This window comes from Sphingobacterium sp. 1.A.5 (assembly GCF_002734235.1).
GTDB lineage: Bacteria > Bacteroidota > Bacteroidia > Sphingobacteriales > Sphingobacteriaceae > Sphingobacterium > Sphingobacterium daejeonense.
This window is the reverse complement of the sequence record NZ_PEBA01000064.1, coordinates 57,672-115,342: the sequence shown is the minus strand read 5'-3', so window position 1 is coordinate 115,342 and position 57,671 is coordinate 57,672. Positions and strand designations below refer to the sequence as shown.

The 57,671-nt window shown below is 36.0% G+C and carries 55 protein-coding genes and 2 tRNA genes (2 of these 57 cut by a window edge); 30 read left to right on the top strand and 27 right to left on the bottom strand.

The genetic code is table 11. From position 1 onward, the window contains the following. Positions 1 to 106, top strand: the 3' portion of a protein-coding gene (gene fusA, locus CRT24_RS18440; protein WP_099372570.1) for an elongation factor G. The gene continues 2,018 nt to the left of window position 1, outside the view; 106 of the gene's 2,124 nt are visible here — the last part of the coding sequence; its start codon lies off the left edge, out of view; its stop codon occupies positions 104 to 106. A 76-nt stretch (positions 107 to 182) separates the two neighbouring features. Then, a complete protein-coding gene (rpsJ, locus tag CRT24_RS18435) occupies positions 183 to 488 on the top strand; it encodes a 30S ribosomal protein S10 (RefSeq protein ID WP_013667229.1) in 306 nt (101 codons plus the stop codon). Between the two features lie 340 nt (positions 489 to 828). Here the strand turns inward: rpsJ and CRT24_RS18430 are convergent, their stop codons facing one another. The 4 genes from CRT24_RS18430 to CRT24_RS18415 form a co-directional block, all read right to left on the bottom strand. Beyond that, positions 829 to 1,476: a porin family protein gene (locus CRT24_RS18430; protein WP_099372569.1), complete on the bottom strand. Its 648-nt coding sequence runs from the start codon at positions 1,474 to 1,476 to the stop codon at positions 829 to 831. A 210-nt stretch (positions 1,477 to 1,686) separates the two neighbouring features. Then, entirely contained in the window at positions 1,687 to 2,316 is a 630-nt protein-coding gene (locus tag CRT24_RS18425) for a porin family protein (RefSeq protein ID WP_099372568.1), read from the bottom strand. A 158-nt stretch (positions 2,317 to 2,474) separates the two neighbouring features. After that, complete coding sequence (locus tag CRT24_RS18420) at positions 2,475 to 3,098, bottom strand: porin family protein (RefSeq protein WP_099372567.1); 624 nt, start codon at positions 3,096 to 3,098, stop codon at positions 2,475 to 2,477. 292 nt (positions 3,099 to 3,390) lie between these two features. Further along, positions 3,391 to 4,014: a porin family protein gene (locus CRT24_RS18415; RefSeq protein ID WP_099372566.1), complete on the bottom strand. Its 624-nt coding sequence runs from the start codon at positions 4,012 to 4,014 to the stop codon at positions 3,391 to 3,393. 296 nt (positions 4,015 to 4,310) lie between these two features. Here CRT24_RS18415 and CRT24_RS18410 point away from each other — a divergent pair. Then, positions 4,311 to 4,381: transfer RNA gene (locus tag CRT24_RS18410), tRNA-Cys, on the top strand. A gap of 31 nt (positions 4,382 to 4,412) precedes the next feature. Beyond that, complete coding sequence (locus CRT24_RS18405) at positions 4,413 to 4,592, top strand: spore protein (protein ID WP_099372565.1); 180 nt, start codon at positions 4,413 to 4,415, stop codon at positions 4,590 to 4,592. A 34-nt stretch (positions 4,593 to 4,626) separates the two neighbouring features. Here the strand turns inward: CRT24_RS18405 and CRT24_RS18400 are convergent, their stop codons facing one another. Beyond that, positions 4,627 to 5,373 carry a copper homeostasis protein CutC gene (locus tag CRT24_RS18400; RefSeq protein WP_099372564.1) on the bottom strand — a complete coding sequence of 249 codons (747 nt, stop codon included), beginning with the start codon at positions 5,371 to 5,373 and terminating at the stop codon, positions 4,627 to 4,629. Positions 5,374 to 5,500: 127 nt separating this feature from the next. Between CRT24_RS18400 and CRT24_RS18395 the strand changes: the two genes are divergently transcribed. Then, on the top strand, positions 5,501 to 5,899 hold the full coding sequence (locus CRT24_RS18395; protein WP_099372563.1) for a hypothetical protein: 399 nt from the start codon (positions 5,501 to 5,503) through the stop codon (positions 5,897 to 5,899). Between the two features lie 154 nt (positions 5,900 to 6,053). Here CRT24_RS18395 and CRT24_RS18390 read toward each other — a convergent pair whose 3' ends face one another. Next, positions 6,054 to 6,548, bottom strand: coding sequence for an ankyrin repeat domain-containing protein (locus CRT24_RS18390; RefSeq protein ID WP_180269170.1), 495 nt, complete (start codon positions 6,546 to 6,548; stop codon positions 6,054 to 6,056). A gap of 162 nt (positions 6,549 to 6,710) precedes the next feature. After that, entirely contained in the window at positions 6,711 to 7,607 is an 897-nt protein-coding gene (locus CRT24_RS18385) for a LysR family transcriptional regulator (protein ID WP_099372561.1), read from the bottom strand. A 99-nt stretch (positions 7,608 to 7,706) separates the two neighbouring features. On the opposite strand from CRT24_RS18385, the gene CRT24_RS18380 reads away from it, so the two are divergent. Continuing rightward, on the top strand, positions 7,707 to 8,321 hold the full coding sequence (locus CRT24_RS18380) for an NAD(P)H-dependent oxidoreductase (RefSeq protein ID WP_099372560.1): 615 nt from the start codon (positions 7,707 to 7,709) through the stop codon (positions 8,319 to 8,321). A 45-nt stretch (positions 8,322 to 8,366) separates the two neighbouring features. On the opposite strand, the gene CRT24_RS18375 is transcribed toward CRT24_RS18380, so the two are convergent. Continuing rightward, positions 8,367 to 9,164, bottom strand: a complete 798-nt coding sequence (locus CRT24_RS18375; protein ID WP_099372640.1) for a glycerophosphodiester phosphodiesterase — start codon at positions 9,162 to 9,164, stop codon at positions 8,367 to 8,369. A 338-nt stretch (positions 9,165 to 9,502) separates the two neighbouring features. On the opposite strand from CRT24_RS18375, the gene CRT24_RS18370 reads away from it, so the two are divergent. Then, positions 9,503 to 9,742 (top strand): hypothetical protein, encoded by a 240-nt coding sequence (locus tag CRT24_RS18370; protein WP_099372559.1) that lies wholly within the window; start codon positions 9,503 to 9,505, stop codon positions 9,740 to 9,742. A gap of 85 nt (positions 9,743 to 9,827) precedes the next feature. Here CRT24_RS18370 and CRT24_RS18365 read toward each other — a convergent pair whose 3' ends face one another. After that, the gene (locus CRT24_RS18365) at positions 9,828 to 10,913 is read right to left on the bottom strand and encodes a Gfo/Idh/MocA family protein (protein ID WP_099372558.1); all 1,086 of its coding nucleotides are present in this window, start codon (positions 10,911 to 10,913) and stop codon (positions 9,828 to 9,830) included. A 225-nt stretch (positions 10,914 to 11,138) separates the two neighbouring features. Here CRT24_RS18365 and CRT24_RS18360 point away from each other — a divergent pair, with 225 nt between their 5' ends. The 4 genes from CRT24_RS18360 to CRT24_RS18345 all read left to right on the top strand — a co-directional run bounded on the left by CRT24_RS18360 (position 11,139) and on the right by CRT24_RS18345 (position 19,435). Then, entirely contained in the window at positions 11,139 to 12,515 is a 1,377-nt protein-coding gene (locus CRT24_RS18360) for a tryptophanase (RefSeq protein WP_099372557.1), read from the top strand. 610 nt (positions 12,516 to 13,125) lie between these two features. Further along, entirely contained in the window at positions 13,126 to 16,362 is a 3,237-nt protein-coding gene (locus CRT24_RS18355) for a SusC/RagA family TonB-linked outer membrane protein (RefSeq protein ID WP_099372556.1), read from the top strand. Positions 16,363 to 16,372: 10 nt separating this feature from the next. Beyond that, the gene (locus tag CRT24_RS18350; protein ID WP_099372555.1) at positions 16,373 to 17,893 is read left to right on the top strand and encodes a SusD/RagB family nutrient-binding outer membrane lipoprotein; all 1,521 of its coding nucleotides are present in this window, start codon (positions 16,373 to 16,375) and stop codon (positions 17,891 to 17,893) included. 18 nt (positions 17,894 to 17,911) lie between these two features. Then, the gene (locus CRT24_RS18345) at positions 17,912 to 19,435 is read left to right on the top strand and encodes a DUF5689 domain-containing protein (protein ID WP_099372554.1); all 1,524 of its coding nucleotides are present in this window, start codon (positions 17,912 to 17,914) and stop codon (positions 19,433 to 19,435) included. Between the two features lie 80 nt (positions 19,436 to 19,515). On the opposite strand, the gene CRT24_RS18340 is transcribed toward CRT24_RS18345, so the two are convergent. The 6 genes from CRT24_RS18340 to CRT24_RS18315 all read right to left on the bottom strand — a co-directional run bounded on the left by CRT24_RS18340 (position 19,516) and on the right by CRT24_RS18315 (position 25,257). Then, on the bottom strand, positions 19,516 to 20,538 hold the full coding sequence (locus tag CRT24_RS18340; RefSeq protein WP_099372553.1) for a cytochrome-c peroxidase: 1,023 nt from the start codon (positions 20,536 to 20,538) through the stop codon (positions 19,516 to 19,518). A 55-nt stretch (positions 20,539 to 20,593) separates the two neighbouring features. Then, positions 20,594 to 21,454, bottom strand: a complete 861-nt coding sequence (locus CRT24_RS18335; protein WP_099372639.1) for an MbnP family protein — start codon at positions 21,452 to 21,454, stop codon at positions 20,594 to 20,596. Positions 21,455 to 21,510: 56 nt separating this feature from the next. After that, positions 21,511 to 21,885, bottom strand: a complete 375-nt coding sequence (locus CRT24_RS18330) for a hypothetical protein (RefSeq protein WP_099372552.1) — start codon at positions 21,883 to 21,885, stop codon at positions 21,511 to 21,513. Between the two features lie 5 nt (positions 21,886 to 21,890). Then, positions 21,891 to 23,879, bottom strand: coding sequence for a TonB-dependent receptor (locus CRT24_RS18325; RefSeq protein WP_099372551.1), 1,989 nt, complete (start codon positions 23,877 to 23,879; stop codon positions 21,891 to 21,893). A gap of 5 nt (positions 23,880 to 23,884) precedes the next feature. Continuing rightward, on the bottom strand, positions 23,885 to 24,811 hold the full coding sequence (locus tag CRT24_RS18320; RefSeq protein ID WP_099372550.1) for a hypothetical protein: 927 nt from the start codon (positions 24,809 to 24,811) through the stop codon (positions 23,885 to 23,887). 143 nt (positions 24,812 to 24,954) lie between these two features. Then, the gene (locus tag CRT24_RS18315) at positions 24,955 to 25,257 is read right to left on the bottom strand and encodes a hypothetical protein (protein ID WP_099372549.1); all 303 of its coding nucleotides are present in this window, start codon (positions 25,255 to 25,257) and stop codon (positions 24,955 to 24,957) included. Positions 25,258 to 25,487: 230 nt separating this feature from the next. Here CRT24_RS18315 and CRT24_RS18310 point away from each other — a divergent pair, with 230 nt between their 5' ends. The 6 genes from CRT24_RS18310 to CRT24_RS18285 all read left to right on the top strand — a co-directional run bounded on the left by CRT24_RS18310 (position 25,488) and on the right by CRT24_RS18285 (position 32,327). Then, the gene (locus CRT24_RS18310) at positions 25,488 to 26,504 is read left to right on the top strand and encodes a DUF3626 domain-containing protein (protein ID WP_099372548.1); all 1,017 of its coding nucleotides are present in this window, start codon (positions 25,488 to 25,490) and stop codon (positions 26,502 to 26,504) included. A gap of 253 nt (positions 26,505 to 26,757) precedes the next feature. Then, on the top strand, positions 26,758 to 27,267 hold the full coding sequence (locus CRT24_RS18305; RefSeq protein ID WP_099372547.1) for an SH3 domain-containing protein: 510 nt from the start codon (positions 26,758 to 26,760) through the stop codon (positions 27,265 to 27,267). Positions 27,268 to 27,354: 87 nt separating this feature from the next. Continuing rightward, a complete protein-coding gene (locus tag CRT24_RS18300) occupies positions 27,355 to 29,508 on the top strand; it encodes a hypothetical protein (protein ID WP_218962663.1) in 2,154 nt (717 codons plus the stop codon). Positions 29,509 to 30,053: 545 nt separating this feature from the next. Then, positions 30,054 to 31,235: a hypothetical protein gene (locus CRT24_RS18295; RefSeq protein ID WP_099372546.1), complete on the top strand. Its 1,182-nt coding sequence runs from the start codon at positions 30,054 to 30,056 to the stop codon at positions 31,233 to 31,235. 124 nt (positions 31,236 to 31,359) lie between these two features. Further along, entirely contained in the window at positions 31,360 to 31,860 is a 501-nt protein-coding gene (locus CRT24_RS18290) for an antitoxin Xre/MbcA/ParS toxin-binding domain-containing protein (protein WP_099372545.1), read from the top strand. Further along, entirely contained in the window at positions 31,860 to 32,327 is a 468-nt protein-coding gene (locus CRT24_RS18285) for an RES family NAD+ phosphorylase (protein WP_099372544.1), read from the top strand. Before CRT24_RS18290 ends, CRT24_RS18285 begins: the two co-directional genes overlap by 1 nt. 9 nt (positions 32,328 to 32,336) lie before the next feature. On the opposite strand, the gene CRT24_RS18280 is transcribed toward CRT24_RS18285, so the two are convergent. Both CRT24_RS18280 and CRT24_RS18275 read right to left on the bottom strand, forming a co-directional pair. Continuing rightward, positions 32,337 to 32,891 carry a dihydrofolate reductase family protein gene (locus CRT24_RS18280; RefSeq protein WP_099372543.1) on the bottom strand — a complete coding sequence of 185 codons (555 nt, stop codon included), beginning with the start codon at positions 32,889 to 32,891 and terminating at the stop codon, positions 32,337 to 32,339. Between the two features lie 22 nt (positions 32,892 to 32,913). Beyond that, entirely contained in the window at positions 32,914 to 33,660 is a 747-nt protein-coding gene (locus CRT24_RS18275) for a hypothetical protein (protein WP_144034611.1), read from the bottom strand. A gap of 145 nt (positions 33,661 to 33,805) precedes the next feature. On the opposite strand from CRT24_RS18275, the gene CRT24_RS18270 reads away from it, so the two are divergent. After that, a complete protein-coding gene (locus CRT24_RS18270; RefSeq protein ID WP_099372541.1) occupies positions 33,806 to 34,432 on the top strand; it encodes a hypothetical protein in 627 nt (208 codons plus the stop codon). 158 nt (positions 34,433 to 34,590) lie between these two features. On the opposite strand, the gene CRT24_RS18265 is transcribed toward CRT24_RS18270, so the two are convergent. Beyond that, positions 34,591 to 35,721: a hypothetical protein gene (locus CRT24_RS18265; protein ID WP_144034610.1), complete on the bottom strand. Its 1,131-nt coding sequence runs from the start codon at positions 35,719 to 35,721 to the stop codon at positions 34,591 to 34,593. A gap of 759 nt (positions 35,722 to 36,480) precedes the next feature. Between CRT24_RS18265 and CRT24_RS18260 the strand changes: the two genes are divergently transcribed. The 8 genes from CRT24_RS18260 (at position 36,481) to CRT24_RS18225 (ending at position 43,257) form a co-directional block, all read left to right on the top strand. After that, the gene (locus CRT24_RS18260) at positions 36,481 to 37,812 is read left to right on the top strand and encodes a site-specific integrase (protein ID WP_099372539.1); all 1,332 of its coding nucleotides are present in this window, start codon (positions 36,481 to 36,483) and stop codon (positions 37,810 to 37,812) included. Positions 37,813 to 37,816: 4 nt separating this feature from the next. Further along, positions 37,817 to 38,719: a hypothetical protein gene (locus tag CRT24_RS18255; RefSeq protein WP_099372538.1), complete on the top strand. Its 903-nt coding sequence runs from the start codon at positions 37,817 to 37,819 to the stop codon at positions 38,717 to 38,719. Between the two features lie 164 nt (positions 38,720 to 38,883). Beyond that, positions 38,884 to 39,183, top strand: coding sequence for a helix-turn-helix domain-containing protein (locus CRT24_RS18250; protein WP_099372537.1), 300 nt, complete (start codon positions 38,884 to 38,886; stop codon positions 39,181 to 39,183). Between the two features lie 83 nt (positions 39,184 to 39,266). After that, positions 39,267 to 40,229 (top strand): AAA family ATPase, encoded by a 963-nt coding sequence (locus CRT24_RS18245; RefSeq protein WP_099372536.1) that lies wholly within the window; start codon positions 39,267 to 39,269, stop codon positions 40,227 to 40,229. A gap of 70 nt (positions 40,230 to 40,299) precedes the next feature. Then, positions 40,300 to 41,253, top strand: a complete 954-nt coding sequence (locus CRT24_RS18240; RefSeq protein WP_180269169.1) for a toprim domain-containing protein — start codon at positions 40,300 to 40,302, stop codon at positions 41,251 to 41,253. Positions 41,254 to 41,323: 70 nt separating this feature from the next. Beyond that, a complete protein-coding gene (gene mobC, locus CRT24_RS18235) occupies positions 41,324 to 41,686 on the top strand; it encodes a plasmid mobilization relaxosome protein MobC (protein ID WP_019974742.1) in 363 nt (120 codons plus the stop codon). Continuing rightward, positions 41,667 to 42,578 (top strand): relaxase/mobilization nuclease domain-containing protein, encoded by a 912-nt coding sequence (locus CRT24_RS18230; protein WP_099372534.1) that lies wholly within the window; start codon positions 41,667 to 41,669, stop codon positions 42,576 to 42,578. The genes mobC and CRT24_RS18230 overlap by 20 nt, the downstream gene beginning before the upstream one ends. 4 nt (positions 42,579 to 42,582) lie before the next feature. After that, positions 42,583 to 43,257 (top strand): hypothetical protein, encoded by a 675-nt coding sequence (locus CRT24_RS18225; protein WP_099372533.1) that lies wholly within the window; start codon positions 42,583 to 42,585, stop codon positions 43,255 to 43,257. Between the two features lie 10 nt (positions 43,258 to 43,267). Here CRT24_RS18225 and CRT24_RS20960 read toward each other — a convergent pair whose 3' ends face one another. From CRT24_RS20960 to CRT24_RS18190, 7 genes are all read right to left on the bottom strand, one after another. Next, positions 43,268 to 43,432, bottom strand: coding sequence for a hypothetical protein (locus CRT24_RS20960; protein ID WP_180269168.1), 165 nt, complete (start codon positions 43,430 to 43,432; stop codon positions 43,268 to 43,270). 89 nt (positions 43,433 to 43,521) lie between these two features. Next, entirely contained in the window at positions 43,522 to 45,495 is a 1,974-nt protein-coding gene (locus tag CRT24_RS18215) for an AAA family ATPase (RefSeq protein ID WP_099372531.1), read from the bottom strand. After that, complete coding sequence (locus CRT24_RS18210; protein ID WP_099372530.1) at positions 45,495 to 48,821, bottom strand: Eco57I restriction-modification methylase domain-containing protein; 3,327 nt, start codon at positions 48,819 to 48,821, stop codon at positions 45,495 to 45,497. Before CRT24_RS18210 ends, CRT24_RS18215 begins: the two co-directional genes overlap by 1 nt. After that, entirely contained in the window at positions 48,821 to 52,120 is a 3,300-nt protein-coding gene (locus CRT24_RS18205; RefSeq protein WP_099372529.1) for a helicase-related protein, read from the bottom strand. Before CRT24_RS18205 ends, CRT24_RS18210 begins: the two co-directional genes overlap by 1 nt. Continuing rightward, positions 52,117 to 52,395: a helix-turn-helix domain-containing protein gene (locus CRT24_RS18200; protein ID WP_099372528.1), complete on the bottom strand. Its 279-nt coding sequence runs from the start codon at positions 52,393 to 52,395 to the stop codon at positions 52,117 to 52,119. The genes CRT24_RS18205 and CRT24_RS18200 overlap by 4 nt, the downstream gene beginning before the upstream one ends. Positions 52,396 to 52,646: 251 nt before the next feature. After that, entirely contained in the window at positions 52,647 to 53,090 is a 444-nt protein-coding gene (locus CRT24_RS18195) for a hypothetical protein (RefSeq protein ID WP_099372527.1), read from the bottom strand. A gap of 279 nt (positions 53,091 to 53,369) precedes the next feature. Further along, positions 53,370 to 54,353 carry a hypothetical protein gene (locus tag CRT24_RS18190; RefSeq protein ID WP_099372526.1) on the bottom strand — a complete coding sequence of 328 codons (984 nt, stop codon included), beginning with the start codon at positions 54,351 to 54,353 and terminating at the stop codon, positions 53,370 to 53,372. Positions 54,354 to 54,880: 527 nt separating this feature from the next. On the opposite strand from CRT24_RS18190, the gene CRT24_RS21320 reads away from it, so the two are divergent. Then, complete coding sequence (locus CRT24_RS21320; protein WP_257214089.1) at positions 54,881 to 55,243, top strand: phage integrase N-terminal SAM-like domain-containing protein; 363 nt, start codon at positions 54,881 to 54,883, stop codon at positions 55,241 to 55,243. Beyond that, positions 55,195 to 55,746: a tyrosine-type recombinase/integrase gene (locus tag CRT24_RS21315; protein ID WP_306473188.1), complete on the top strand. Its 552-nt coding sequence runs from the start codon at positions 55,195 to 55,197 to the stop codon at positions 55,744 to 55,746. The genes CRT24_RS21320 and CRT24_RS21315 overlap by 49 nt, the downstream gene beginning before the upstream one ends. Before the next feature lie 183 nt (positions 55,747 to 55,929). Here CRT24_RS21315 and CRT24_RS18180 read toward each other — a convergent pair. Next, a tRNA-Pro gene (locus CRT24_RS18180) sits at positions 55,930 to 56,003 on the bottom strand. Between the two features lie 225 nt (positions 56,004 to 56,228). Between CRT24_RS18180 and CRT24_RS18175 the strand changes: the two genes are divergently transcribed. After that, positions 56,229 to 57,131: a hypothetical protein gene (locus CRT24_RS18175; protein WP_099372525.1), complete on the top strand. Its 903-nt coding sequence runs from the start codon at positions 56,229 to 56,231 to the stop codon at positions 57,129 to 57,131. Positions 57,132 to 57,203: 72 nt separating this feature from the next. After that, positions 57,204 to 57,509, top strand: coding sequence for a Smr/MutS family protein (locus CRT24_RS18170; RefSeq protein WP_171017567.1), 306 nt, complete (start codon positions 57,204 to 57,206; stop codon positions 57,507 to 57,509). Here the strand turns inward: CRT24_RS18170 and CRT24_RS18165 are convergent. Continuing rightward, positions 57,504 to 57,671, bottom strand: the final stretch of a protein-coding gene (locus CRT24_RS18165; protein WP_257214088.1) for an SMP-30/gluconolactonase/LRE family protein. The gene runs 879 nt beyond the window's last position; the window shows 168 of its 1,047 coding nt (coding positions 880-1,047); its start codon lies off the right edge, out of view — the gene reads right to left on this strand; its stop codon occupies positions 57,504 to 57,506. The genes CRT24_RS18170 and CRT24_RS18165 overlap by 6 nt on opposite strands.

Below are 57,671 nucleotides of genomic sequence, written 5' to 3'. Positions count from 1 at the left end.
TGCAACTTCTACAATGGAATTTGATCACTACGAAGACGCTCCTCGTAACGTACAAGAAGATGTGATCTCAAAAGCTAAAGGAAAAGTTAAAGGTCTAGAAGATTAATCTTTAGAATTAAAATAAACCGATCCCTGGTTGTTAATAGCTCTAATCAGGGATCATCTTAAAAACAAAATATATAATGAGCCAAAGAATCAGAATTAAATTGAAATCATACGATTACAACTTGGTTGACAAATCAGCTGAGAAAATCGTAAAAACAGTAAAACCTACAGGTGCAGTTGTTAGTGGTCCTATTCCATTGCCTACTGAGAAAAAAATCTATACAGTTTTACGTTCTCCACACGTTAACAAAAAAGCACGTGAGCAATTCCAATTGTGTTCTTACAAGAGATTGTTAGACATCTACTCATCTAACTCAAAAACTGTTGATGCGTTGATGAAATTAGAATTACCTTCAGGTGTAGAAGTTGAAATCAAAGTGTGATAGATTTCGATAAGAAAAAAACTAAGAGCCCATTGAAAAATGGGCTCTTTTGTTTTTTTCTTATCGAGATTTGAGATGTGAGAATTGAGATTTGAGATATTAACCGGAAAATCATTTCTCAACTCTTATTTTCCAAAGAATACTTTCTATCGCACATCTCATATCCCATTTCTCCCATTGGACCTACTAATACCCTTTCTATCTAACATCTCATATCTCAAATCTCATATCTCCTTTAATAAATACTAATACCCTTTCTATCGCAAATCTCATGTCTCACATCTCATATCTAATCTCATATCTCACATCTCATATCTCATATCGATATCCATATCTAATCTCAAAACTGAAATCCTACACCGAAATTAAATGTTCTATATGAGGAAGAAGGTAATGAAACATTCTTTATTCCATTTAGATCTGTTAATCCGAGTCCATATCCAGCTTGAAATAAAAGGCCATTTTTCAATTTATAACCTAAACCAAAATTAACACCGGCATCTATCCTGTTCATGTATTTATTATTTCCACTGAATTTGATGTCAGATGACCTTTCTTGAGTCGAACCCGGCTCATAATTTGATTCCTTTATTTTTCCTGAAATATTATAGCCAATATATGGACCTGCCGAAAGAAAGATATCGCCATAACCAACAGGAACATAATAAATCATATTTATAGGAATTTCAATGGACATGGTATTCATAGTCCCTTTATAATCCCCCTTTATATCAGGATCCATGATAGAACCTGGAGCAATTGTTTTAGAACCTTTTCCCTGTAAGGACAAACCTGGTTGAATGGACAAGCGGGATGTCAGGGGAAATTCTGCAAATCCGGTAACAAAATAAGAAGGAGTGTAATTTTGGAATTTACGCTCCGTAATCTTGGAAAAATTCATTCCTGCTTTTAAACCATAAGTAGTTTGAGCATTCGCTGCAAAAATGGAAATAAAGGAAAATCCTAGAACTGATAAAATTGTTTTCATGATTCATAATTTAATTTTAGACCAAAATGTATTTTAAATTGTATTTAAATGAAGTTTTATAAGTTTCGTACTTTATGTTGCATGAAATATGAGATTTGAGATATTAACCGGGATATCATTTCTTAACTCTCAAGTCCTCATAGCTCACCTTCTATCCCATATCTCATATCTCAAATCTCATATCTCATATCTCACATCTCATATCTAATCTCAAAACTGAAATCCTACTCCGAAATTAATGGTTCGATTGGAGAAGGATTTACTGTTCTTGGAGGCGTTTAGATCGCTTAAACCTAGGCCATAACCTGCTTGGAACAATATTCCATTAGAAAGCTTATAACCTAGGCCAAAATTAAGGCCGGCATCTAGTCTATTCATGTTTTTGTCGTTTCCACTGAAGTTGACATCACGTTCACTTTCGCCATTTGGACCTGAATCTTTGATTTTCCCACTGATGTTATATCCAAGGTATGGTCCAGCAGAAATAAACATTTTCCCATTTCCGACTGGAACATAGTATACAGCATTTACAGGAATCTCAATAGACATCGTATTTAATGTTGATTTGTAGTCTTCCATTGGAGTTTGATCCCAGTTAAAACCTGCTGATTGAAATTTTGCACCTTTCCTTTGCAAGGATACACCCGGCTGAATAGAGAATTGAGAAGACAAAGGAATGTCTGCAAAACCAGTTATAAAGTAAGAGGGGTTGAACTTTTGATCTTCTAGATTGGAGACCTTTGATAGATTCATTCCAGCTTTTAGGCCATAAGTAGTTTGAGCCTGTAAGGCACAGATGGACAAGGCGCCAATTGCCATTGAGGATAAAATTTTTTTCATAATGATTATTTATAATGTGAACCCAAAAGTATTATACCTAACCACAAATAAATGTTACCAAACTGTTAATTAACAATATTTCACACAGGATAATTTTGCTGTAAAAGATAAAGACTCGCCTAAGCGAGTCCTTCTCTTTTTATTTAGCAAAATTCAGCTTAAAATTGGAATCCAACACCTATTGAAAATACTCTATTTGATAGTGCTTTTTCCTCCTTGTCAACATTCAAATCTGCTAGCCCTAATCCATAACCAGCATTTATCAATAGTCCACTAAAAAGCTTATAGCCTATCATAGCATTAATACCAAAATCAAGTGGTTTCATATTTTTATCCTTCCCTGAAAATTTAATTTTCTCTTCTGCGCTTTTACCATTGACCGTTTCCTTGTACTTTCCACTGATATTGTATCCAATGTAAGGTCCGGCACCAATAAATACTTCTCCAGTACCTGCAGGAATGTAATATACAGCGTTTACGGGTATTTCTATTGCCATAAGATTCGTACGAACAGAGGCTTCGTTTTCACCCTCTTTAATAGATGCTTTAGCACCCTTTCCTTGCAAAGATAAACCTGGTTGGATTGAAAATTGGTCAGCTAAAGGTAAATCAGCGAATGCAGTGACAAAATAGGACACATGACTCGGAGTCTTCACTCCTTTTTCAACTTCAATATTCATTTTTGCCATGTTGACTCCAGCCTTTAGACCAAATCCTGTCTGAGCCATAGCTCCAGGAATCGCAAATCCACATAGGATCGCCCATAATAAAACTTTTTTCATAAATCATAATTTATTGTTAATAAAGTAAATGTAATTTACTTTTATTATACTTTCAAAATAATTAACAATAAATTGAATGCTATTATTTACTATAAAGATTTTATTATAAAATTTTAAAAAATTCAATTAATTATTTTATTAAAATATTTGAAATCATTTAATTTTTCAATTATTTAATCAGCAGACGCAAAATAACATTTGAGGGCATTAAATGTTACAAGCAAAAAAAAAGGCAACCCTAACGGATTGCCCTTTATTTATTCACTAAGGCGATTAAGCCTTTTCAATTTGCTTAGAATTGGAAACCAAGACCGAATGATAAGGTACGGCTATTGATATTATCGCCATCTCCAGGATTAAGATTTGTTAACCCTAAACCATAACCAGCGTTGATTAATAATCCATTGTTGAATTTGTAACCACCTAGGAAGTTAACACCAGCATCAATAAGATTCATATCTTTATTATCTCCTGAAAATTCTAAATCCCATTCAGTTTCACCAGTATATCCAGCTAAATCTCCTTTTAATTTGTCTTTACCTGAAATATTGAATCCCACATAAGGACCAGCACCCAAGAAAACGTTACCTGCACCAGCTGGAATATAATATACAGCATTTACAGGAACTTCAAGAGACATTACATTTCTAGTATACTCTGCACTAGAGTTATCTAATGAACCAGTGAATTTAGTTCCTTTACCTTGTAATGAAACACCTGGTTGGATAGAGAACTGAGATGCTACTGGAATATCAGCAAAACCTGTTACGTGAAAAGACACGTTATTGCTTTGATCTGAACCAAGGTTTGAATATTTACCTAAGTTAACACCAGCTTTTAATCCGTAGCTAGTTTGAGCTTGTGCTCCAGCTGCTAATAAAAATGCAGCACCCATAGTAAGTAATAATTTTTTCATATTCTTTTTATTTTTTCTTATTTAATGGTCTCATTAATTGTAGTTGAGACACTGCAAGACTTGCAAAGTTTAGACCAAAATGAAAATTTTAAACAAATACCTTATTAAAACATTTATAATCAAGTGTTTATTTTTCAATAAATTTTATTTTCATCTTATGGTATCCCCTATAACCAATTAATTAAATTAAAAATCAATGCCTTAGAGATGTTAAGAAGAAATACCTAAACAAAAAGCGAAAAAGGTTTTTTTATTTTAAAATTTAATCCTATTTTTGCATGCCTGTAAGGGTAAAGGGTCGGATGGCCGAGTGGCTAGGCTGAGGTCTGCAAAACCTCCTACAGCGGTTCGAATCCGCTTCCGACCTCGTTAATAACAATTAAAAATATTTTATCACAATGGGAGTTACACGTTTAAAAAGAAAAGATAGAAGAAATAAAACTGTTGCACGCGTTGAAGTACAGTTTTTAAAGCTTGGCCGTAATATTGAACCAGGTTCAAAAAGCAAAATGCCGAAAAACAGCCAAATCACTAAGAATGACGCAATCTTAGATAAACTTTCAGCAGACGCTAAATAAGTTTAACAACAACATAAAAAAGCCTGTAGAATATCTACAGGCTTTTTATTTGTGCTACAATCTCCTCAACCTTCGCTTGAGAACTGTAAATTTCGTCCTCATCCATCCCATTCACAGAGTCTATTTTAAATTCCATTTTTGATTTCTCAATCACTTTTGCTGAAGAATGAATGCTTTTGGCACCCGTGTAATTCAAGATTGCTGTTACATTCGTTGCATCAACTCCAGAGCCTGGCATTATTTCTATTCTATCCCCAGCTTGCTGAACTAGTTTCTTTAGAAGATCCCTTCCCTCCCATGCTGTATTCTGTTGTCCTGAAGTCAATATCCGGTCACATCCTAGTTCAATGATATCCTCCAATGCCTGCATTGGATCCTTGCATCGATCAAATGCCCGATGGAATACAACACACATTGGTTTAGCTTCTGTTACCAAAATTTTCATTCTTTCTTTATCAACAGAACCATCAGCATTCAATATTCCAATGACAATTCCGTCACATCCCGCTTCTTTGCAATAAATAATATCTTGACGGATTTCGTTGAATTCATCATCGTTATAAAGGAAATCACCAGTCCTTGGCCTTATTAAAACATGTACACCGATATTTAAGCTGTCTCTTGTTAATTTGATCTGTCCATAAGATGGCGTTGTTCCTCCATTTTCTAAGTTCTGACACAACTCAATTCTACTTGCTCCACCAGCCTCTGCCTGCTTTGCTGAGAAAATTGAATTGGAACAAATTTCCAATTTTAAACCATTTATCTTAACTTCATTCATAAACCAAATATATTCCTTTTAAACCAGTATAACCGACATAATTATTTAATTCACATATAATCAATAAATTATTAAAACAAAATGAGATTATACTTGTTGAAAATCGTGCGAGCAAAATAACAACATTATGCCACTTATTTCAAAACAACGAGAAGTGCAGATTCATTTATCATCACTATATGATAACCTGCAAACTAGTGTCGAGAAAATGAAGAAGGAACTCAAGACCCATCGATCTGAGTATGAAGACGCCTGTCATTTACACATTAAGTCTGGCTTTCAACTTGAAAAGTTATGGCTTAAAGCAGACCGTAATTATCAGAACAAATTCCGTGAGTTCGAAACCCATTGTTTTCTATTAGATATTCTTTCTGATTATCGTGATGAAGAAGGAAATTTCATTCACATGGATGAATTTATCCTAACACTTGAATCGCTGCTCAAACAATTCGTAAAGCAGGAAGCTTACGAAACATGTGCTGTCATTAAAAAATGGCAGGACCATATTACAAACAAACACAGATAAATCAATTTATTTGCCTGTTTCTCTTTAGGAGAATTTCTTTTGGTCAACCGATATTTATCAAAAGAAATCCTAGAGAACAAAACCACACGTCTCCATACTGTCAAATTTGTAAATATTTTTTACCTTTGAATTATCCAATAGCATTAAAAGAAATTTAATTGCCAAAAGATACCGGTTCTTCAAATATTTTCTTTAAGATTTCCCAATTTTTATTTTCGTCGCAAAGAAGATCTCTCGCAGAAATACCATAATTGTTTTTCAAATCTGGGTTAGCACGATACTGCAGTAATAGAGATATTATATTTATATCTACGTTATCCATCATAGCTCGCCATAGAGCAGTATTACCAAAATGGTCCTGTAAATCAACTTCAATTCCAGATTTAAGTAATAACGACACCAAATCTAGTTGATTGCTTTCTACAGCAATATGTAAAACACTGAGTCCTTTTTTATCTTGATGGTTAAGGTTTGCATGCTGCCGAATGGCCCACTCTACTAGTTCCGGCTCACCATAAAGTGCAGCATTTAATAATAATGTCCTATTAAATCTATCGGTTTTATTAACACCATTCTTTCTATAATACTCTTTTACTTTATGAAACTCACAGCTTTTTATTGCTTCAATATGAGTGTCAATTTCTTTCAATTTTAAAGTCAAAGCTCTACTCCTTTCTTTTTGGATTCCAAAAAACCCGCTTTTAACAGTCTTGTAATTAGCTTTATCTAAAATAAGTTAACAAAAAAATTCATAAACTCAAAACATACCCTCCAAATCTCAAAACGTTTTCAAAAATTTCAACTTATGTTTTTACCATTTTTCTTTCAACAGTTCTTCTAGTTTTTCTATTTCTTTTTTATAGATAGTTTTTTTCCGGGTTCCAAAATATAGGATATTTTCCAGAGGGTCATCTCCTTCATATACCAGTTTTATTTTTCCTGACTCCAGAGCATCTTGACAAAGAAAATCAGGAACTACGGAAAACCCTTCAGAATTCCCAAGACAACGGATTATGGAAGAAATATTCGGGACGATATAATTGGGGCTAAAATCAGTATGTTCAGCAAAATGCTTCATCCAAAAGTGTTTAAGGTGAGCCATATCCGCAGCCGTACTATACCACAACTGTTTCTTCAGCCAAGCAGAAGCCTCCTTTAGCTTCCCAGAATTTAAAAGATTTTCTAATTCAATTGTGTCAGTTTTATTGCCAGCGACTAAAACAATTCTTTCTTTAGAAAATGGCTCATATTCCAAATTCTTCTGATTTCCTTTATGCGAAGAAACAATCAAATCCAATGACCCATTGTCCAAATCTTCTTGCATTTGTTCATATTCCCCAAATTTGATTATCAAATTAAAAGGCAATTCTGTTACATGTTCTTCCAATGTATACTGAAAGGTTTCAAAGCACATACCTATAGAGATGGTAGCGCGCTCAGTTTGAGAACGTTTATGAAATTGCTCCTCAGCCAATTCCAATTTACCTAAAGGTTCAAGGATAAAATTATAAAGAATCTTACCTCGTTCTGTAGGAACCATTTTTCTTGCTGATCTGTCAAACAGTTTTGTTCCTGTAAACGATTCTAAGGAATTTAGATGAAGGCTAACTCCAGGTTGAGAAATAAATAATTCTTGAGCCGCAGCAGACAAAGTTCCTGTTTCATAAATAGCTTTAAATGTTCGTAGCCACTCTAAATTCCATCGCATAACTATAATATTAATTATATAAACACCAAACTTAAATTATTTTAAATATACATAAAAGTAATAGAACTTTGTCATATCACAAATTATAATGATAGAAATATGAACATATTTATAATCAATGCAGGACAAGTCTTTTCACATTCAGGTGGAGCATTAAATCGCAGTATAACAGAATGGACGCGCAATTATTTTCAACAAAATGGTTATGACGTACGCGTAACAGACATCAATGATAAATTTGACCCCCTAGAAGAAGTGGAAAATTTCAAATGGGCAGATATCATAGTATATCATATGCCTATTTGGTGGTTTCAAGTTCCGAATAAGTTTAAATTTTATATTGATGAGGTATTCAATGCTGGCCATCAAAATGGAATGTACTTTAGCGATGGTAGAAGCAGAAAAAACACAGCAATAAATTACGGAAAAGGGGGCTTAATGCATGGGAAAAAATATATGGCCACCACTTCATGGAATGCTCCAGATACCGCTTTTACATTGGAAGGAGAATTCTTTGATCAAATATCTGTAGATAATGGCATCTTATATGGCTTCCATAAAATGAATCAATTTGTAGGAATGGAAAGAATCCCTGGTTTCCATTTGCACGATGTTGAAAAAAATGCAACTGCTGAAAGGATAAATAATTATCATCAGCAATATCTTAAACATTTAGCAAATGAATTCTCTGCCATAGAATCAGTCTGCGAATAAAATATAAATGGAAAAGCGAAACCGAAATTCGCTTTTCCATTTATATTATTTCAATTTGATTTCAGGGGCATTTTCTTTCACCCATTCTGTTACCGCAATTGGCACATCAGAACATAAATAGTCACTACCTAAATATACTCCCAAAAGGAAATCGTCAATTGACCTCCCTGGCCATAAGCTCACCGTTATTCCTTGTTTCTTTGCTTCGATCACCATATTTCTAGTTGTACCATGTACGCTGGCTCCAATTCTGTTGATTCCTAATTCTTTAGCTTCATCAACCACTTTTTGCGTCAAGCCTTCACCTTTAATAAAAAGCATGTCTACCTTTGGATAAGTCTTTTTCAAATATTGCAAAGGTCTTTTATCAAAAGACGTTAAAAGGTAATCTGACCCAGCAGGTTTATTTGAATATGTTTTCTCATAGAGCTGATCACAATATTTTTGTAAATCTTCCTCCGAATACATCGGTTTATTGGTTTTCATCTCAAACTCAATGTAAACCCCTGGCTTATCCTTAAAGAATTCTACCACCTCATCGAGAGTCGGTATTGGATTTCCTTTTTTCGTTTTTAGTTTTTTGATTTCTTCAAGAGTCATTTCCTCAATCTTTCCTTTAATTCCAACTATTCTTTCAAGGTTATCATCGTGAAAAATTACGAGTTGACCATCTTTCGTCAATCTTACATCCGTTTCGTAACCTCGCATTCCTTTTTCATAAGTTGCCTTAAAGGCTGAGATGGTATTCTCATCATACTCATGAGCCCCTGCTCTATGTGCAAATAATTTTACTTCAGCTTTCTGAGAAAATCCTTCAGGGATAAATGCAAATAAAAAAATCATAAGGACAAGGAGGTTGTTACAATTACTAGGTTTTGTTAAATAGGTTGATTTCATTTTTTAAGGTTTTGTTTTTCAAACTATAAATATAAGGGGATATATATTTTTCGAACAAATCAAACAGATTATTAATATAAAATTAATACAAAATCAACCAGAAAATATTCAGAATAAAATTGAACAATTATAAAATTTAATATAATTGATAAATATTTTTTATTTAATTTAATATTTAAATTATAAACATCTATTTATTCTTATTGGTGAATTTTAAAATTATTTAATCAAAAAATACCCGAAGACAGGTTCTTTTTCGGAATTCCAAATTAAAACTTAAGATTATGAAAAGTATCGGTTCAATTTTATTTATTTATGGTTTGTTAGCCATTATTATGAATTTTTTCAATGCTGTTCCAAGACTTCTTTTATGGATTTACAATTGGGGCGAAGGCACCGCTTGGGGCATAAAAATCGCCTTTGTAGTCGTTGGTGCAGTATTGTGGATTATCGGAAATAAAAACAAAGAAAAAGAATTGCTACCAGCGGAGGAGCCTAATAACGATCAAAAAACACAAATATAATTTTAACTACAAAAACCTCAGAACAATAAGTTTTGAGGCTTTTGGTTAGATTCGAAGGGAATCGCTAAAGTTATTTGACTGAATTTTAGTTTAAATAAACCGTTTTTTTCTCTTTTGCGGATTTCATTGCGGCCTCCAATATTTCAACCGCGATTACATTCACTTTCAATCCATATTGATCGAATTCCTGCATTTTGAAAGTTCCATTTACAACCGCTGCTAGGAATGAAAATGGATCATTGAAAGGTGCAGGTCTTGGTGGAAGCTTATGGATCTCCTCCGGTTTGTTTTCCTGCAATCTAGATCTCAATGTGGTTGGATCTACAGCAATAGCATATCCTTTATTGCCGTAAACTTCCATATCCTTTCTTGAAAAAGTCCAGTTCCAAGAACCCAGAATGATACATTGTGCTTTTGGATACTGCAAAACAATGGTTGCTTCATCATCAACATCTTTATATATCTCAGGTTTGTTCTGCTGAATAACGGCAGTTACTGAATTAGGTCTTTCTCCATTTAATAGCCATGTCATCAAGTTGGCACCGTAACATCCAAAATCAACTAAGGCTCCAGCCCCATTCTTTTTTGGATCTGTCAATATTTCTAAAAACTCGTTGCTTACACCAATTTCTTTTGGCCCTTGGTGACCATCATTAACCATTACTTTTCGGATTTCACCTAACTGGCCTGTTTCCAATAAATTTTTGATCTCTTGGTTGCTCTGGTACCATGAAGTCTCATAATTAGTCAACACATGGATGTTATATTTGTTGGCCAAATCCTCGATTTCAATTGCGTCAGCCAAGGAAGTTGCCAAAGGCTTTTCTACCATAACATGGATTTTCCGGGGAGCGCAAGCTCTTACTACATCAACATACTCACTAATGGCACCGAATGCCGATACTGCAGCAGGTCTCTTTTGTTCCAACATTTGATCCAGATCCGTAAAAAACATAGATCTATCTAAGTTATATCGCTTCGAATAACGCTCAATTAATTCAGGATTTGTTTCATATATCCCTACCAATTCCACATCGTTTTTGTCTTTACGATTAAAGATCCAATCTACATGACCATGACTGAGCCCGGCGATGGCAAGTTTCAGAGGAGTTTGTCCAAATGTTTCCATTGCAAACACAACAATAAACAAGGAAAGTAATAATGATCTCATAGGAATGACTTCTATAATTGTAATTATTTATTTAGGATGTATTCCTAAAATATGCAAAAAGAGTGAAAAATAGAATTTGAACTTTTCATACAATTGCCATTTTAGGAATATGATTTTGCAATACATCTCTCTATTTTTTACAAAAAATACATTTAAACGAAATTTCATCTTTTATTATTAGAAATATGTTAATTTAATCTCGTTTTATAACCAAAAATAAATTTTATGGAATTACCCTGGGCAGAGCCTTATAAGGTGAAGATGGTTGAAGAAATTTACATGTCTACCCGCGAGCAAAGAGAGAAATGGATCGATGAGGAAGGCAATAATTTATTCAACTTAGCAAGTGACCGAGTTTTTATTGATTTGCTGACCGACAGTGGAACGGGAGCCATGTCTGACCGGCAATGGGCAGAAATAATGATGGGTGACGAAAGCTATGCCGGATCTCAATCGTATTTGAAACTGAGAGAAGTGGTCAGGAATACCTTAGGATTTCCTTACTTTCTTCCTACTCATCAAGGACGTGCTGCCGAAAATGTCTTGTTCAGCATCTTAGTGAAAGAAAACAATGTAGTTCCTGGGAATTCACATTTTGACACGACGAAAGGACATATTGAGTTTCGCAAAGCACATGCAATTGACTGTACAATAGATGAAGCTTTTGATATCAATGATTTGCACCCTTTTAAAGGAAATATAGACCTCAAAAAATTAGAGGAAGTTTACAAGGCGCATCCAAAAGAAAACATCCCTTTTTGTATGATTACTGTTACCTGTAATTCATCGGGTGGTCAGCCAGTATCTATGGAGAATATTATTTCAGTAAAAGCACTTTCAGATAAATATGGAATTCCCGTTTTTTTCGATGCTGCTCGATTTGCTGAGAATGCATATTTTATTAAGGAAAGAGAGGAAGGATACCAAGACAAGAGCATCAAGGATATTGTCAAGGAAATGTTTTCTTATGGGGACGGATTTACCATGTCAGCAAAAAAAGATGGACTCGTTAATATTGGAGGACTTTTAGGCATGCGCAATGAACAGTTATACCGCGCTTGTGGCAATATGGGCATTATCTACGAAGGCTTTATTACGTATGGAGGATTGGCAGGACGTGACCTTGCAGCTTTGGCTCAGGGTTTATTGGAGTCGACGGAACTACCCTATTTGAAGGCTAGGATTGATCAAGTCGAATATCTTGGCAACAAATTAATAGAATATGGAATTCCTATTCAGAAACCGATCGGTGGACATGCCGTTTTTGTGGATGCTTTGAATTTTCTGACCAATGTCCCTCGGGAAGAATATCCAGCTCAAACCTTAGCTATAGAACTATATAAGGAAGCTGGTGTGAGAGGTGTAGAGATTGGAACACTATTGGCAGATCGCGACCCAGAAACTAGACAAGATCGGTTCCCTAAATTGGAACTTCTCCGTTTAGCTATTCCTCGGAGAACTTATACCTACAAACATTTAGATTATGTCGCTGTCGCTCTGAAAAACATTTTCGACCGTAGAGATGAAATTAAATCGGGATTGGAAATCGTATGGGAATCAGAAATATTGAGACACTTTACAATCTTGTTGAAGAAAAAATAAGATAGACATCCTTTCTTTAAAATAAACCAACCTTTATCTTTCAAATGATTCCAACAGATTCAAAAATGAGAGATAAAGGTTTTTTTTGCATTTTCCTTATTTGCGTCTTTATGCATCATTACTTCACAGGTTACTCCATTCCCTTTTTTATTACAATTTAATTTTATTTGATATAAATATTTTAATAAAGAAAAATTAGCATAAAATAGCATCCCACCCCTATTAAAATCCATATTTATTTAACAAAACGAAAGAAAAATTAACAATATTAAATTAAAATTTTTAGTAAACTTCCTAAATATTAAAACACATTTCTTATTTTTAGTCAGAGAATCAATTAAATTATTATAAACCTTATTAATTATTCAACATTTTCTTAACATAGAATTTACATTCCAATTGTAGTTTTGCGCAATGCAGTTCACAAGAAGTGCAACAAACAGCACTAATTGAAAATTAAAATAGTTCAATACCAACTATTTAAAATTTAACTGGATTTAAGGTGGTAAATCAAACCATTCAAAAAACCGCAATGTAGTTATTTTCTAATGTTTGCAGACCAAAAGTATTTTAATAATTAACTGTTTGATATTATTAACTAAATTTTTTAATGAAGAATCATTTTACAAAAATTAGCAAGTTAGGACTCCTGTTGATGCTCGGTCTCTCCTACACTACGCATGCTCGAGCAAATCTGAGTCATTTTCCGATGTCAGAATTTTCCGCTCAGGAAGTTATTGATGTTAAAATTACAGTCGTTGATGCAAAGACAGGAAATCCTTTAAATGGAGTTAACATCATGAACAATAACAAAGCTATTGGCTTTACCAATTCAAATGGTGTATTCCAAGGTTCTGTATTAAAAGGATCAACGATAAGCATTAAAATGATTGGTTATAATGCTACCTCTTTTAAGGCAGAAAAAGACAACTACACCATCCAATTAACGGAAGTTGATGAATCTATCGAAGAAGTTGTTGTTACAGCACTGGGCATAAAACGTGAGGAACAAGCCTTAGGGTATGCTGCAAGTACTGTGAAAGGGGAACAACTTACAGAGGCATTATCCAACAACTGGATGGATGCACTATCTGGTAAAGTCGCAGGTGTCAACTTAATGCGCTCCAATTCAGGACCTGTAGGTTCAACTAAAATTATCTTAAGAGGTGAGAACAATCTAACGGGTGAAAATGAAGCCTTGATTGTTGTTGATGGAGTAATTATTAATGGCGGGTCTGGACGTCGTTCTGCACTAGGTTCAGACAGTCCTTATGGAACGGGATCTGATAATATGCCTGTAGATTATGGCTCCGGTATGGATGACATCAATCCGGAAGATATAGAAAGTATTACCGTCCTCAAAGGACCTGGAGCCGCAGCACTTTATGGGCAAAGGGGCGCAAATGGTGCCGTAATCATTACTACAAAATCAGGAACTCAAAAATCAAAGGGAATTGGGATAACAGTGAATTCAAATACTTCTTTTGAATCCATGAACCGTTCTCCTGAACTGCAATACGTATATGGTCAGGGTCTTGATGGTGCTGCTCATTATTCATTTGGAAGTACGGTTGATGGTGGAAGTACAAGTGGAACGAGTTCTGCATATGGTCCTAAGTTCGATGGACAAGAATTTTTTCAATGGGACCCCTTGACACAGAAAGTTGGGGAGTCGCGAACTCCTTGGAGAGCATATGACGGCAAGAATGGAGTCAACGGATTCTTTGATGTCGGCCGTACATTCACAAACTCTGTTTCCATTGATGGTAGCACTGATAAAACTACTGCAAGATTTTCAGCTACCAACGTTCAGAACAAATGGATTGTACCAAATACAGGTTATAAACGCAATACATTGGCCCTTTCGGTTAATTCAAAAGTTACTGATAAACTAACAATCAATTCGAAAATCAACTACAACAACCGTTGGTCCGACAATTTACCTGGTTCAGGTTATGGAAATCAATCGTTGATGTACTGGTATATTTTTTGGCAACCTAGCGCAGATATCAATTGGCTACGGAACTACTGGGTAAATGGTGAAGAAGATCGTAAGATTTCCTATCCATTCAGTACTTATCCTGAGAATCCATATGCCATTTCTTATGAATTCATTAATGCCAACAACAGGCATACCATCACCGGTAACGCTCAGGCAAGCTATCAGTTCTCTCCAAATCTAATGGCTCAGGTTCGGGCTGCAATGGACATGTCAACAGAGGACAGAAATCAAAATCGCCCCTATGATGCAGGTTCCAGATTGCGTGAAGGTTCTTACCGTAGTCAATCGGTATTTTCAAGAGAAACAAATCTAGATTTCTTGGTTAGATATAACAAAGAAATCAATGAAGATTTTGACTTTTCAGTTACGGCGGGTGGAAGTACACTTCGTAACGAATACAGAAGAGATGAATTAACCTCTGATGGTTTATTTTATCCAGGAGTCTACAACCATGGAAACGCTAGATATGGTGTTAAAACAAAACAAATTATAGAAAAGTTTGAAACCAACAGTATCTATGGGTTGATCACAACAGGTTACAAGGAATTCTTATATCTTGATGCGACAGCTCGTATGGACTGGACCAGTACGCTAGCTACAATCTATTACCCAGATAAGAAATTAAACTTCTTCTATCCGTCGATCAATGGTAGTTTTGTGTTCTCTAAACTATGGGAATTACCAGAATTCATCAATTTCGGTAAAATCAGGGCATCATTTGCTGGAACAGGATCTGGAGTTCAGAGACCTTATCAAACTTCTTTTGTTTATGAAAACCCAAATTCATTAATCGGAGGAGCTTTATCAAATCCTACTAGCTTAGTTAACCCGTTAATTCGTCCTCTTCGCACGACATCTCTTGAATTCGGTACGGATATCCGTATGTTAAAGAACCGCATAAAATTAGACGTCGCATGGTATAAAGCTAATTCTATGGACCAACACTTATATAGATTCGTTGACCCAGCATCTGGTGTTAGCAGGTTCTTGGTGAACTTTGGTGAAGTAGAAAATAAAGGATTGGAAATCAGCTTAAATACGGATCAAGTAAAAAAGGATGACTTCACTTGGTCATCGATGTTAACCTTCACAACCAATAAAAATGAAATCAAACAATTAACGGACAGCTCAATTGTTCTTCAACAACGATCAGTAGGATCTGGTCAGATTGTGGGTATGGTCGGTGGAAGTTTAGGGGATCTATATGGAATCGGATATTTAAGAGCGCCTGATGGTCAGGTAATTTACGATGAATCGACAGGTTATGCCAAATTGACTAATCAAGTTGTTTATCTAGGGAATACGATCCCTAAAGGAAAAGCTTCTTTTGGAAATAGCTTTTCTTATAAAGGACTTCGTTTAAATGTTTTGTTTGACACACAATGGGGTGGCGTTGGACATTCTTTGACCCATTATAAACTTGCAGAACAAGGTAAAACAGTCAACACGTTGCCAGGCAGATATAGTGGTATGATCGGTAACGGTGTAATCCAGAATGCAGATGGCACTTTCCGTCCTAATGATGTTGTTGCTAAAAATATCGATGAATATTATAGATCACATTTTGGACAGGACAATGCTGAGGGCAGCACCTTCCCTACTGACTTCATCAAATTTAGGGAAGCACGTTTAGACTATTCATTAAGTAAGAACCTGGTATCACGTTTAGGCATTAACCGTGCTACGATTGGAGTTTATGGTCGTGATCTATTTATATGGACAAAATGGCCGGCATTTGACCCTGAATTTGGAACACTTGATGGTGGTGATATTGTCAAAGGATTTGAAATCGCACAATTCCCTTCAACACGCACCTTTGGTTTTAACCTTATCGTAGGCTTTTAATTTGAAAATTATGAAACTGAAAAATATATTTATACTTGGGTTATTGAGTGTTTTGACCTTAGTATCTTGTGACAAAGGGTTCAATGAGCTCAATATAGATCCCACCAAAACAACAGAAGCATATCCTGAACAATTCATGACCCATGCTTTGATGCAGACGGTTTCGGCAAATATGAACCGAAACAGAGGATTTAACAATGAATTGATGCAAGTAACTGTTTCTATCGGCGATGGAGAATATAAGGTCTTCAGGTATGATTTCAGAAGAAGTTGGTCTGATTACCTATGGAGCAGCCATTTCTTGAATATGTCGAATTATAAAGACATGTATGCTAAAGCAGCGAATGAATTAACTTTAAATCCATCTTACCAAGGAATTTCATTGATTTTACAAACTTGGACCTATTCTATCCTTACAGATACTTATGGCGACATTCCATATTCCCAATCTACTCAGGGAAGAGATTCCTTGCTATTTGAACCCAAATTCGATGCTCAAAAAGATATCTATGCGGATATGTTTGCAAAGCTGGATACCGCAAACAATCTTTTGAAAGCAAATACGGGAATAAATGCAACAGTGGACCCTGTTTTTGCTGGAGATGTGGCTAAATGGAGAAAATTTGGAAATTCTTTGTACTTACGCTTGTTATTGCGAGTTGCTCATAAAGCTGAAATGAAAGAATATGCTGTAGGGAAAATTAAGGAAATATTAGAAACAAACAGTTCGAATTACCCAGTTATATCAAACAACGAGGAATCAGCGATTTTAAGATGGACTGGAGAGGGCGTATTTATTTCGCCATTCATGTCCACTCGTGTACAAGATTTTAGGGCAACGGCTATAGCAGAATATTTTATTGATTTTCTTAGAGACACAAACGATCCTCGCTTGAATATTCCGGAATACGGAACTTCCGGAGTAAACCGTTGGGGTATCGCTCCAGTTTCTGGAAATTTTGTTGGCGTTCCGAGTGGATATGCTGCAGGAAGTGAAGATTACTCGAAGATGTCATATTTCTACTCAGCAGACCAAAATAATGGAGTAAACAGCATCCAACAAGAACCATTGACCGGCATGATCATGAATTTTGCTGAAGTGGAATTTATCAAGGCTGAGGCTATGTTAAAAGGTTATATTACGGGAGATCCCAGTGTTCCATTTTACTCTGGAGCTGAAAACTCCATTAAGCTCTGGGTTCCAACATGGGCAGATGATATTAAAGAACATTTAGCTGCTTCTGATGTAGCTTGGGATCCTGCAGCATCATTTGACAAGAAGATGGAAAAAATACACCAACAAAAATATTTCGCTTTATTCTTAGTGGATTTGCAACAATGGTTTGAATATCGAAGAACAGGACACCCGATTCTTCCGAAGGGAGAAGGCTTAAAGAACAATGGCGAGATGCCTGCCCGTATGCAGTATCCTGTTTATGTTCAATCTTCCAATCCAACAAGTTACAGAGAAGCTGTGGCGCGTCAAGGAGCAGATGAAATCAATACAAAAATGTGGTGGCAAAAACCTTAATCAAAAGAAATTATTGACATGAAAAGTATTATAAAACAAATAATTGGATTTGCGGTTTTGTTGGGCATTACGGCAAGCTGTGCTGACACAAACTACCCTGGGGGAGAAGTAAATCCTACGATTGGAATCTATGATGTACGCAATTTATATAAAGGTTCGCCAGTCAGTTTAAATGTGGAGTCATTGGGAGGATCCAACAATATTTCAGCAACTGTTATTTCTGACCATTCTGCAGGCAACATTCCTGAAGGATTATTAATTGTTCAAGACGCTCAACGGCTGGATCTTTTGCGAGGAATCGCTATACCATTGGGTTCCCAGGCAAAAGATTTTGTACCTGGAGATTCACTGGTTATCAATATAGACGGAGCAGAACTTGACCGAGTGGATGATGTACTTCAAATCAAAAACATCACCATTGATAAAATTCAAAAAGTAGCATCTGGGAAAACAGTCTTTGCTACGATGACCAATACAGCAAGAATTGCTGCAAAACCATATGATTATGAAAGCACATTGGTTGCTATTGTTAAAGGAGGCTATGAATATAGCCCTACAGAAGGTCAGGTAATCTCTGGGGACCAAACAATTAATGATGGATTTGGAACCATTACATTAACAACAGATGCTTCATCTTCTATCGCGAATTTGCCTCAATATAAAATGGCAAATTACTATGGTATTATTTTCACTAAGACAGTTCAGGATAGTGTTATAGGATACCAACGATTGAGGAAAAAGAGTGATTTGGTGGAACTTAAGTCAGAGTACAAAGTTCCAAAAGCCATCATTACCGGATGGACAAATGACCCTAAAGGAACGGATTCAAACAACGAATATATTCAGTTTATGGCAACTGAAGATATTGATTTCTCCAAGACTCCATTCTCAGTCGTGACAACAAATAATGCCAATGCATCTACTCCGACCGGATTTCCTCGAAAAGGATGGGCGACAGGAGGTATGCGTACTTATAAATTCAATTTGACCAGTGGTTTCGCAAAGAAAGGAACCTTGTTTTATGTGGGTGGTTCAAAAAAATTGATAATGAGTACTGGATCAACTAGTATCGCTGATGCGAATTGGATTACTTCATATGACTATGCTGGAAATGATGGTCAAGGATTTGGCAATAAAACAAGCAACTTATTAGCAAACAGTGGTAACGCTTATGGAATAGCCATTTTTCAAGGAACAGAAGTTACAGAACAGTCTATTCCTGAAGATGTCATTTTCGTAGCTACAGGCGGGAGTCTAGTTGGTAATGGTTTGGGTTATCGAATTGCCAATACAGATTTTTATGATATCATCAATCCAGTTTCTTTAAAAGAACAACCCTTTTATCGTTCAGGATCGAATAACAACAATATACCTTATAATACTCCTTCAGATGCAGGTTATTTTAATATGATGGGAGGAGAATATAACATCAAATTAAGCAGGTGGACGAAAGCTAGAGTTAAGTATGCTCCTATTTTGGAGAAAACTTCAACATTGGCAGATATTGAGAATCCAGAGTTTCTTACGAAACTTATAGATTAACAATGGAATATATTGAATAAAAGGGAGGTTTTTGACCTCCCTTTTATTTTTTCAATCTTTTACGCTATACTTGGTTTTTTCTAATTACCAACAAAATCCTTATCACTCAATGTATTGATAAAAGATATAATATCTAATTTTTCGCTTTCAGTCATTTCTATTCTATTTCCTTTATTTTTCAATACAGGATCTAGGTTGCTTGCATTTTCAACACCAGCATCCAAATAATCCAACACTGCCTTTAAAGTGGGAAATTGTCCAAAGCTACCATATGGTGCAGTAAACTCGGCATTTCTCAAGGAAGGAACCCTAAATGCCATATAATCTTCTAATTTACCAGTAACCCTCGCTCGCCCAGCTTCTTCAGAACTAGGGTTTAATGGGAATCCGATATTCCTAAAGCTTTGGTCTGTAAATAATTCACCGCTATGGCAATTGGCACATTTGAGCTGGAATACAGCATAGCCTCTTGCTTCTGAATCTGTAAACTTCTCCCCTTGTTTTCTTTTCACCCTATCATATTTACTGTTAGCTGAAACCAACATATAAGCATATTGAGCTATACTTTTATAGATTCTTTCAGCAGTAACTTCCGAATCCCCAAACGCCTTGAAGAATAAGTCTGCATAATCTTTATCTACCTTTAATTTGCCAATTACCTCTAGAATTGAGGAATTCATTTCTTCATGGGTGATGATGGGAACCAAGGGTTGATTTTCTAGTTCAAGGATATTTCCATCCCAATTATAGAATTCCATAAAAGCTAGGTTTTGGATTGGAGGAGTATTACGCAGTCCAACTCGATTATAGATGCCAATAGCTTTTGGATTATTATCTGCAAAAGCATTTGATTGATTGTGACAACTCGCACATGAAATCGTGTTGTTTCCGCTTAACCTTTTTTCATTAAACAATTTTTCCCCCAACTGGACTCCGTATTTAGTTGGCCTATTATCCAAAACCGCACTATTGACCTTTGGAAATCCAATAGGTAAGTTCAACGGAACTTCTGGATTATCAATGGACACAGGTAGGTCCACCTCATCTCTTTTACAAGCAATAAGAAGAATGAAAACGCTTAATATAAATAATATCTTTTTCATGAATGAAAGAGATATGGTCGTCATTTTAATGAATGACGACCACATCCTTTGTTTATTAATTTTCTACTTTACTGATGGAGAATATTCCAGAAAGATCGCTAGTTCCGTTTCCACCGAGGTTGTCTACAAATTTTACCATTTCCATTGCTGTATGTAAACTTGGCGTAGCATTTCCGGCACCTAAGGTTATGGTATTTGTTTTTCCACTCAATAATTTATCAAAATCAGCATCAATGGTTATTTTTGGAGATTTCTTGCTGACCGATGCTGTTTGAGGCAATTTTAAGGTAATATCTCTGTAGGCATCCACTCCTTGTTTATAGGTAGATTCATCATCCTTCTTGCCCGCTACGGTGCTACCGGTATGGATGGAAAGGGTTTTATTGTCTGTACCATAGAAACCTTCGATTTTGGCAAATCGGTAGCCTGTACCCCATTCCCAATGCATTTTAGTATCGTTTGCTCCAGCTTGACTATAAAAGGCTGGAAACCTGGTTTCATCCAATTTATTTAAATCAGTTTTAACACCTAAACCGAATTTAATTTCCTTGTACTCTCCTACCGGGATATTTGTTAATTTGTAATCCAAGGTCTGTACTTTTGAATGATCAATTACCGTCGCACCATTGTCTAGGTTGTTGATATTGTAAGGCAATTCTGTTCCATCGTCTTTGATCAATCTGATATTACTGATTACGTACTTTAATTCTGAAAAATGATGAATTTGATTAGCCGCTGATGTATTTTTTGTTGCTGCAGTTGAAGTAGCATCACCCAATACAATGGTTTTTCCTTTGAAAGTATTGTTGAAATGCAGAGTTACTTCATTGGCAACTTGTTCACTGTCCTCTTTACTACAAGAAGTTAATATTGATACGGCTAATATTAGAGTTAAATACTTTGATAATAATTTCATTTGATATTTATTTTTAAATTTTGAATTTTTATTAATTGAGTTTTTCAATCGGTATTTTAACAATATAGTGGTGGTGGAATAAATATCTCTAGCTCAGGTTCTTTATAGGTTTTATCTTTATAAGAAGAATAGTTTTTATTAATATTTACTGAAAGAGACTTTGGCAACAATTCGAAATACACCGCAGCATACAGATCTACCTTTTTATAGTTTTGCAGCAAGTTTTTTTTGTCGTTTTTATTTTGTGCCTTTTCCAGTTTCTTCTTCAGGAAACAGTGACCATGACAGTTCAAAGCTGGCCTATTTTTATTGATGCAATATTGTTCCTCAATTTGTTTTTGATTTAGTATAAAGTGCGTATAAATGATGGTTTGCTGAAAACCTATCAGCAAAGACAAAAACATCATTAAAACACTTACAAACTGTTTCATCCCTATCAAAAACTTATTTTCAAAGCCACAAACATGTTCCTTCCCATTCTTGGGATATTTCCCCAGTCTGCATAGGTACTGTAGTATTTATTAAATATATTTTCTGCACCAATCTGTACGGATGCCTTATATTGTCGAAATGGCATGGAATAATCGGCAGAGGCATTAAATACGGTATATGCTGGAGTTTGATCTTCTCCATATTCAGGGCTGAAATCCTTATGCTCCAGATCTCCATTCAAAGAAGCCCGTATTCCAAAGTTTTGATGCATATAATGCACGGATGTCATATAACTCAAAGGCCTGATAAAGGGTAAATTCCCACCTTTATGATCTTGAGATTTTGCATAGGTCAAAGTTCCTTTCCAATGCAGATGCTCCAAGATATCGTAATTGGCATTCAAGGCGAAGTTAAAAAGCTTGGCATGATCCAAAGATGTATATCCCTTCACTCCTACTGACTGATAATTCATGGGACTTCCCAAGCTCAAGATTTTTCCAACGATATAATCCTTTATGTAGAAATAATTGACCTTAGCTTCAATTGTCAACTTTTCAGTTTTATAGCCTGCACTAGCATTCGCTTCATATGATATTTCATTTTTGAGGTCTGGGTTTCCGATATAATCATATCTATCGAAACTGTTATAGATATAATATCCATATCCTTCTGAAACTGAGGGAGCTCTATGTCCATAGCCTGTGCCAACGGAAAACTCGAATTGATTCAAAGAAAGATGATAGCTTGCATGCAATCCTGGCAACACCCTGTTTTTCTCTTGGGGTGTCCCTGGGTGAAAGATCCAATTGAATTCAGGGTATTTTACTTTATTATAATTCCAGCTCAACGTACCTCCAAAATTCAAGTGTGAAAAGTCATTAAATTCCCAAGAGTTGTTGATAGAAACGCCTGCAAATCGGGTGGTAACCCAAGGCCAACTATATGCAAACATTGTTTTTTTTGACCTATCTTGAGGGTACATGGTCATTTCGGCAATAGAAAGGTTTTCATAGGCATTTAATTGAATTTCCGAACTGAAACGATTGTTTTTAAGATTTACCTTGGAAACCAATCCATAGGTATTGCTCCATCCGGGCATATCCATGTGAACCAAATTTTCAGGTCGTTTTGTATCGTCCATATAGTGTTCTATGGCATTAAAATACAGCTTCGTATCCCACACTTTTACTATCCCTTTTTCAAACATTTGTTTATAGGCTGCAGAAGTAATAATAGCTCTAGAGAGCCATAGATCCATAGGCAGCGCAGGATAACCAACATCTTTTGCTCGATCAAAAATTGCATCTATTTTAATCGAGGAAAGCTCATTCGTTTTATAGGCTAAACCTAATGAGGCATTCAGTTTGTTATATTGAGAATGGTTTACTTCATGATCATGACCATCATAGTAATTCCCAGCTTTTCTTAAAGCAATACTTCCGTCAGCTACAAAACGATTACTTGAATATGAAAGGTTACCAAGGTTGAAATATTGCTTGTTATTAAATTCAAAGCCTGTTTGATAGGCTCCAGACCAAGTCTTTTGTTCTGAAAAGGAAGTACTTTTTCTTTTCAGGTCGATACTTCCGGCTACCGTTGCGCCATGCATGGAACCTTCTTGACCTGATGTCACATCGATGCTAGATAGATTATTGCTTTCAACATAGGATGTGATGGGATCCATTTTATCCGTACAAGCTCCAAAGACATGCATACCATCAATCGTTATGGTTGATCGTTCCGAACTCATGTTGTTCAGCAATGGCTCCCATGCGTATGCTCCTCTTTTAATGAAACTGATATTGTCTGAGGAAGCTAAATATTCATCGACAGATACTGCCATTTTAAGGTCGGTTTGGATTTTCCTTTTGATAAACCCCTTAACCCTTACCTCTTCAATTTTTTCTACGGTATCTTTCTGAACGTCTGTTTGTTGTGCGTTCACATTTATTCCAATGCATAGAACTATTAAGGTTATACTAATTCTCTTCATGACTATCAGAATAAAATATCAATGTGCAACTCACTTTTTACACCTTCCACACCTGGTGTGAAAGTGGTTGGAACTATTGTACCTTTCAAGATTTTACCAACCTGATTTTGCATGATAAAATTCAAGGTCCAGTTTCCTGTCATGGTATAGTTCACTACACCATGGTAGAGGCCATCATCTCCTTGTATGAGATCCTTATTATTGGGTGAAGAGTGATTTCCCATGGATGGTTCGGGCATCCTCGGATCTAATTGAAGGACATAATCCTTCGCTTCAGAAAAAGAAAATTGAGTTTCGTCAGGAAATTCTGCTGCTATGGCTGTATTAGGCTTGTTATATTTATAAATTCCAGCGACAATATCATTTTCGCCAACTTTTGGATTTCGAGGTGAAATTAAAGCGATCCAATATTGCTCGTTGTCATTGCCAATAAAGGATGTCATATTTAAGTTTTTGTTGGTTTGCTCTTGTACTTTTATTTCTTTATTTACCTTGACAATTTTTGCCGCCTCATTTATTTTGAGGTATAGTTTCCAAGTAAATTGATTTGCACTTACTTCTGGAAACACGGCATATCCTGAATAGCTTTCGTCGGATTCATTAAACTTCAAATTATATAAATGTGGACCAGAAAATTTACTCCCTTTTGCATCAGTAGATATTGGCAAAAGCGAAACTTCGGCTGCTTTTACTTTCTTTTTTGACTGAGCATTTACAACATTTATTTTTAACTCATTATAACCTTTATAAAAGGCTCCGTTCTCTGTTAATATACTGATTTCGTAACCAGCATCTTTTATTAAAATAGCCTCTTTAAATCCAGATTCACCTGGTGTTATAGGCTTAATTTCTCCTTCATAGTCAGTCTTCGCTTTTGTACAGGACGCCAACATCAAGCACATAGCTGCAAGAAATATTAGTAATCTTTTCATCTAAAATGAATTGATAATCAATTGATTCTTAAATAATAAATTTTGGGATTGGAGGTGAATAAATAGGAAATTTACTCTTGTTGCTTTCAGAAAATGAAAGTTAAACTAGAGTGGATTGTTTATTCAACCTTTTAAGGAATAGTTTAGGCAATTGGAGGGCGAAAAACCGATGAATGGTGGTTGAATCTATAATCAACTAAATAAGTAGAGAAATGTGTTTCTACAATTTCCTCTTTAGTTACTTTTAAATCAAAAACAGGTTGAGATTTATGAACATATAGCGAGTTATATTCATAGATGATCAAGTTCTTTTTAGAGTCTTCTTTCTCCTGTTCTTTTATTTTTTTCATCAGAACACACTGACCGTTACAGTGTAGGTCTGGTCGATCCTTATTGATACATTGGGCAATGTATTCAGGTAAATGGATCTCATAATCCATAGTCATAAAACATCGATAGAACGATTGTAAGGTCAATGCAAGTAAAAGAAAATATGTGCAGAAACGTTTCAAAACCTATAAATTGTTTTATGTCTTAAATTATTATCGCCAAATATACGGAAAGATTTATCAGCATAAATGATAATCATCATTAAATTTTGTTTTTGAAGGCATTCCGAATTAATCCTATCGTTTTTCTATCTTTATAAATCTAGTTTATTTAAAAATATTGCTTTATGGAAAGGTTTTTTGAGAAGTTAAATCAACAATTAGAATATAATTCCGGAAAAGAGATAGAAGAAATTCAGGAGATTTTAAAATTTTCGAACCTTTCTGAAGAACAACATCAATCTTTCAACAGGAATTTGGTTGATAAAGCTTGTGTCAATCTTCATTTCCATCCTGACAGATATTTGAAAGATGGCTCTCAAATTATTGACGGCTTAATACAAACCGGGGAATATCTTAATCAATATCAGACCCAAGTATCATCAGGAAGCTTGAGTGCTAAAATTGGTGGCGACAGGGATAAATGGGAAAATAAATTATTCAATAATCTTTTTGGTTCAAGCACAAAAGACCGTCCTAAATATGGAGCTTTAAATCTGACTGGCACAAGTGACGGAGCCTCTCCGAGGTTTGGTTCTTGTTATTTTATCACTTACCCTGAGATAAAATCCAAGTGCACTTTTACATATGGAGATTCCTATCTTCTTCCAAAAGAAAGAGGAACAATCCAGAACCTTATCCAAGTATATGCACGGTTGTATCATGATATTTTCACCAGGAATTCTGCCCTTGGATTCTACTATAAAAATCTTACAGATTTTTACGACAAGACGAATCACTTCCTTGAATCCAATACTTTGCACAATATGCTTTCACACAACTTGGACTTTTATATTGAGAGCCAAATTCATGAGCAAGTAGATCTTCAAAAGGATGTTTCCACACTTGTGGTAGATCCTTCCTATCAAGGAACTGAATTGGAAAATAGGATTCATGAACTTTGCGACAAATTTGATATTTCATTGATCTGGAACCAAGGATATTCTATAGACCTGAATAATTTCCCAAATAACTTCAGGGGAGTTGAAACATTTGAGTTCGCTGAATATATTGCCGAAGAGAACAAAATAAATGCTTACATCCTCGGCAAAGCATTATCCAATAAAAAGCTGAAATCAAAGTTCAAGGACTCCTTTCAATTGGCCAAATACACTTGGCATTGCCTAGTCAAATTTGGAGAATAGGCATCCAAAATTTTTATTTGTAATCTGGAATATTCTTTCCAAGTATTATATCACGTTCCACATGGAGCATTCCATCTATTTTATAGGGTTTTACGACTCCAGCCCCTCCTATTTTAGACATTTTTTGCAATTACATATTGTGAAGAAATAATAATCAAATTTTAAAAAATGTATTTACGGTAACCCGTAATATTAAGTATCAAACATTCTATAATTTGGTTAATCTTTCACACTATGTAAATATAAATTATCCATGAAATTTGCTTATATTATTTTAACCTTAATACTCTTTTTCTTTATTCAAACAGTGTTTTCACAAGAAAATAGGTTATTGACCTCAAATTTTAAAGAAGACAACCATGGTAGATGTACCGGATCTGCATTCTGTACAGCATGCACTACTTGCAGCAGTTGTAAGCATTGTAATAGAGACGGTGGATCATGTGGAGTATGCTCTTCTTCTAATTCAAGAGAAACATCTCCTTATGCGTATAAAAAGGCAGTGTCCAAAAAAAAGAAAATTAACAATTACCCTAATAATAATTCTAAGTCAATAAACAACTCTGGAAAAGATTTCAAAAGATATGTGTTTACAAATGCAAATGTTAATTTGAGAAAAGGTCCAGGAACTAATTATGAGAAAATTATTTTGATTGGCAAATTTGAAAAATTAGAACATATTTCAACAAACGGAAATTGGCTAAAGGTAAAATTCTTAAATAAAACTGGTTATGTCAATCGATCATATATTTCGACTCTTTAGTAGTTCAAAAAAAATGAATATCTTGGTTAAGGTATAAATTTTAAAACTTCTCAAATTTTGATTAATAAATCAAAGCTATCGAAACCTATGAACGTTAAGTTATTTTGGTCTACTATAATTCTATTTTTCTGTTTACTAATCTATTCTTCAATTTGCAATGCAGAATCTCGCAGCTTGAATCAAAGCACAAACAAAATCACTTATAATCAAAAAAACAAAACGATTACGTTAAGATGGAGTGAATTTGGAGAATCTGGTGATTATACCATTAGTCGCGGTGGAAGTAGGTTAGCCAATAATTTTATCAACATTGGGAAGACCAGCAAGCTTACTTTCAAGGATAAAAAGCCTAATCAGAATAAATACGAAAACTATTATAAGATAACTAGAGGTTCTGAAAGCATATTGATTTCTTTGGAGAATGAAATTTTCGGAGATAATGTGTATTTCTATGACAGGAAGTATGAGCATGCTTCCACAGCTCAACAGGAGATGAAAGCGCATTTTCCTTTTATTGGGATGGGTGGTACAAATGGTGAATGGACTACGAAAAGACAGGCTTATTATTTCAAACCCAATATTGATGGTCAATCTTATGATCCTGGAGGTTCTGGTTCTGCATCTTCAGAATCTGCCAATTCCATAGAACTGGGATTTTACTCGCATATTGGTGGATTAGGCAAATTACCTACAGATGTTAAGTTAGGATCCCTGTTTACTCGGCCACATCTTTCAGGTGGAGCAAATGCCACATGTACTTTTTGGCGTTCAGTAGAAAATTTATTTGTGATGCGTGCCTTTGCCTGGACAGTTTCTCAATCTACCAGTGCACGCAGAATGCAAATTGAAAGCAGTTCCAAATTTATTTCTGACATCGGTCACACGAACTTTTGGGGTAGTGGTGGATATATTGCAGACAGTTATTTCACTTCAATTAGACCAAATTGGGGCGGTCAACAGCAATGGTATACTCGAAACAGCAGCTTTCCCAATGGCACTGATAGAATGGGAGGTTCCTATAACATGGTTTGGCAAGGATGTATTAACCCTCCAACCGCAGACTCCATCAATACTCCTATTACCAAGACTCCTATTGTAAGGGAAAAGCCTTTTCTCTTTATTGGAGACGATGGAGAATATAAAGTATTTGTTCCTGCTTGGCAACAAGATAGAGTTGGTGTTTCATGGGATTCAAAGGATATTGGTAAAGGAGTAGTTCAAGATCTATTGACTCAATGGTATGTCGCCAAAGAAGGAGATACGGAAATGGAGATCAATGCTGCCTTGAAAGCGGGGAAGAATATTTTCTTTACACCTGGTCATTATTCATTGAATGCTCCTATTCAGGTGAATAGGAAGAATGCGATTTTATTGGGTGCAGGTATCGCTTCTGTCACCTTGGAACCTACGGCAAATAATAAATGGGGCTGTATTTATGTTGATGATCAAGACGGTATTATAGTAGCTGGCTTATTGATGGATTCCTTTAACAGCACAACCTACCAAATTCGTGTAGGGAACCGGGATTCCCAGAGTAATCATTCTGAAAATCCAATATTACTAACAGATATCACTTGTCGTGTTGGCGGTGTTCAAGCTAACGATATACAGATTCATTCATCCATGGAGATCAACAGCAATAATGTTATCGGTGATCATTTTTGGTTATGGCGGGCAGACCATGGTTCTCAACCTGGTGGCAAGAAACGATGGACTAGAGACAGAAGCAAAAATGGATTAATTGTATCAGGGGATGATGTCACACTTTATGGATTATTTGCCGAACATCATCAAGAGTATGAGGTTCTATGGTTAGGAGAACGCGGTCGAACATTCTTTTTTCAGAATGAACCTCCATACGATGCTCCGAATCAAGAGGAATGGAGCAGTCAAAACAATCGTGTTAAAGGCTTTGCAGCGTTTAAGGTTGCCAATTCTGTCAAAGAACATCATAGTATAGGCATGGGATCTTATGCGGTTTTCACCGGCACTGATGGGAATGTAAACAAGGACAATGCATTTGAAGCGCCCAACACTCCCAATGTTAAATTGGGAAAAATGGTCATTACGAAATTTGCAGGACCCGGCAATATCCTAAACGTTATCAACGGCATTGGCGGAACTACAAAGACTGGTGTCAAACGAGTTGAACTTTACAACAGTAATGGCACACAACCCTTTGATGAAGAGTTTTCTCTTCCAGACAAGGAATCCTATCCATCTTATATTGAAATGAATTGATAACGAGGGAATAATCATTTCCAGAAGCCTAAATTATTCTCTGTGAAATTCCCATCTTTTTGGATCAATTATTTATTGATCTAGTTTCTCCTATTATAGTCTTGTTCCACTCTCCTTCCATTCTCCTTCCACTCTCAGTCCTCTTTCCTTCGGACCTCGTTCGGACCTTGTTCGGATGTATTCCGAAGCAGCTCCGAACGAGGTCCGAAGGAAGTCCGAACAAGAGACGAACGAGAGTCGAACAAGAGTCGACCAAGAATAGAACATGAAAGGAATAAGATTAGAAGAAAAATTATTTTGTTACGAACGATCTAAAAAAGGATGATTTATGAATCTATTTTGATCATTGTTAATCTGGCATTTATTTTGGGATATTAAAGTTGATATCAAACAGACTACCTGACTATCAATGGTTTATTCCTTATGTAAACAATCTGTAGATATAATGTAAACTTCAAATTTAAATGAGTTAATCATTAATATCTTACCTTCAATATTGAATTGATTTTTGAATTATTATCTCAGGTTCAACAAATAAAATCTCTATGAAGCTTTTAACTAATTTAATTTCTATGATCCATATTTTTGGGAGGAAGGCTAACTCTCAAATATTTATATTCTTGTTTATATTTTCTTCGATTGTATCTGTCTCTTGTAGTGATCAAGGCTCAAAAGACTTTAATTGGATTCCAAAGGTTGCTGAAATAACTGGCAAAGACCTAGAAAGTTGGTTGCGAAAGACACCTTACCAAAATGAATTAAAGAATGACAATGAAAATGAATTTGTTATTACGAATGTTGATCAGGTCTTTCCATTTATGAACAAATTCAACAACGACATTGGGCCAGTTAGTACCACTATTGCTACTACCGACACTAGTATCTATGAGCAAAAACATCTTATTTTTCAGGATCCAGTCTGGGGTGATGTATTTGTTTCAGGAACTTTACTTTATGACGATGAAGAGCTTTTTCTAGAGCAAAGTTCAAATTCAACTGGCAATCCATTTTTTGGAGGAGTTGAGGCTAGCGGCGATATTTATAGTTCTACATTATATGAAACTTCGGTTCAAGCTAAGCATGATGATTATAAGACGGGTCTGTATTGGGCAGATGCAAATTCGAAAGTTTATTTATTTGGATTTTATCAGCAAGGTCAGCTTGTTTTCGAAGCAGTTGTTCCATTACTTGGATCGGATACTGCCGCAGCTATTAATAAGCTTGGGGAGATTAACAAAAAACTGAACCTCAATATTCCCGAATGGGAAAATGTGAGCAGTTCTGCATTGAGAGTTAATGATGATCCTAAAACATTTTGGAATGACCCGTACGTTGGCTTATACATGAATGAGTATACAATGGATCAAGTTTATCTAAAAACAAAAAATACTAAACTTGAATTAGCCAAGCAGAAAGAAAAAGGGGATTATTATTTTTCATACCAAGCACCTCAAGGATTGGTAGAGCTCTATACCGAACTTAAACCTATCACCCAAAATGAGGCTGAATTCAATAAGTCAAATGCAAAGCAGAGTAAATACCTAAATGGCCATCAACAAATTTTTTACGATGAACAATCTTCTGGAAATTTCGTCCAAGGGATTGCAAAAACCTATACAAAAGACAATAAGTATTTAGAACTTCATTACAGTTTTCCTGAAAAGGATGAAGAAGCTCGAAAAACCGTACACGATATTTTAAAATATCTTAAAATATTTAAATATTAAGAATTTATATTATTTCAATAATTTAAACAAATTAATAAATTAGAAAAAAATTAAGAAAGGGTTTTTGAAACCAATGGAAAAATTGTAAATTTGGGGTAAGGTAAGAGGAAAAATACAATTTGTTATGGGTTCAAAAAACAAGAAGCCACAAGGCAATCAAAAACAAGATATACTTTCTTCAGATATAGCTAAAGAGAGAATGACCACATATGTATCTAAATATTCTCCATCTTGGGTTGTTAATCATCCTAAAGATGCACCAGGTTATCATTTAGAATTAATAGAAAGGATTCGTCAAGGGGTCAAGAAATCAGATTGGAAGGATTTGATTCACCATATTGGTTCAACCGAAAAGGAATTTGAGGATATTCTTCCCACCTCTATCAGCAGCATGCAAAAGAAAGAAGTTTATAGCTTAGAGACATCAGAGCGTATTTATGAGATTTCTCGATTGTATGGTTTGGGTTATGAGGTATTCGATAGTCCTGATCAATTCAAAAACTGGTTAATGACTCCTTCCAAGGCTTTAGGCAATAAAAGGCCGTTTGATTTTTTGGATAGTAGTTTTGGCTTTGAGATTGTCACCAATGAAATTATCAGGATCCAATACAATGTTTATAGCTAATGATAGTTTTTCGTGTAGCAAATCTGAGGTACAAGGATTCGACCTTGTCTGGTATTGGTGCGGAAAAAGTAGGTGGTAGATGGAATAAAGTGGGAACACGAGCCGTTTACTGTTCAGAGAATATTTCTTTGGCTTTATTGGAATATTATGTTCATTCGGAAAATATAGCAAATCTACCGACTGAAATTGGTGTTGCTAAAATAGAAGTTCCTGACCATTTTTTTATTGAAGAATTAGTAGAACTTCCGGAACGCTGGAACCAATATCCATACTCTTCAAAAACTACTGAGGTGTTTAGCAAAATGGCCAAAAACAGAGATTTTTTTGGTCTAAAAGTACCTTCTACTATTGTTCCATTAGAATACAACTACATTTTAAATCCTCTTTATAAAAACTTTGGTCAAGTAGAAATTCTTGAATTTTTAAACCTTTCGATCGATGAAAGGTTAAAGTCTGACAGAAGGTAAGAAATCAAATCAATCTTCTCTCTTTATCTCATAATATAAAGTCACTACCCCACTCCTGAAGACTTTTGTTTTAATCAGTTTTAAATCTTTTCTAACATTTAAATTTTCAAAGAATTCCAATCCTTTTGTTTCTATAATTGGATGAATACTGAGTTGAAGTTCGTCTATCAAATCGAGGTTTAGGAGTTGAATTATTAAGCTACGACTACCAACAAGTATATTTTTCCCAATTTGCTGTTTTAGTTCTTCAACTTTATCTGGCAGACCTTTATCACTGAGTTTTGCGCTTTCCCAATCAATTTCATTAAGCGTTTTGGAAAAGACTATTTTTGGAATCTTATCCATTACGATGGCAAAGTCATCCATTTCCTTATCTCCTGAAGGTTCTTTTACCAGATTTTTCCAATACTCCATCAATTGATAGGTTTTTCTACCATAAAGAATGATATCTGAAGTTCGTAATAAATCAGCGTAATGCTGATGCAATTCCTGGTCTGCTATTCCCGTTGTATGATCACATATTCCATCCAGGGTCATATTGAAAGCTGCACAAATTTTAGTCATAGGAAGCGTTCTTTTAATATTCTTATTTGGTTGTAATAATCACTACTCCATACTTAGCCTTTTCACCGTAAAGTGAATCGGCTTCATGAGGTTTGAGTACTTTTAATGACTTGATTTTTTTTGGATTGATTTTTTCAATTGCCCTAGGTTCTATTTCTTTTCCATTCAAAAAGACCAATTGCATAACAATTCTATATACTTCATTATTTTTCTTTTCCCAAGTTTCCCACCCGCTTGGTCCAATAGTTATAACATATTTTTGAGGACTTCGTAACTGATATTTACCATCTGGCATCCCTAAAAGGAATTCTCTTACTACCTTATTCCTATCAACTATTCTTTCGACATCTTCTATATATTTTTCAAAACTTACCTTTTCAGAAATCGTCATCCCGGTTTGATAAGCTAAGATTTCATGATTTTGACCAGCAAAATTATAATTCATTCTAAATGGTACTACCGAATTCTGACTTTTATTATTATTTGACTTAATATTCAGGATATCGGATTTGTTTACCAGTTTAAGATATTTAGATTTTTCTTTTTCCGATAAGGCAATCTTATGAACTGTACCTCTAGTAGTATCCAATTTGGGCAGCACCGGTCGAATTTGGAGTAGATAAAACAATGAATCCTTTGAATATTCAATATCGGATATTTTTAAATAATCTATCTCCTTAGCTTTAATTTGAGATTGACCTAGCAGTGGATAGAAAATAAAGAGTAAAATAGATAACCCTTTAATTGATGAGATCTTCAATGCTTTCATATTTAAGTCGTTTTGATGGTTTTTTTTAATCATTATTTAATATCGACTATTACACCCATATTTAAAATATATATCGTTCAGTGTAGAAATTTAATTGTTAAGAATCAGATTTTCAATAAACATTATAGTTTAATATATTTGCTTTATGAAACCAAATATTATCCTTCTGTTAATTTTAACAATATTTTCTATTTGTTTATATGCTCAAGATATTCAATTAAAGAATAATCGAGAGATTTCGGTTTATAATGTAGTTGCTCAGACTTCTAAAGGTAAAGTTAAGGGAATTTTGCAGAAAGTGACTCAGGACCAGGTAGAAATCATGACATCTAAGGATCTGTCTGTTATTCCCGTGGAAAATATAAAATCTTTAAAAGTAAAGTTTGACAAAAAGGAAAATGTTCCGGTTCTCAATAATATAGCCCAAACAGGATTGGATTTTGTTTTCGATCCTGATTATGATCAATCGTATACTAAAAACGAAAGTGGCTTTTATGAAAAAAAGATCGATGAAGAAGAAATAACATTGGGCGAAAAAGCAATGGTAGGTGGAGCGGTGATTGCTGGAGCTTTAGTTGGAAATGAAATCAAGAAATTAATGCCCACTGCAACGATTGAGAAGTTTAAAATCAATTATTCAAAGACTAAGTATTCTGAGATTTATGATGAATTATTGATGTATACGGTAGATTTGCAGGCTTCTCCGGGATATGAGCAGATTTTGAAAAAGAAATTAAGGGACGCGATGGGGAGGAATAAGCTGAAGATTTAGAGGGGGGGATTTCAATTTTACGGCATTGTAAGCAAAAGTTAGTTAATTGAATTAATCTAAAAATCAATATAATTGGATTTACGTGGAATGGATAGCCGAAACTTCAAATTTTAGCCTTAACCCGTCATATCAGCAAAACCTTGTTTTAATTCCATTTTTTATACATTATACAAACTAAAACATCCGTAATCTGTCCTTACACCTAATTTTTCTCCCACAAACTTAATCTCACATTTTTTCACAAGATGTTCAATCTTAAAACTGTTTAGTAGCTTTTTATTAACAAAGTCAAAAACATGTGCACCTGCTCGTTGTAGTAGAACCAATTTTGTTTGGTCAGCATTGAACCAAAAAGCATTTACATCTTTTGTATATTCAGGGATTTCTAGTTCTTTCAATTCGATTTCTTGATTTGTAGTGAGGTCGAAATATCGCATTCCCCAAGTTCCATAACGTTCTCTAACCACCAATAATTCGTTGTTATTAACGAACTCAAATTGAAAAACCATTTCGAACTCGCCATTTATTTTACTTAAAAGTGTTCCATTTTCTGCATCAATAATTTGAATTTCACCAACCTTATTATGAAATGCCAATAGTTTTCCATCGTTTGATAATTTTCCGCAGAATGGTGCTGTTCCTTTTATTAATTCTACACTATATTCTGATGTGTGTAAAAGTTTGTTCTGATTATCCATTACAGATAGTTTCCCTAAAGTTGCGAACGCGATTTTGTCTTTTGCAACTGATATAAAACTGTCAACATAACTTTTTTCTTGGCCTAAATTATTGAACGTTTCTTTTTCAATATCAAACTCAAAAATATGGTGGTCAAGATCTAAAATTAAAGAGTTTCTATCTGCTCTGTACTCAATGTTCCACGCTAATGATTTTGGTAATTCTATGGTTTTGAGGATGTCTCCATTGTTGTCAATGATGTTAATCGAGCCTACTGTTTTTGAGTTTTGTATTTTGTCTTCATAAACAAATATGCCATTTGGAGAATTCTCAATTGCTAAGGCTCCAGTATAAGCTCCACCAATATATTTGTGCAAAACTGGCTGTCCGATTTCGGCGTTTTCGTTGTTTAAGACATAACCTTTTTTTAAGGCTTCCCATTCTTTTTTATAAAAATTGTTCAAAGCATCTTCATTACTCAAAAATTCTTTTTCGGTTGTTTTTAGCTTATTATTTTTTCCAGTTTCAGAAATAAGGATTTTATTATTTAAGGTTAGTTTAATTACCTTATCTGAATTCTTATCAATTAGTTCGTGCTGCAATTGTTTCATCTGTTTTGTTGGGTTATTTCGGGTTTTGAAAAATGAGGGATAATGGGCAGCTTTGCGAAAGTGGCGGATAAGAAAAGGAAATTTCCAATCTTGCACTGACTTGAGCAACAGCTTTTTATAATTTACTAAATTTTATGAAAAATGGGAAATATAAAGGCTGTTGTTTTAATAAATAGAAGGAGAAGCTTATTTTCTGCGTCGCTCTAATCCACGAAGTCGTGGTGGTAATAATCTTGGTTTGGGGTGGACTTAAACAAAATCGAAGCTTTTCACTAAAGTGAGCTATAAAGTTCAAAATATATTGATTTCTTTAGCAAAAATAATTTTGTTGAGGGGGGGGGATTTGAAGGGAGGAAGTCTAAATACTAAGTACTAAATTCTAAATACTATTTAAAGGGTGTCAGGATTGGCTGCGTCGCTCTAATCCCCGCACTCTTGGCCGCAGCCATCCTGGTGTTGGGGTGGACTTAAACAAAATCGAAGCTTTTCACTAAAGTGAGCTTTTTTTCGTTCCTGGGGGCGAGCTCAAATAAATTTGGCTCGCCCCCAGGAACGAAAAAAGCCTCCCGCTATGCGGAAGGCTTCGATTTTGTTTGTCGGGGTGGCAGGATTCGAACTGTTATCATACCCTACTTTTACTTTTCTTATTTTATACTGATTATTAGGTGTTTATAAAAATTAATTCCTAACTTTATCTATCTTTACAAAGGTAAAATATGGTAATATTAAGCATTTCTGTCCGAAATATGTCCGAGAAATATGAAAGTGAATTTTTATTTAGATAAGCCCTATAATCCCAACGTTGCCCCTGAAAAGATCAAGCAGGAACTGGCTAAGGTTGGCGGAAAAAAGAAGAATCTTGCGCCCAAGTTCTGGAATCCATCCCCGACTGCGCTGTATCTTTTCTTTTCGCCGGATAAGTCCTGCAGGATAAAATACAGAACCAACTACAAGATACTGTCCAAGAACTGGGATTTTGAAAAGGAGCGGATGAAGCCAAGTGTCAGCGGTGCATTGGAGTTCAATGTTGAACTGAACAACCTTGCAAACTGCTGTACAAGGGAAGCAATGCGCAAAAAAGACACAAACCAGTTTCTTTCCAAAGAGGATTATAAACAGATTGTACAGGATTGTATTGACAGGGACAATGCCGTCAATAGCGAAATATCCATTTCCCACCTGAAACCCCAGTTCCTTTCCTACAAATCCAATTTTGTCAAAGAGGGTACGTTAAAAGAATACCGGACAGTCTTTAAGGGATTGGAGGATTTTGAGAAGCATAAGGGAACAAAACTGATCCTTAGGGAAATGGACGGTAAATTTATCGATCAGTTTGAGGTATTTCTAAGCAAGAAAAAGAACACGAACGATGATGATAAGACGGGCTTGCTGAATGATACCATACACAAGTACATATCCACGTTAAAGGTATTTCTAAAGTGGTGCAACGACAATGATTATCTGGTGCATCCTGATGTTTTTAAGACACAGAAAACAAATTTTAAAAAGAAAGCATATAACGAAATCATTGCGCTGTCTGAAAAGGAAATTGAGAAGATACTGAACCATGATCTTTCGGACAAGCCCAGCCTGGAAAGGGTACGGGATCTGTTCTGTCTATTGTGCTACACAGGGCAAAGATTTGAGGATCTGATCAACTTTGACCCAAAGGACATAAAAAACAATGCTTGGGACTTCATTTCGGTAAAAGTCAAAAAAAGGGTGATCGTACCTTTCGAGGGATACATCGCCCCCGCAAAGGATATTCTGGAGCGTATCGGCTACAAAGTACCCAAGATATCGAACCAGAAGTTCAATGAATATATTAAAATGGTCGGAAAACTGGCAGGGCTGAACGAAACCATAAAGATAACGAGGTATTCGGGCAAGCAAAAACTGGTGATAGAAAAAAAGAAGTACGATTTTCTATCGAGCCATGTTGGCAGGCGGTCAATGGTCACAAACCTATTGAGCAGAAACGTACCCATTACACTTGTACAGAAACTGACGGCACATTCCGATATACGGACTTTAATGAAATATGAATCGGCAAGCACGGACTCGCTAATCGATGCACTGAATAAATTTTAATATCATGGACGGTAAATACTTTAAGTTGAGAAAAACATGGAGAAAACGAAAGAACAGATTTGATATAGGACCGTTGTTCAATATGAATCCTATCCACATTTCGGGGTATTTTGTCATGCGGATATTTAACATAACCGAACAGGAATATATCCCTTTCTATCAACACCATAAAAAGTACTACCTTGCATGCAACCCTGACGGCAATGAAGAAACGTTTTTAGCAAAAGTACTGGAAATTGTCGATAAGGACAGGAAATCACGGGAAACGTTATACTATTACAATACGCGGTCTAAGACAAGGATACACAAATTGACCAGATTTCGGGAAGCTCTTAAAGAGGTGGACAGATGGGGTCTGACGGTGACCAACGAAGAACGTTTACGGCAGTCCGTCTCCTACGTGCAGGAAATAATGAACTGGCAGAATACCAACGACACAAAATCCGTATTGTCCAAATTCTTGTTTGACGAGAGGGGTTCTGACCAGTTTTTTATAGAATATCAACGGATCATTGAGAGGAAAAATGAATTGGAGGTGCTTTTGGAAAAAGAACAGTCAACCGTAAAGGATCTGCAGAATCAATTGAAAAATGTTGCTCCGGAATATAGGATTGCAATTTTGAACGGAGACCAAAAACTATTAATTGACCTTTTCATGCAATTGAGAGACTTAAAAGTTCCCAGGACAGACAATAATTTCCTATCGGCAAAGCCTGAACTATGGGCAAGATTGATCCATAACTATTTCACGTTGTCCCACACAAACAGCAAAGAAGACAACCGTCAACTACTTAGCTACGATACGATACTTGATTACTTTAAGGACAACTTAGGAAAAGAGATGCTAAAATCAAAAAACAGGAGTAAATATTTCAATATTAAAGAATCTGATAGAATATATACGTAAAACACATACGTCTGTTTTTCAGTAATTTGCAAATCAAAAATCCCCTCAAAATTAATTTTGAGGGGATTTTTGATTTGTGTACTTCCCAACTTTGCCCATGTTAACTCACTCGGAGAAAGTGGCCACGACTTCGACATTCTTACATTGATAAACATGAGCAAACTATGATTTTACTCGACCAAAAAGCCCTCAAAGACTGCATCAAGGATGCCGTAAGGGAGGAACTGCACCTTTTCATTACAGACGTCAAGAAGACGGCTGACAATCCACAGAAACCACAGACAGCAAAACTGTTGACCAAAAAGGAAATGGCGGACGAACTGGATATTTCACTTGTGAGCCTGACCGAATGGATGAAGCAGGGACGTATTCCGTACAGACGTATGGGAAAACGCATTTACTTCAACAAAGAAGACGTTATGGCGTCCATGACGAACTTCAACCATAACAGGGGAGGTAAATGATGATGCCGTTCAAGTAGGAGACCGTTGAGGCGTTCGACCGCTCTCTGGTCAGGATTACAGATAAATTTTTAGAGCCACCCATCATGATAAAGATATGCAGTTCGGATTCCGTCATCGGAACACTTGGGAATTTCAGTGCCTCTACGGGAAAGGCAAAGAGCAGAAAGACATTCAACGTCATTTCATTGATCGCATCGGCATTGAGTGGAAAGCAGATATTACAGTACAGGGTGGACGTGCCACGCAACCGCCCCATGGTACTGTACTGCGATACCGAGCAAGGGAAATACCATTGCCACAGGCTTCTTTCAAGAGTGTATAAGCTCATAGGCTATCCAACGACCGAAGTCCACGAGAACCTGAATTTTATCGCTCTGCGGGAGTACCCTACCAAAGAGCGTATCAACATCATCGAATACGCACTTTTCAAGTACGCAGGCAAGATCGGACTGGTCGTCATTGACGGCATCCGTGACCTTGTCTTTGACATCAACAATGCCACCGAGGCCACCGAAATAACGGGTAAGCTCATGAAATGGTCACAGGAACTCAATGTACATATCCACGTTGTCCTGCACCTCAACAAAGGCGACGACAATACACGGGGGCATCTGGGAACGGAGATCAACAACAAGGCAGAAACTGTCCTACAGATAAGCAAAAACGATCTGGACGCAAATTACAGCATCGTATCGCCGAAGTTTATCCGTGACATCGAATTTGAGCCGTTCGCATTCTATATCGAGGACGGTTTGCCCCGACTGGAAGAGAATCTTGAAATGGCAATCCCCAAAGCAAGGAAAGGCTTCGATTATCAGGAACTGTCCGCCGATAATCACCGGGAGGTGTTACAGGCGTTGTTCACTGACGGAGAAATAACGTGTAGTTATGGCGACTTCGTGAGCAAGCTACAGGAGGGGTATTTGGCACATGGGTTCAATTTCGGAACGAACAAGGCAAAACAGCTAAAGACGTTCCTTGAAAACAAAAGGATGATTGTCAAGAACGACAAGACCTATCGGTTCAACCCCGAATTTTATTACTGAAAAACAGGTTTAGTTTAGTCTGCCCCTATATATAGATAGACTAAACTAAACCTCTCTAAAAATCAAGAATATGACATGTGAAGAATTAAAGCGAATACCGCTCATATCCATATTACAGCATTTACAGATTCCGTGTGCCAAGATGAACAGCAGGGAAGCATGGTTCAAGAACCCCTTTAACGGAGGGGATGAACGGACGGCATCGACAAAGGTGGACGTACATCGAAATATGTGGTACTCCCATTCCGAGGGTATCGGTGGGAACAACATTGATTTCCTGATGAAGTTCTTAGGCACGTCCGAACTCGCTAAAGTCTTGGAGTGGGCTGATGAAAGAAAAAATATCCTTTCTTTTCAACAGCAGACCGTTCTGGATAGTCGGCACGCAGTACAGACAGAAAAAGATACGGGCTACACGATACTGTCCGTAAAACCGCTTGAAAACAAAGCATTGCTCGGCTATCTGTCCAATGAGCGTAAGATCGACCCCGATATTGCCAGGGCTTTCTGCAAGGAAATCTACTACCGGATGGCAAACGGGCAGACGTATTTTGCCGTATGCTCTGCCAATGATTCGGGAGGGTTTGAACTGCGCAACCCCTATGACAAACGGTCGTTAATGACAAAGGACATCACCACCGTAGACAACGGAAGCGACAGGGTTATGCTGTTCGAGGGATTTATGGACTGGCTTTCTTTTTTGACACTAAGGAAGATTGCAGACCGACCGTTTCCACCTACAGATTATTGCATCCTGAACACCACCGCCCACCTGAAAAGGTCATTCCCGTTTTTGGAACGGCACAAAACTATCGTCAGTTATCTGGACACGGACGGGTCGGGAACAAAGGCTTACAGGGACTTGGAAATCCGCTTTGGAAAAACCCACGGCCTCAAAAACGGGATACAGGAACTACAGCACAGGAACAGTATGATAAAAGACGTGAACGATTATCTGGTGCATGGTCTATCCGACACCAAAATCGAAAATCGCCATACTGGCAGAAAATTATCGAATAGGTAGGAAGCAAGGTTGTGTTTTGGTGACCCCAAAACCGATTGGCTCCCGATGGTCACAGCTAAAAAGAAACAAGATGAAAAATAACAAGAAAAAAGGCGGAAGACCCGCACTCGAAAATAAAAAACAGTTCAGGATCAATGTCCGTTTCGATGAAAGCGAACATAACAGAGTTTTGCATAATGCAAAAATTGCAGGTATGAGCAAATCGGAATGGGTACGCAAATCTGCGATCCTACGAAAAATTACACCTAGGTTTACCGAAGAACAATTGAAAGCTTTTAGGGCGATTACTGGGGCTTCGAACAATCTAAATCAGTTAACTAAAAAAGCACACCAGTCTGGACTGATTGAGGTGGCACAGGAATGCAAAAATACGATCCATCACATTAACCATTGTATCAATAAACTACTGCACCATGATAGCGAAGATAATTGAGGGCCGATCTTTCGGCGGATGCGTTGGATACGCCCTGAAAAAAGATAGTGAGATTATCCATGTAAATGGATTACGGACGGATTCGGCAAAGACCATCACACAGGACTTTAATTTTCAGCGGATGCTGAATCCAAGATTGGGCAAGGCAGTCGGACACATTATTCTTTCGTGGAATACAGAAGATAAAAACAAGCTGAATAATGACATCATGCTATCCGCAGCTAAGCGTTATTTATCAAAATTAGATATTAGGGATACCCAATGCTTAATGGTGCGCCACCACGACCGCCAACATGATCATATCCATATTATTTTTAATCGGGTAAACGATCATGGCAAAACTATCTCCAATAGCAATCAGCGGTATAAGAGCTTTAAAGCTTGTAAAGAATTAAATGCATTATATGGCTTTAAGCAGTCCGAAGGAAAACGAAATGTCAACAGAGGTAGACTGAAAGGTAATAATCTAACGAAATACCAAATTTACGACACCGTCAAGGCAGGCATACGACACAGTAAAAACTGGAAGGAACTACAAAATTATATCCGTTACAGAGGTGTGGAAATGCAGTTTAAATATAGATTGGGGTCGGATGAGGTTCAAGGTATTTCGTTCATCAAAGATGAACAGACATTTCGGGGTTCTGCCATAGACCGCTCATTGAGCTTCGGACAGATCGACAAGGCTTTAAATAGCATAGATAATTCTATTGAACTAAATCAAATTACTGGAAGCTATGTTTCGAAGGATCATTCTATAGACAGAAATATCGGAGAAACACTTGGTCACATAACATCAGCTTTATTTTCGAACCCCGAAATTACACCAGAGCAAGATGATCCGTTGATCAAGAAAAGAAAAAAGAAAGAGAATTACGGACTAAAACGTTAATACCATGAACACAGAATTAGAAAATATACAGCAACAGGTAAGCGCATTGCAGGAAAACACAGACTTGATCACGCAGGATATTGTACGAATAATGCCTACAATTGTCTCCCTACTTTCTGAAAATGAAAAGAAAATGCAGGAATTTCATGAAATGCGAGCAAAGGATCAGGAACTACTACAACAGATCAAGCAATTTATTAAAAGAGAAAACGATGTACTATCTAAGATCATTAACGATTATGGGACACTTCAGGATGTAGCTAATGAAATCTCCACAATAACTAGACAGGAATTAGCTGTATTAACAATCAAAGAAAAAGAAATTGTTTCAAAGATAGCTGAAATTCCTGATCAGGTCATTGTAAAACATCATTACGGCATTGATCTCAAATCAACACCTCTGATCATTGTTATGATAGCATTATCTACCATTATTTCGCTAGGTCTCGGTGTTCTATACGAGAAGAACAAACAATTAGACGATAGAAAATCGTATGAAATGCGTTACCGAATGATAGAATTGGAGCTACCGCATGTAACATCGCATATCGATTCTACTTATTCTCTTAACCCTAAGAAATTCCATAATTTGGTGATTAAAAGAGAGGAAGAAAATAAACTATTAAACAGTATAGACCAAAAACGTCAGGAGATCAAAAACTTAAACAGTCCTGAATAACGGTTCTCAGCTATACGCAGGCAGGGATTTTAACCAGTGAACTTCCTACGAAGAACTGAACTTTAATTTTACTACTTTCCTGTCCTACGAAGCACGAAACCCCTGCTTGCGTATAGGTGATGTTATCGCTTCGGTGTTCTTTTTCGTTCGTTTGTTTGTCGTGCGTTTTGGCCATGCGGTTGGACAGACACACTCTTTGCCAAGTTTGGATTTTAGCGTTGGCTGGTATGGCTTGGCAATGTGTGTGGCTGTTGAGCGTTGGCATTAGTATCGTTTTAATTTATTCAAGCTATTTCCGTCAATTGTTTTTATAATTGAATACACATCTTCTTCTTTCTTACATTCTTCACCTATTTTTTTCTCAAGACCTTCTATTGTTTGAATGTAGAAATCTTTGAGAGTCAAATTTGGTGTTACAGGAGTTAGTAACTCTGATTCACCTTCGGTTGTAAAACCTACAAGTGCATACGGTCTTTTGTCATCAGGGCAATAGAAAGAAGTTGCTTTGTCTTTCGGTTCTAAGTAAAGGCAAATATTATCTAGTGGCTTAAATGAATAAATATATTCATTACCTGATATTGAAAATACTGAAAATTGTAATAATGTGTCTGTTTTGATGATTGAATCCAATCGGTACTTTTTCAGCTCAGTGATGATTTCAAACGTGTCTTGAAGCTCCCTCTTATAGTAATTTGATTTTGGGTTATAATGAGACGTTTGATTTAACGCCCTCTCTCGATACCTGTCAAGTCGTTCTAAAAGTGCTATATCAAAACCTATGTGGTTGAAAAAATCTGTACATTTCATGATTAATGTACTCAATGTTTGAGAAGTTATCGGAATGGCTTCACCATTGTCTTGTCTTAAAAATTTTGACGGAATAATTTCTCTTAAAATCTCTTCTAAGGCTGATCTCAAATTATTCCCACATGCATTATAGTCGATGTTTTCAACATCATTAAAATATTGATATGCTTTTTGCAAATAGGATTTATAGGTCGTGATTGATGGTATTCTTTTTCCATCAATCTGCGTGGCTTCATAAAGCTCAAATACTTTCCAATATTTTGAAAAAGCATTATCCAATTTGTCTTTATTATCTTCACCTTGCTTTTTTAATTCAGTAGAATGCTTAACCTTTATGTAACTTAAAGCAGATTGGAAAAACACCCTATCATGCGTCAATATGATTAGCTGATAATCCTTTAAATACTCCTCAAGAATAATAGATAAAACAACTTCACGGTTACCCATATCCAAACTGAGTAGCAAATCATCAAGGATCAGGATTTTGGGTGATTCTTTTACAAATTTCTCTTTTAAAATAGCCATTCTAATTGCTAAGGCAATTGAGGAAAGTCTGGCTTCATTAAGAAAAGTATGAACTCTCGATATTTTACTTGATACTTCGTCCAAATTTGAATCTATAAGCCAAGCTTCAAGGTAAATTTCAGGTGCAATTGTCTTTTTGTTTCTCCCTTTGTTGTGCGTATTGAATTCATTATAAGTGCAATTTTGATAATCAAATTCTATTTGAAAATCTTCCTTGAATTTGTATTTAAGGTAGTTATTGGCCGTTTCAGTTATTTTTTTGAGATAGAAGTCAAAGTCTGAATTAAATGTTGATACCAAACTTTGAAAATGGGTGTATTCTGGGTCGTAGATGCCTGGATAAGGGTCTAAACCATCTTTTAAATGATTCCACCAAACTTCAAGATTGGTGGAAACAATTGTTCCATCAATTTTAGTTAATGATGTTCTTAAATTGATGAACGGCAAAAGATGTTTTTCAAAATACCCGAAAAGCTTAACCCTGCTTTTATTGGTGAAATTGTAAATGTTAAAAATTGATTTGTAATCTATCAGGTCACTGGTAAGCGTTATTTCTTTGACAAAATCATCTGTTCTAGTATTAACAGTAGTATTGGAAATCCGTTTTACACGAGGGTCTGAAGGGTCATTCTCAAAGAGAATTTCAATGAAAGAATCTTCATCATCATTAGCGTAACGATTCTTTAAACTCTCCTCGCTTTTTGTTATAGGTAAAAAATATTTTTGAACTTGCCTAACATCAGTTTTGAATACACTTTGAAAAAATGTGTACAAAGCCCAATAAATAGAGCTTTTTCCACTTCCGTTTTCACCGTAAAGCAGAATGTGTTTTCGTTCAAAGTCAAGTTTCCTTTTTCCGTAAAAGAACTTGAAGTTTTCTAGAGTGATTTCCTTAATTCTATACATCACTTAGCCGCTTTAATCGGCATTACAATATCTGCCAGTTTGATGTCCATTAATTTCAGGTTGTTGCGGATTTCATTGTCTTTCTCTCGCAACTTTTGATAAGCACGGTGGATGATTTCAATCTGTTCTGACTGAGGCTTTCCTTCTATGCTCTCAAAATCCCGTTCTGCATATTTGATAAATTCAATACCCGCTTTTTCAAAGTCCTCTTTAAAGTACAACTCCATCACCATAGCATCTATTACTTCTTCAAAAAGTTGGGCAATGTGGGAGTTGGGGACGTGTTTATCAAAATCTTTGAATTTGTTTGTTGCTAAGGTATATGTGCATATATTATCAAATATCGATTGAATGGACTGATTGGCTTGTTTAATAGGTATTTTACGGAGGAAAGTTAATTTTACTTGTGCAAAAACTTTACCTTGCTCTTGAATTAGTAGGCTGTACATATAGTTACCTACCCCTGAATTCAGTATACATAGTAAATATTTTAAATTATATGCGTGGTCTCCTGTAATAATCGAATGAACTGAATCAATACAGTAAAATGGTTCCTCAATGTAAGTGGCTATTAAATCAGCAGATGTTTGGCGAAGAAATATTTTTGGACTCTCAAAATATTTATCGTCCCTTTGACACCAGAGCCAGTTGCCATATTCTATGTAAGAAGAATCCCAATTAAGTTTATATCGAAATATTTCTCTTCCTTTCGTGACGGGTTTTGAATTTTGAGATACTATAGACTCTCTGAAGTAATTTATCTTTTCACCTTGAACTTTCGCATAAACAGTTATGCCTTGACCGCTTTCATAAACTTCGCCTAATAACTTGGAATCGATTAAAAAGGCTTTTAATTTTTCCTTGTTCTTAATACTTGAAATTGAAAATGTTTCATGATCAAATTCTGTATCATCAAGAGTTTCTGATTCGATTAGCTGTAAACCTCTTTGGTTGAATTCAAATCTCTTGAATGCACTTTTTTTATGCTTAGGATTATTACTTAAAATAGTGATACAACTATCAACAACAACTGAAGAAAATACACTTTCAATTCTATCACTAATCTCTACTATTTTTGTTTTTTCAATCATCCACTTTCTTAGCGCCTGAAATTGATTATAAACAGTAAATGTGTGTGGAGTTATATATGAAAGAACGCCATATTCAGATACTAAATCATATCCTCTTTTAAAAAAGAAGATATATACATCATAGTGCTTGGATATTACCTCTTTGAAAATTGATTGAAATTTAATTTTATCTTCTTTCGTTGAAACCTCATTATAAGGCGGATTCCCAATCACCACATCAAATTTCTCTACACCAAACATCCACTTTGGGTCAAACCAATCTGATTTTTCGTGTCCAAAAGGGTTCCAGGTGCTGAGCTGGTAAGCACGGCTTTCTTTGTCAGAAAACAAACTCAGTTGGTCTTTAAACATTTTTTGCTGCACCTTTAAAAACTGCTCTTTGATGCGTTGTTTTTGCTTACCATAGCTTTGGATATAGTCGTTTCGGAGTTCTTCCAATTCCTGCATTTCCTCCCAATTGTCAAATAAACCACGTTGTCCGTTTTCTTCGGGGAGTTTTATTAACGTATCTGCTGTAACAAATTTGAATTCCAAGTTTGGTAAAGGTTCAATACCTCGGTTGGGTTTGTTTTCGTCAATATTTTCATCTACCACCAAAGAAAGGAAGCAACGCAATTTGGATATTTCGGCAGCTACAGGCTGTATATCCACCCCGTAAAGGGAATTTTGTATGACGCCAATTTTGCGGGCATACTCTACTCCCGAGGATTCCATTTTTTCTTTGAGTTGTTTGCGAACTATGGCATTTGAAACACGAGCCACTTGTCTTTTTTTCCACCACACAGCATCAGGGTCAAGCTTTTGCAGGGCTTGCACAATCTTTTGCAACACACCCATAGGGAAAGCACCCGAACCGCAAGCAGGGTCAAGAATTTTTACTTGGTCAAGAGTGTCTAAAATGGCTTCTGTTTCGGCTTTGGTAAAATCAAAGTCCTGCTTGTCCATCATTTTAAAGATGGGGCGAAGTTGGTCTTGCGGCAGATTGGTTTTGTTGTGGATGTATTGCACCAAACTTTCGGTGGCCATATAGTCCACAATTTCTCTTGGGGTGTAAAAACTACCTGTTGCTTTTCGGGCGGTTTCTCCACTGTCAGGGTCTATTTCTGCCAACAGGTTTTCAAAAATGCGCCCCAGCATTTCAGGGTCAACGCTTACTTCTACATCCGTTACCGAGTTTTCATCAATGGTGAAGTTGTATTTCTCCAACTCTTCAAAGAACTTCACAAACCATTGGTCATCAATGTTGAGTGTATTCAGGTTTTGGCTTAATCCTGTAATGTTGCTCGGCTTGTAATAATCTTGGTTGCCCGGTTCAAACAAACCTCCGTTTAAGAATGGAATTTGGTTAGCACCTTCGGGCAAGTTTTCTATCCGCTGTTCAACAGGCGTGTTTAAGGTTTGGAAAAACAGCCGTTCTAAAATAGTGTGATAGTAGCCGGAATATTCTTTAACTGCTTTTGAAGAGAGTAAACTTTCAGGAAGCAAAGGAGCCTCTGCATCTGATTTTTTCATTTTAAGAAACCAGCAGAACACTGTTCTACCAATTAATCGCACCGAAAATTCTTGGTACACTTGTCGGTTTTCTTTGGGAACAGAAGGAAGTTGCAAAATGCCTTTACCGTAATCGGTTACTTTTTTGCCTTTGCCAATTTTACCACCAACTAATTCATAGAAGAAGGCTTGAATGATTTTGTAAAATTCTTCATTCAGAGCCTCAACACTAAAGGCATTGAGAATATCTTGGAGGGCAAGCGATTTCCCTGTGAGTTTGCTCAATCGGTCAGAAGGCGTTCTTACCTTTTCACCTTCGCCCAATAAATAGGTATAGCGTTTGGGTTCGGTTGCTTGTTCAATAACTTCTCCTTCGTCATTTAAAACCTTGATTTCCGATACAAAGGATAGTCTCCATTTTTCTTGCTGAACAAACACGATAATCGCACCGTCCACATCATATTGATAGACATTACGCAGCAATTCACGTAAACCCACTTTGTTGCGTTCGAGCCACACTTCGGGCTTTACTTCAATTTTATATAAACCAATAATGCGGTCGTCAGTGGTGGTGAAGCTTCCTAATTCAAAAGCGGCATTGGCTTTGTCGTTGCTTTTTAGAAGTATCGGCTTTGGTTGAGCTAAAAGACCCAACTTGGCACCAAAAACAGATTTTAGCACTTCCAACCAAGAAGCATCATCAAATGCTTTGCTGAATATTTTATGTAGGGTTACTTTATCCATTAGTCAATAAATGTTTCAGTGATCACAATTTCGGGTGTTACATTCAAGTCAATTTCTACTTGTAGTGAATCTTCATCCTCCCCATTATCAAAAGCATCATACTTTTGGGCAATGGCTACAATCAAGTTATCTGCCTGACCATAAGAAATGGTCTTTTTATCCAATTGGCGTTTCAGTTTTCTTATTTCGTTTGGCAAAGGAGTAAATGTTCCTTTGTCAATTAAATTCAGTAGTGCCTCACATGCTTTTTTGGTGTCATCTTTCCGAGTGATGGATTTAAAATCACGCATAAACTTTTTGGCTTGTGCGGAAATGGCATCCGCTTTATCGGTGGTAGTTACTGTTTCTGTTGTTGAGCCCAAAAAGTCTTTATCAAATTCAGTTAAAGCCGCTTGCACATTTTCAAAGTGGACAGGCGGAATGTCATATCCTTGCTCAGCTGCTTTGGCTTCAAATTGTTCTACGGCTTCTAAAAAAGACAGGGCTTTTACCTCATTGTCTTTATTCACGCTGTAAAACTCCATTTTGTACGGAGATTTAAGGAATATTAGTGTGGTATCTTTCGAATCCTCTGTATTTACGTTGTTGTTTTTTCGAGCGGTTCTTGCTTTTAGTGGGAAGCTTTTTATTCTCTTAAACTCCTTTGGATTGGCGTCTTTGAACTCTCGAATAAAACGGAGATACAAAAGTCTTTTATCTTCTTCGTCAGGCAATCCTTCTTTGAAAAGCTCAAATTGTTCTACTAACTCTTCGTGGGTAAATACTTGTGCGTCTTCACCATAAGCGGAGTGAAAGCCTTGTAATTTAATCAAGGCATTTTTATACAATTTAATTTCCTCATCACCGTGTTGAGAAGGATAAAAAATGTAATTGTAAACAACGCCTGCAACGCTTCCAATTCGGTTGATTCTGCCGATACGCTGCATCAATCTTGTGGCATTCCAAGGCGTGTCGTAATTTACTAGAACATTAGCTCTATGCAGGTTTACGCCCTCTGCCAATACATCTGTGGTAATAAGAATTTGATAGTCGTCTTTTCTTTTTCCCGGGTAGTTGGCATCAAAATTTGCCTGAATCGTTTCAAAAATCTTGTTTCTATTAGAAGAAGATATTTTCAATACGCCTTTGCCTTTGTAAGCTTCGAGCTTTTCAGCCAGATAATCAGCCGTATCATTACTTTCTGTAAAGATTATAAGTTGTCCTGTTGGGTTTTTGTCCTTATTCAGAAGTTCATTTTCAAGTGCTTGAAACAACTTGTCAATTTTTGGGTCTTCTTTAACCAATTTCCACTCGTCATTAAGTTCTCTGAGTAAAGCTTCATCCTTTTTTAGACCCATTAAAAATTCCGGTTCAAAATCCTCGGCTTTGAAAATGTTATTTTTAGGGTTTTCTGTACTCAACTGAATGATAAGTTCTTCTATTTCTTCCATAGAAAAACCTTTTTCAACCAACTCGTTGATGTTCAAATCAGGCGCAATAAGAACCTTGTCATTTTCGAACATCTTTATCATTCGTTGTGTAGAAACCAAAAGATTGTTCAACGTGATTTTAAAAGCATGGAAACTGCTTTCCAGTCGCTTGATCATGAGCGTTTTCATGATACCTGCAAGCGATTTAGAAATCAAAACCGCTTGGTCGTAATAAGCGTCTTGCAATTCTTCACTTAAGAATCTAATGGCTTGATATCGGAAATAGCTAATTTTATCTTCATCAGTCAGATAAAAAACGGTGTGATAAAATAGTTTACTGAGTTTTGTGTCTAGATTGTATTCAACCGTTTTTAAAGGTGCTATCTCAGGGAAAATAATTCCTTGATCCTTTAAATCGTCTATATATTTTGGGTAATTGGTTAAATCTCTTCGCGTTCTACGAACTGTAATTTGTGAAATCACCTTTTCCCTTATTGTGTTGTATATCTCCCTAATCTGATTGATGTTCGGCTCATCCGCTCGCATTAATTCACGATACTCACGAATAATAGGGCCAAAGAATGATTGAAGGTTCGTAACAGGAAGTGTGCTTCTGCGGGCATCCTGAAAAAGCAACAATTGATAGTACAAATCCTGTGGACGGTTATTCAAAGGTGTGGCAGAAATAAGAATGATTTTCTTGTTTTTACCTTTAACCAATCCTTCTCCGTTACGTGGAGCTTTGCAGATTCTTTGAAGCAGTCCGAAACTTTGGGAGGTATGATTTCTGTATTTATGGGCTTCATCCACTAAAATCAAATCGTAATCTTCTTTTGCCCAATAATTTAAATCTTCTCCATTTACAATTTTCTCAAGGCGTCCGTTAGTAATAAACTTTGTATGACGGTCTATACCAAACATCCTAAATGTGGTCTTCCAGTTCTTTTCCAAAGCAGGAGGGTACACAACGAGGATTTTTGTATTCAGTGAACCATTTGCAATTAAGAATCTTTTGGCAATCATTGAAGCAACAATTGTTTTTCCTAATCCAACTACATCAGCCAAAAAGAATCCGTTATGCTCCATAAGCATTTGAAAGCCTTGGTTAACCGCATCTACCTGATAGCTTAACTTTTTGTAGGTTTTGGGCAAATCTCCAACCGTGTCAGGATCGTAATCAATGTTATTTCCGAAATATTCAATAAGCAGTTTAAGATAAATTTCAAATGGAGTGAACGACTGTCCAATATGAGTTTTCTTTTTAAAGTCTTGAATGTCGGCAGGCAAAATGGTAGTTGATTGTTCCCACAACTTTTGAAATTCAGTTTTGGTGAATTCAACATCATCATAATCCTTTAAGGCAATATTCAACTCATAGTTTGGTGATTTCTTAATTCCCAGACCAGCTTCTGTAAGGTTTGAAGAACCCATAATTACCCAGCCATCAGTATGTTCTGAATGATTTTGAGGTAAGAATAAATAAAACTTAGCATGAATAGCTTTTGAGTTGTGCGCTCGGACTTGAATTCTTCCATCAATGACATCTTGAATAAAATCTAAAATGCCTTCTTCAACTTCCTGAGAATACTTGGCTTCCTTTAAGTCTTGAATGAACCAGTTGAGAAACTCTTCCTTTGTCTTTTGTTCGTCCCCAAAATATAACAGCCCTTTCTTTTGGGCGTCTGCAAACATTTGGTCAACATTAATACCAACTAATATTTTTATGTCTTTTATTTCCTTGAGATAGGGTTGTAAAGCAAAATATCCAGACGAACGAAAATAGCCCACAACAGCGTGAAAGGCGTAAACATCTTTCATGTTCTCCAAAATCCCTTTGAACTTTTGAAAGATTGTTTTCTCTTCAGTATTTGTAAAAAACTTAGTGCTCATAATTTCTTCAATACGTTTTTAAGTCCATCAGCCAAAAATTCCAAGTCACCGAGTTCACTTAAAACTGTCGATTGAATAAATTCTATCTGTACTTCTTTATCTTGAATTTCTAGAGTCTTAGCCAGTATCGGGAGCATTTCTTTTGTTGCCACTCGTTCACTTCTCTCAATTTTACTCAAAATGGAAGTGTCAATGTCGAGTTCGGCAGCAACCTTTCTAAGCGGAAGTCCCAGTTGTTCCCGTCTGTTTCGTAAATATTCTCCAAAAGAATTCATCTTGTCGTATTTGTTTGGACTTATTTGTCAAAAGTACGATTTATTTTTATTTCTGTCCTCCGTGCGTTGGGAAAAATTCAAGCTCTTTTGGTTTTTTAGTTTGGGTTATGCGTGTCGGCAAAAAACCAAATGTGCTTGAATGTGCGTTGGCTTTTTACACTGAGCGATAACGGTTTTGGGTATTGCCGAAGGCGGGGATTTTTAGCACAAATGTTCAATAGAAGAACGAAAACTGAACCTTGTACAAATGTCTAATCGAAGCCGTTCAACCCCGCTTTTGGCAATACCTTGTTGGCTGTAGTTTTATTTAAATTATTTTTTCCAATTAATAATAAAATTCCAATCAAAATCGAAGCAGAGAAGTTTATAATTTGGTCTTGGACAAAAGGATTTTTAAATAGTAAATAACCATTTACTATTCCACCAATCAAGAATAATCCAATCACAATCCAACTCAATTTAAATCCTTTTATATATTTTCGATTTAGTAAGAGATATGCTGAATAAACAAATAAAAAACAAACTATTATTAATCCTATTCCACATAATTTTGAAATTAGATTTGACGCAATTATTGGTGGTTCAACAGGTACGGTATTACCTTTAAGAATTAATAGAACTCCTCCAAAACCTCTTAAAATACCTGTCAGTATCATAAGTATTGATGTAATAACGATATAAATGTTTTTTTTCATAATGTCTATGTATTTTATTATAAATTATTTTTTTTAAATGGTTACATAAATAGCCATCAATTTGTTTTATTTACACAATATTCTTATATCCTACACAATTTGTATCATTTTCTTTAAAAAGTTACATTAACTAATAAATTTTGATTTGGGTTACTAAATTACAGCCAACGTATAGCTAAACGCAGTTGTGGGTTTAGAAATTGCTTCACTGTCCCACGTTGCAGAATTAAAATTAGGTATTAATAACTTCCTTACCACCATTGACCCCCACAATTGCGTTTAGCTTTTGTTGGTGGCAGTTACTCTTTGGGTTAGTTCATCTATTAATTTGCAAAAAATAGAAAAAGCAGGTTTGGGTGAGTAATCGTCTCTCAAAAGCCCAAACTGGTAAAATTTATCCTCGACAGAACTATTAGTGTCTCGTAAGCTAAATAATTCGTAGTGGTTAATATTTAATTCAGATTTCAAGCTATGGATAGTCCGCACAACTTTTTCAATAACGACCGCCTGTCTTTCATATGACCTTTGTTCGCCTGTCGGCCAGCCATTTTCGGTGATGTGAATAGGTATAGACTGAGGTATTTTACCTTCTTGAAAATTCACGTTCCGCACATATCTCAGAACATTTTTAACTGACTCTATTAAATCGTTGGGTTCTCCGTCCTCTGCCACCGGTCTGAAAACGTCAGGGTAGAAGTCTAAACCAATATAGTCAATAGCGTCTCGCAATTCAAGATATTCATCACTTCCTATTACTTGCCAAAAATTATCAGCAGGATTGAAAGAGGGGACGACATTGAAGCCAACTTTGGTTTGATATTTAAGCCTGTTTATTTCTTTTTTAGCTGTTAGAACACCATCCTTTAATGCCTTGTCTATATTTTCAAATCCTCCACCACCTGCAAAGGATACTCTTAAATTAGGTTCCTCAATGATTTGTAAAGAATACAACTTACTACCAAATCTTTGGATGACGGTCTTAATCGTATTTTCCCAGTCGTCTCTTTGATATGAAATAGACCTATAACACAGAACTAAGTCAATTTTTCGTGTCTCATTTGAGTATTGAAGTATATTCTCTGGAGCTTCAAAAGCTAACTTACTATCACCAAGATATTGAATGTAGCCTCTAATAACTATGAAGCTGTCGTTTTGTTGTATTTCACTTAAAGCTGATTTTATTTTTGAAGGATTGTCAGGCTCTCCAGTCGCAAGTTCTGAGTCAGTACCCGCAACGCTTCCAATGTATATTCCAAAAGTCATAGTTTATAATTTTGTTTCAATAATTGCCACCAATGGCTCGGCGACTTGGCGAAGTAGCGAAGCTGTATCGAAGATACAAAAGCGGAGCTATTTAGCCAAGTCGCTTGTTGTAAGCAGTCCGCGAAGCGGCGGCTTACGGCAAGCGACGTAAGTCGCCGAGCCATTGTTAGCAAGGAGCGCAGCGGATTGCTAACAATGGCTCGGCGACTTGGCGAAGTAGCGAAGCTGTATCGAAGATACAAAAGCGGAGCTATTTAGCCAAGTCGCTTGTTGTAAGCAGTCCGCGAAGCGGCGGCTTACGGCAAGCGACGTAAGTCGCCGAGCCATTGTTAGCAAGGAGCGCAGCGGATTGCTAACAACATCTGTTTTAACGAAACGAATATACGGAAAATTTCGCTTAACCAACCCTATATACGTGTTTCGTTATTTGACTTTTCTTTCTACATAAGATATTGATATATTTGTATTTAAAAAATAAAACCGCACAAATAGCGAAACAAAATATTATAAAATACTATTTCCCTGATATGAATAGCGAAATCATACTTGAAACCTTCGAAAAGAGATTGCTGATGCAGAGATATGCTGGCAATACCATTAGATCGTACAAGGATTACGCTAGTATATTTCTTAAACATGTTAGCAAATATCCCTCCCTTGAAGAAATTCCACTGTCAGATATTGAGGCGTTTATAAACGAAAAAGTTCAAAATGGGAAAATTAGTGTTTCCTATCAAAAAGGATTAGTGGGCGCAATCAAGAAGATGTACGAACTGATATTGGACAAAAAAATCCAACTGGATTACTTATACCCGAAACGCTCATTTTCTAAATTACCTAAATTCTTTTCAAAAGTAAATTACCTAAATTCTTTTCAAAAGAAGAAGTAAGAAATATTCTCGATAACACTCAAAATCTAAAACACAAGGCTATTCTGATGACAATCTATAGTTGTGGACTACGTCTTAGCGAACTGTTGAATCTCAAAATCAAAGACATAAAATCTTCCGATGGAATTATCAGAATCCATCAAAGCAAAGGTAATAAAGATCGGATTGTATCATTACCAGACAAATTGCTGGCGACTTTGAGACATTATTATCAAGCATTCAAGCCAAAGGAGTACCTCTTCGAAGGTGAGAAGGGTGGCAAGTATAGCGAACGAAGTGTACAGTTGATTCTGAAAAAAGCATTGATCAAAGCAAATGTTCAGTCGGAAGGCTCTGTACATACATTGCGACATTCTTATGCCACACATTTAATCCAATCAGGTATCGATATCCGAATTGTAAAAGAGTTATTGGGTCATGAAAATATAAAAACGACTATGATCTACACTCATATCACTGACATAGACAAGCAAAAGACTCCTAGCCCTCTTGATTTTTTATAAGAATAAGATGAACTTTTCACGCTCTATAGAAACAAGCATTATGCTCCAATCATTCTTTAAGAAGGGTTATTCTTCTAGCTTAACTTAACTTTGCTTAGGTTATTGAATAATCAATATTCAGATATAATTTGTCCGAAATGTGTCCGAAAAAAAGAAAAAGCCACTGATTATCAGTGGCTTTTGTCGGGGTGGCAGGATTCGAACCTACGACCTCCACATCCCAAATGTGGCGCGATACCGGGCTACGCTACACCCCGAGAAGGTATCACCTTTGTCTTGTGTGGCACAAATATACAATCTTTCAGGATATTTTACATATGTTGAAACCAACAATAAATTAACATATTGATTATTATGCTAATAAATTGCAATTGTTAGGACACATAATCTATGTTTTAAACGTTTATACTAATAAATAGGATTAAAATACGATATTTGGGCAGGAATAGCTCATTCCTTAATCCATAATTTTCAAAACGATTATGACGAAACTATTTAGAAATTGCTTATTACTTTCATTGCTATTAACTGGTTGTGTTTCCAATAACAAAGAGGAACAAGCAACTGATTCCACAACAGTTGAAAATCCAGAAGAATATAACCTTTCCAAAACGGATATCTTGGAAGATTATATATTAGCTCTTGATTCCACAGATATCGAAAGTGTCGGAAAAGCTACTGCGAAATTCAAAGAACTATTCGATCAGAGAAGCGATAGTATCCAGAATGACAAAGGGGTTGCCCTAATCATGGATTATATAGATAAGGTTTCAATGTATGGTAGTCGTTCTGCCTTTAAAGAGGATGTCAACTACAGACCGCTGGTCAATGTTGAATTTGATGGTGGTAAGGCGGCTGTTCCTGAAGATCTAGAACAAGCTTATGAAAAGATCAATAAAAACGGTTTTAGAGTAAGAGAAGTTGAAGGTATGTTTGACCTTGAAGCGAATCCAATTTATTTCCAAGAAAACTTCTATCCTTTTATTTCTTCTAATTTAGAAATATTCCTTCAGCAACAAGCGAGAGACAATATGGAGGGTTTTGCTGCTGATGCTGCTATTTCCATTCCTTTTCAAACGCTTGTACAACGAACAATTTGGTATGAAGACTTTGCTAACAAAACTAAAGGAACAATCGCTGGAGAGAAAGCTAAAAAGGAGTATGATAAATATTTTGGAACCCTTACTATCGGTATGGACAATACTCCTGCCATTGAAAGTCAGCAATTAGCTCCTTATTTCCAAGAAGCCTATACTTACCTTAAAGACTTCGCTCCAAATTCTGAGACTTACAAAAAATTAGAACCCTATATCGCTCTTCTTCAAGAACAAAAAATCGATGAAGCAAAAGCTTTACTTCCAAATTTGATTGGAAGGGGAATATAGTGGGTAGATATGAGATGTGAGATGTGGGATGTGGGATGTGAGATAGAAAGAAAATAAAAAATAACTAAGAAAGTGTCCCGGAATTTACCAAAACCCCATAAGACTGTTGATTTGCATGCTGAGTCATTTTTGGCTAATCTTGAAGACTATGAATTAGATGAACTAGTTGCAGAATCTTTAGATTATTTGCGAGATCAATTGGATGCCGCTATATATTGGGGTTATCCTGAAATAAAATTTATACATGGCAAAGGCAAAGGTATCCTCAAAACTGCCGTTTATGATGAACTAAGGATCTACAAACAATCTGGAGCAATAAGTCATTATCACCCCTCCTATTCAAATGAAGACATTGTTGTTGTTGTAATTGGACTATAGGACTTTAATTCGATATACTTGATATGGATCTTGAACGAGATCTTTTCCATTATTCCATTGTGGCAGCAATTGCATTTGTGCGCAGGAAAAATACAGATATCCATCTGAGCCAACACCCAATGAATCTGGCCATAAAAGTCTAGGATCTTGTACTACGATTTC

Bases quoted from the DNA above. Each gene is read 5' to 3' on its own strand.
- CRT24_RS18395 (WP_099372563.1), top strand. From the start codon at position 5,501: ATGCCACTTATTTCAAAACAACGAGAAGTGCAGATTCATTTATCATCA.
- mobC (WP_019974742.1), top strand. From the start codon at position 41,324: ATGAAAAATAACAAGAAAAAAGGCGGAAGACCCGCACTCGAAAATAAA.
- CRT24_RS18400 (WP_099372564.1), bottom strand. From the start codon at position 5,373: ATGAATGAAGTTAAGATAAATGGTTTAAAATTGGAAATTTGTTCCAAT.
- CRT24_RS18325 (WP_099372551.1), bottom strand. From the start codon at position 23,879: ATGAAGAGAATTAGTATAACCTTAATAGTTCTATGCATTGGAATAAAT.
- CRT24_RS18210 (WP_099372530.1), bottom strand. From the start codon at position 48,821: ATGGATAAAGTAACCCTACATAAAATATTCAGCAAAGCATTTGATGAT.
- CRT24_RS18375 (WP_099372640.1), bottom strand. From the start codon at position 9,164: ATGATTTTTTTATTTGCATTTATCCCTGAAGGATTTTCTCAGAAAGCT.
- CRT24_RS18205 (WP_099372529.1), bottom strand. From the start codon at position 52,120: ATGAGCACTAAGTTTTTTACAAATACTGAAGAGAAAACAATCTTTCAA.
- CRT24_RS18335 (WP_099372639.1), bottom strand. From the start codon at position 21,454: ATGAAATTATTATCAAAGTATTTAACTCTAATATTAGCCGTATCAATA.
- CRT24_RS18345 (WP_099372554.1), top strand. From the start codon at position 17,912: ATGAAAAGTATTATAAAACAAATAATTGGATTTGCGGTTTTGTTGGGC.
- CRT24_RS18280 (WP_099372543.1), bottom strand. From the start codon at position 32,891: ATGACTAAAATTTGTGCAGCTTTCAATATGACCCTGGATGGAATATGT.
- CRT24_RS18275 (WP_144034611.1), bottom strand. From the start codon at position 33,660: ATGAAAGCATTGAAGATCTCATCAATTAAAGGGTTATCTATTTTACTC.
- CRT24_RS18215 (WP_099372531.1), bottom strand. From the start codon at position 45,495: ATGTATAGAATTAAGGAAATCACTCTAGAAAACTTCAAGTTCTTTTAC.
- CRT24_RS18230 (WP_099372534.1), top strand. From the start codon at position 41,667: ATGATAGCGAAGATAATTGAGGGCCGATCTTTCGGCGGATGCGTTGGA.
- CRT24_RS18320 (WP_099372550.1), bottom strand. From the start codon at position 24,811: ATGAAAAGATTACTAATATTTCTTGCAGCTATGTGCTTGATGTTGGCG.
- CRT24_RS18385 (WP_099372561.1), bottom strand. From the start codon at position 7,607: ATGCGATGGAATTTAGAGTGGCTACGAACATTTAAAGCTATTTATGAA.
- CRT24_RS18370 (WP_099372559.1), top strand. From the start codon at position 9,503: ATGAAAAGTATCGGTTCAATTTTATTTATTTATGGTTTGTTAGCCATT.
- CRT24_RS18330 (WP_099372552.1), bottom strand. From the start codon at position 21,885: ATGAAACAGTTTGTAAGTGTTTTAATGATGTTTTTGTCTTTGCTGATA.
- CRT24_RS18310 (WP_099372548.1), top strand. From the start codon at position 25,488: ATGGAAAGGTTTTTTGAGAAGTTAAATCAACAATTAGAATATAATTCC.
- CRT24_RS18200 (WP_099372528.1), bottom strand. From the start codon at position 52,395: ATGAATTCTTTTGGAGAATATTTACGAAACAGACGGGAACAACTGGGA.
- CRT24_RS18245 (WP_099372536.1), top strand. From the start codon at position 39,267: ATGATAAAGATATGCAGTTCGGATTCCGTCATCGGAACACTTGGGAAT.
- CRT24_RS18225 (WP_099372533.1), top strand. From the start codon at position 42,583: ATGAACACAGAATTAGAAAATATACAGCAACAGGTAAGCGCATTGCAG.
- CRT24_RS18365 (WP_099372558.1), bottom strand. From the start codon at position 10,913: ATGAGATCATTATTACTTTCCTTGTTTATTGTTGTGTTTGCAATGGAA.
- CRT24_RS18305 (WP_099372547.1), top strand. From the start codon at position 26,758: ATGAAATTTGCTTATATTATTTTAACCTTAATACTCTTTTTCTTTATT.
- CRT24_RS18290 (WP_099372545.1), top strand. From the start codon at position 31,360: ATGGGTTCAAAAAACAAGAAGCCACAAGGCAATCAAAAACAAGATATA.
- CRT24_RS18260 (WP_099372539.1), top strand. From the start codon at position 36,481: ATGAAAGTGAATTTTTATTTAGATAAGCCCTATAATCCCAACGTTGCC.
- CRT24_RS20960 (WP_180269168.1), bottom strand. From the start codon at position 43,432: ATGGCCAAAACGCACGACAAACAAACGAACGAAAAAGAACACCGAAGC.
- CRT24_RS18240 (WP_180269169.1), top strand. From the start codon at position 40,300: ATGACATGTGAAGAATTAAAGCGAATACCGCTCATATCCATATTACAG.
- CRT24_RS18255 (WP_099372538.1), top strand. From the start codon at position 37,817: ATGGACGGTAAATACTTTAAGTTGAGAAAAACATGGAGAAAACGAAAG.
- CRT24_RS18355 (WP_099372556.1), top strand. From the start codon at position 13,126: ATGAAGAATCATTTTACAAAAATTAGCAAGTTAGGACTCCTGTTGATG.
- CRT24_RS18360 (WP_099372557.1), top strand. From the start codon at position 11,139: ATGGAATTACCCTGGGCAGAGCCTTATAAGGTGAAGATGGTTGAAGAA.
- CRT24_RS18420 (WP_099372567.1), bottom strand. From the start codon at position 3,098: ATGAAAAAAGTTTTATTATGGGCGATCCTATGTGGATTTGCGATTCCT.
- CRT24_RS18415 (WP_099372566.1), bottom strand. From the start codon at position 4,014: ATGAAAAAATTATTACTTACTATGGGTGCTGCATTTTTATTAGCAGCT.
- CRT24_RS18265 (WP_144034610.1), bottom strand. From the start codon at position 35,721: ATGAAACAATTGCAGCACGAACTAATTGATAAGAATTCAGATAAGGTA.
- CRT24_RS18350 (WP_099372555.1), top strand. From the start codon at position 16,373: ATGAAACTGAAAAATATATTTATACTTGGGTTATTGAGTGTTTTGACC.
- CRT24_RS18315 (WP_099372549.1), bottom strand. From the start codon at position 25,257: ATGACTATGGATTATGAGATCCATTTACCTGAATACATTGCCCAATGT.
- CRT24_RS18285 (WP_099372544.1), top strand. From the start codon at position 31,860: ATGATAGTTTTTCGTGTAGCAAATCTGAGGTACAAGGATTCGACCTTG.
- CRT24_RS18300 (WP_218962663.1), top strand. From the start codon at position 27,355: ATGAACGTTAAGTTATTTTGGTCTACTATAATTCTATTTTTCTGTTTA.
- CRT24_RS18250 (WP_099372537.1), top strand. From the start codon at position 38,884: ATGATTTTACTCGACCAAAAAGCCCTCAAAGACTGCATCAAGGATGCC.
- CRT24_RS21320 (WP_257214089.1), top strand. From the start codon at position 54,881: ATGAATAGCGAAATCATACTTGAAACCTTCGAAAAGAGATTGCTGATG.
- CRT24_RS18340 (WP_099372553.1), bottom strand. From the start codon at position 20,538: ATGAAAAAGATATTATTTATATTAAGCGTTTTCATTCTTCTTATTGCT.
- rpsJ (WP_013667229.1), top strand. From the start codon at position 183: ATGAGCCAAAGAATCAGAATTAAATTGAAATCATACGATTACAACTTG.
- CRT24_RS18405 (WP_099372565.1), top strand. From the start codon at position 4,413: ATGGGAGTTACACGTTTAAAAAGAAAAGATAGAAGAAATAAAACTGTT.
- CRT24_RS18425 (WP_099372568.1), bottom strand. From the start codon at position 2,316: ATGAAAAAAATTTTATCCTCAATGGCAATTGGCGCCTTGTCCATCTGT.
- CRT24_RS18270 (WP_099372541.1), top strand. From the start codon at position 33,806: ATGAAACCAAATATTATCCTTCTGTTAATTTTAACAATATTTTCTATT.
- CRT24_RS18380 (WP_099372560.1), top strand. From the start codon at position 7,707: ATGAACATATTTATAATCAATGCAGGACAAGTCTTTTCACATTCAGGT.
- CRT24_RS18295 (WP_099372546.1), top strand. From the start codon at position 30,054: ATGAAGCTTTTAACTAATTTAATTTCTATGATCCATATTTTTGGGAGG.
- CRT24_RS18430 (WP_099372569.1), bottom strand. From the start codon at position 1,476: ATGAAAACAATTTTATCAGTTCTAGGATTTTCCTTTATTTCCATTTTT.
- CRT24_RS18175 (WP_099372525.1), top strand. From the start codon at position 56,229: ATGACGAAACTATTTAGAAATTGCTTATTACTTTCATTGCTATTAACT.
- CRT24_RS18195 (WP_099372527.1), bottom strand. From the start codon at position 53,090: ATGAAAAAAAACATTTATATCGTTATTACATCAATACTTATGATACTG.
- CRT24_RS18190 (WP_099372526.1), bottom strand. From the start codon at position 54,353: ATGACTTTTGGAATATACATTGGAAGCGTTGCGGGTACTGACTCAGAA.